Annotated in this window: 37 protein-coding genes and 1 pseudogene; 20 read left to right on the top strand and 18 right to left on the bottom strand. The window is 63.5% G+C overall.

Features of this window, described 5'->3' with window-relative positions:
- Window positions 1-82: 82 nt before the first annotated feature.
- Window positions 83-1315 (bottom strand): sugar ABC transporter substrate-binding protein, encoded by a 1233-nt coding sequence (locus VGH68_RS26425; protein WP_331606668.1) that lies wholly within the window; start codon window positions 1313-1315, stop codon window positions 83-85.
- A gap of 352 nt (window positions 1316-1667) precedes the next feature.
- On the opposite strand from VGH68_RS26425, the gene VGH68_RS26420 reads away from it, so the two are divergent.
- The 3 genes from VGH68_RS26420 to VGH68_RS26410 all read left to right on the top strand — a co-directional run bounded on the left by VGH68_RS26420 (window position 1668) and on the right by VGH68_RS26410 (window position 4615).
- A complete protein-coding gene (locus tag VGH68_RS26420; protein ID WP_331606667.1) occupies window positions 1668-2441 on the top strand; it encodes an SDR family oxidoreductase in 774 nt (257 codons plus the stop codon).
- 119 nt (window positions 2442-2560) lie between these two features.
- Window positions 2561-3643: a sn-glycerol-3-phosphate ABC transporter ATP-binding protein UgpC gene (locus VGH68_RS26415; protein WP_331606666.1), complete on the top strand. Its 1083-nt coding sequence runs from the start codon at window positions 2561-2563 to the stop codon at window positions 3641-3643.
- A gap of 108 nt (window positions 3644-3751) precedes the next feature.
- The gene (locus VGH68_RS26410; protein WP_331606665.1) at window positions 3752-4615 is read left to right on the top strand and encodes a MurR/RpiR family transcriptional regulator; all 864 of its coding nucleotides are present in this window, start codon (window positions 3752-3754) and stop codon (window positions 4613-4615) included.
- 88 nt (window positions 4616-4703) lie between these two features.
- Here VGH68_RS26410 and VGH68_RS26405 read toward each other — a convergent pair whose 3' ends face one another.
- Both VGH68_RS26405 and VGH68_RS26400 read right to left on the bottom strand, forming a co-directional pair.
- Window positions 4704-5558, bottom strand: a complete 855-nt coding sequence (locus VGH68_RS26405) for an IclR family transcriptional regulator (RefSeq protein ID WP_331606664.1) — start codon at window positions 5556-5558, stop codon at window positions 4704-4706.
- A gap of 1 nt (window position 5559) precedes the next feature.
- Window positions 5560-6447 carry an IclR family transcriptional regulator gene (locus VGH68_RS26400; RefSeq protein WP_414696994.1) on the bottom strand — a complete coding sequence of 296 codons (888 nt, stop codon included), beginning with the start codon at window positions 6445-6447 and terminating at the stop codon, window positions 5560-5562.
- Window positions 6448-6773: 326 nt separating this feature from the next.
- On the opposite strand from VGH68_RS26400, the gene VGH68_RS26395 reads away from it, so the two are divergent.
- The 4 genes from VGH68_RS26395 (at window position 6774) to VGH68_RS26380 (ending at window position 11292) form a co-directional block, all read left to right on the top strand.
- On the top strand, window positions 6774-7733 hold the full coding sequence (locus tag VGH68_RS26395; protein WP_331606661.1) for an MBL fold metallo-hydrolase: 960 nt from the start codon (window positions 6774-6776) through the stop codon (window positions 7731-7733).
- Window positions 7734-7792: 59 nt separating this feature from the next.
- On the top strand, window positions 7793-9589 hold the full coding sequence (locus VGH68_RS26390) for an FAD-dependent oxidoreductase (RefSeq protein ID WP_331606660.1): 1797 nt from the start codon (window positions 7793-7795) through the stop codon (window positions 9587-9589).
- A gap of 21 nt (window positions 9590-9610) precedes the next feature.
- Window positions 9611-9811 carry a DUF2783 domain-containing protein gene (locus VGH68_RS26385; RefSeq protein ID WP_331606659.1) on the top strand — a complete coding sequence of 67 codons (201 nt, stop codon included), beginning with the start codon at window positions 9611-9613 and terminating at the stop codon, window positions 9809-9811.
- Window positions 9812-10059: 248 nt separating this feature from the next.
- Window positions 10060-11292 carry a YbfB/YjiJ family MFS transporter gene (locus VGH68_RS26380; RefSeq protein WP_331606658.1) on the top strand — a complete coding sequence of 411 codons (1233 nt, stop codon included), beginning with the start codon at window positions 10060-10062 and terminating at the stop codon, window positions 11290-11292.
- 31 nt (window positions 11293-11323) lie between these two features.
- Here the strand turns inward: VGH68_RS26380 and VGH68_RS26375 are convergent, their stop codons facing one another.
- From VGH68_RS26375 to VGH68_RS26350, 6 genes are all read right to left on the bottom strand, one after another.
- Complete coding sequence (locus tag VGH68_RS26375) at window positions 11324-11470, bottom strand: hypothetical protein (protein ID WP_331606657.1); 147 nt, start codon at window positions 11468-11470, stop codon at window positions 11324-11326.
- Between the two features lie 67 nt (window positions 11471-11537).
- A complete protein-coding gene (locus VGH68_RS26370) occupies window positions 11538-12182 on the bottom strand; it encodes a trimeric intracellular cation channel family protein (protein WP_331606656.1) in 645 nt (214 codons plus the stop codon).
- Window positions 12183-12517: 335 nt separating this feature from the next.
- A complete protein-coding gene (locus tag VGH68_RS26365; RefSeq protein ID WP_331606655.1) occupies window positions 12518-13762 on the bottom strand; it encodes an amidohydrolase family protein in 1245 nt (414 codons plus the stop codon).
- Between the two features lie 55 nt (window positions 13763-13817).
- Window positions 13818-15185, bottom strand: a complete 1368-nt coding sequence (locus VGH68_RS26360; protein ID WP_331606654.1) for an MFS transporter — start codon at window positions 15183-15185, stop codon at window positions 13818-13820.
- Window positions 15186-15539: 354 nt separating this feature from the next.
- Window positions 15540-16067 carry a GNAT family N-acetyltransferase gene (locus VGH68_RS26355; protein WP_331606653.1) on the bottom strand — a complete coding sequence of 176 codons (528 nt, stop codon included), beginning with the start codon at window positions 16065-16067 and terminating at the stop codon, window positions 15540-15542.
- Window positions 16064-16651 (bottom strand): XRE family transcriptional regulator, encoded by a 588-nt coding sequence (locus VGH68_RS26350; protein ID WP_331606652.1) that lies wholly within the window; start codon window positions 16649-16651, stop codon window positions 16064-16066. The genes VGH68_RS26355 and VGH68_RS26350 overlap by 4 nt, the downstream gene beginning before the upstream one ends.
- A 473-nt stretch (window positions 16652-17124) precedes the next feature.
- Between VGH68_RS26350 and VGH68_RS26345 the strand changes: the two genes are divergently transcribed.
- Window positions 17125-19341, top strand: coding sequence for a beta-glucosidase (locus tag VGH68_RS26345; protein ID WP_331606651.1), 2217 nt, complete (start codon window positions 17125-17127; stop codon window positions 19339-19341).
- A 135-nt stretch (window positions 19342-19476) separates the two neighbouring features.
- On the opposite strand, the gene VGH68_RS26340 is transcribed toward VGH68_RS26345, so the two are convergent.
- Together VGH68_RS26340 and VGH68_RS26335 are read right to left on the bottom strand one after the other, a co-directional pair.
- Window positions 19477-20943: an amidohydrolase family protein gene (locus tag VGH68_RS26340; protein WP_331606650.1), complete on the bottom strand. Its 1467-nt coding sequence runs from the start codon at window positions 20941-20943 to the stop codon at window positions 19477-19479.
- A gap of 366 nt (window positions 20944-21309) precedes the next feature.
- Window positions 21310-21540: a hypothetical protein gene (locus tag VGH68_RS26335; protein ID WP_331606649.1), complete on the bottom strand. Its 231-nt coding sequence runs from the start codon at window positions 21538-21540 to the stop codon at window positions 21310-21312.
- Between the two features lie 38 nt (window positions 21541-21578).
- Between VGH68_RS26335 and VGH68_RS26330 the strand changes: the two genes are divergently transcribed.
- Window positions 21579-22445 carry a MipA/OmpV family protein gene (locus VGH68_RS26330; protein WP_331606648.1) on the top strand — a complete coding sequence of 289 codons (867 nt, stop codon included), beginning with the start codon at window positions 21579-21581 and terminating at the stop codon, window positions 22443-22445.
- A gap of 157 nt (window positions 22446-22602) precedes the next feature.
- Here the strand turns inward: VGH68_RS26330 and VGH68_RS26325 are convergent, their stop codons facing one another.
- From VGH68_RS26325 to VGH68_RS26305, 4 genes are all read right to left on the bottom strand, one after another.
- Window positions 22603-23142: a thioredoxin family protein gene (locus tag VGH68_RS26325; RefSeq protein WP_331606647.1), complete on the bottom strand. Its 540-nt coding sequence runs from the start codon at window positions 23140-23142 to the stop codon at window positions 22603-22605.
- A gap of 1 nt (window position 23143) precedes the next feature.
- The gene (locus VGH68_RS26320; RefSeq protein ID WP_331606646.1) at window positions 23144-23860 is read right to left on the bottom strand and encodes a cytochrome c biogenesis CcdA family protein; all 717 of its coding nucleotides are present in this window, start codon (window positions 23858-23860) and stop codon (window positions 23144-23146) included.
- An 885-nt stretch (window positions 23861-24745) separates the two neighbouring features.
- On the bottom strand, window positions 24746-25333 hold the full coding sequence (locus VGH68_RS26310) for a YybH family protein (protein WP_331606645.1): 588 nt from the start codon (window positions 25331-25333) through the stop codon (window positions 24746-24748).
- 31 nt (window positions 25334-25364) lie between these two features.
- Window positions 25365-26354 carry a DnaJ C-terminal domain-containing protein gene (locus VGH68_RS26305; protein ID WP_331606644.1) on the bottom strand — a complete coding sequence of 330 codons (990 nt, stop codon included), beginning with the start codon at window positions 26352-26354 and terminating at the stop codon, window positions 25365-25367.
- Window positions 26355-26778: 424 nt separating this feature from the next.
- Between VGH68_RS26305 and VGH68_RS26300 the strand changes: the two genes are divergently transcribed.
- Window positions 26779-27393, top strand: a complete 615-nt coding sequence (locus tag VGH68_RS26300) for an MFS transporter (RefSeq protein ID WP_331606643.1) — start codon at window positions 26779-26781, stop codon at window positions 27391-27393.
- 38 nt (window positions 27394-27431) lie between these two features.
- On the opposite strand, the pseudogene VGH68_RS26295 reads toward VGH68_RS26300, so the two are convergent.
- Window positions 27432-27590 (bottom strand): annotated as a pseudogene (locus VGH68_RS26295) (hypothetical protein); the annotation flags it as partial.
- A gap of 377 nt (window positions 27591-27967) precedes the next feature.
- The gene (locus tag VGH68_RS26290) at window positions 27968-28891 is read right to left on the bottom strand and encodes a LysR substrate-binding domain-containing protein (RefSeq protein WP_331606642.1); all 924 of its coding nucleotides are present in this window, start codon (window positions 28889-28891) and stop codon (window positions 27968-27970) included.
- 132 nt (window positions 28892-29023) lie between these two features.
- Between VGH68_RS26290 and VGH68_RS26285 the strand changes: the two genes are divergently transcribed.
- The 9 genes from VGH68_RS26285 to VGH68_RS26245 all read left to right on the top strand — a co-directional run bounded on the left by VGH68_RS26285 (window position 29024) and on the right by VGH68_RS26245 (window position 38681).
- Complete coding sequence (locus VGH68_RS26285; RefSeq protein WP_331606641.1) at window positions 29024-30634, top strand: ABC transporter substrate-binding protein; 1611 nt, start codon at window positions 29024-29026, stop codon at window positions 30632-30634.
- A 63-nt stretch (window positions 30635-30697) separates the two neighbouring features.
- Entirely contained in the window at window positions 30698-31675 is a 978-nt protein-coding gene (locus tag VGH68_RS26280; protein ID WP_331606640.1) for an ABC transporter permease, read from the top strand.
- Window positions 31675-32853 carry an enolase C-terminal domain-like protein gene (locus VGH68_RS26275; protein ID WP_331606639.1) on the top strand — a complete coding sequence of 393 codons (1179 nt, stop codon included), beginning with the start codon at window positions 31675-31677 and terminating at the stop codon, window positions 32851-32853. Before VGH68_RS26280 ends, VGH68_RS26275 begins: the two co-directional genes overlap by 1 nt.
- Window positions 32850-33782: an ABC transporter permease gene (locus tag VGH68_RS26270; protein ID WP_331606638.1), complete on the top strand. Its 933-nt coding sequence runs from the start codon at window positions 32850-32852 to the stop codon at window positions 33780-33782. Before VGH68_RS26275 ends, VGH68_RS26270 begins: the two co-directional genes overlap by 4 nt.
- A gap of 1 nt (window position 33783) precedes the next feature.
- Window positions 33784-34788: an ABC transporter ATP-binding protein gene (locus VGH68_RS26265; RefSeq protein ID WP_331606637.1), complete on the top strand. Its 1005-nt coding sequence runs from the start codon at window positions 33784-33786 to the stop codon at window positions 34786-34788.
- Window positions 34776-35873, top strand: a complete 1098-nt coding sequence (locus VGH68_RS26260) for an oligopeptide/dipeptide ABC transporter ATP-binding protein (protein WP_331606636.1) — start codon at window positions 34776-34778, stop codon at window positions 35871-35873. Before VGH68_RS26265 ends, VGH68_RS26260 begins: the two co-directional genes overlap by 13 nt.
- A complete protein-coding gene (locus tag VGH68_RS26255) occupies window positions 35857-36990 on the top strand; it encodes an FAD-dependent oxidoreductase (protein ID WP_331606635.1) in 1134 nt (377 codons plus the stop codon). The genes VGH68_RS26260 and VGH68_RS26255 overlap by 17 nt, the downstream gene beginning before the upstream one ends.
- A complete protein-coding gene (locus VGH68_RS26250; RefSeq protein ID WP_331606634.1) occupies window positions 36968-37279 on the top strand; it encodes a (2Fe-2S)-binding protein in 312 nt (103 codons plus the stop codon). Before VGH68_RS26255 ends, VGH68_RS26250 begins: the two co-directional genes overlap by 23 nt.
- Complete coding sequence (locus VGH68_RS26245; protein WP_331606633.1) at window positions 37269-38681, top strand: NAD(P)/FAD-dependent oxidoreductase; 1413 nt, start codon at window positions 37269-37271, stop codon at window positions 38679-38681. Before VGH68_RS26250 ends, VGH68_RS26245 begins: the two co-directional genes overlap by 11 nt.
- Before the next feature lie 100 nt (window positions 38682-38781).
- Here VGH68_RS26245 and VGH68_RS26240 read toward each other — a convergent pair whose 3' ends face one another.
- Window positions 38782-39741: a LysR family transcriptional regulator gene (locus tag VGH68_RS26240; RefSeq protein WP_331606632.1), complete on the bottom strand. Its 960-nt coding sequence runs from the start codon at window positions 39739-39741 to the stop codon at window positions 38782-38784.
- A 130-nt stretch (window positions 39742-39871) separates the two neighbouring features.
- Between VGH68_RS26240 and VGH68_RS26235 the strand changes: the two genes are divergently transcribed.
- Window positions 39872-41038 (top strand): mandelate racemase/muconate lactonizing enzyme family protein, encoded by a 1167-nt coding sequence (locus tag VGH68_RS26235; protein WP_331606631.1) that lies wholly within the window; start codon window positions 39872-39874, stop codon window positions 41036-41038.
- Window positions 41039-41281: the final 243 nt, after the last annotated feature.

The following is a 41281-nucleotide window of genomic DNA, read 5'->3' as shown; positions in this document are numbered from 1 at the left end:
AAACGCGCGCCGCCTTCGCCACGGCGGCGCGCGTTCCGTGTTCAGCAAATCACTGCGAGATCACTACAGGAACACCGGGCGGTCAATGGCCGAGCGACTTGTTCGCTTGCGCGGCGGCTGCAGTCAATGCGTCAGCCGGCTTCGCCTTGTCCAGGTAGATCGACTGCATTGCGTCGGTCACGGCCTTCGCGGTGTCTTCCCAGCCCGTCACGGTCGGCGCGAAGTGAGCGGTCGGCAACAACGCGATAAATGCCTTGGTGTCCGGATCGTTGAAGGCCGGATCCGTCGCTTCCGCCTTGGTGGTCGGCAGGAAGCCTTCGGTCGTCGTGAACTCGACGCGCGGTTCTTTCGTGAACAGATAGTCGAGGAACTTCCATGCGGTCTTCTTCACCTTCGAGTTCTTGAACATCACGATCGAATCGGTGACCGCATAGGTTGCGTGCGCCGTTCCCATCGGCACCGGATCGATCCCGTACTTGAGGTTCGGCGCTTCCTTCTTGATCTGCTTGGCGAGGAACGGTGCCGAAATCACCATCGCGACGCGGCCCTGCTTGAACAGATTCTGCACGTCTTCGCGGCTGTAGCCGGTTACGCCCGGTTGCGTGAGGCCTTCGTCGATCATCTGCTTGTACATGGTCGCGGCTTTCACGCCGGCCGGCGAATTGAACGCGGCCTTGCCGTCCTTGCCGATCACGTCGCCGCCCAGCGTCCACAGTGCGTAGTAATAGTAGACGTCGGTTTCGATTTCCTTGCCTTGCAGACCGAAACCGGCGACGCCCTGAGCCTTCAGTTTCTTCGACGCGTCGATCACGTCGCTCCACGTTTTCGGGCCGTCCGGGTAGCCGACCTTCGCGAGCAGGTCCTTGTTGTAGTACAACGCGCGGGCGGAAGCGGCGATCGGCAGACCGTAGGTCTTGCCGTTGATCTGACCGGGCGCGAGGAACGGGGCGATAAAGCGAGCCTTGAAGCTCGCGTCCATATAGCCGTCGAGCGGCTCGGCGACGTCGTCCTTCACGAAGTCGAGCAGCCAGCGCGTGCCGACGATCGCGAGGTCGGCGTTGGCGCCCCCGGAAATATCCGTTTGCAGCTTCTGTTGCAGCGTGTCCCAGTTCACGTCTTCGATCTTGATCGTGGTACCGGGGTTGGCCTTCTCGAAGTTGCGGGCCATTTTTTCGAAGTAGGGGGCGGTGGCGTCGCTGTAGTGGGCGACGGTGACGCGCACCGTTTCGGCGTGGGCCGACACGGCGATACCTGCAAACGCGAGCGCCACGGCGACTTTGCCGAGCGCGAGGGAAGCACGGGCATGCAACGACATTTCTCTCTCTCCTGTGGGGGTTTGCCGCCGTCGCCGGCCGCCTTGGGTTGATTGTTTGAAAAAATCCTACAGGACGCAAAATTGCTTGTCACGTAGGGTCTGCGATATTTCTTCTCGGCGGGTTTTATGCATAAGATGCTGTAACGCATAGGTTATTCTGCGATGCAGTCATGCACAAAACCCACTCTTCGGGATTTCTGAGATTTGACGGTGATCGCGTCTGTAAGAAACTTACAGCGAACTTGCCGTCCAGCGGCCCGCCGCGGGCGGAATGGCCACGGCGCACGCAAAAAGCAGGCGCCGATCACGCGCGCGGCAGGCAATCACGGGCAGGCGGATTAGCGAGGCTCACATGAATCGTGTGGTGTTGGTAACGGGCGCGTGCGGCGGCATCGGCAGCGTGTTGTGCAAGCGCTTCGTGGACGAGGGCGACACGGTGCTCGCGCTGGACATCGATGCAGCGGCATTGCAGACGTTGACCGCGCAACTGGGCGCGGCGCGAGTCACGCCGGTTGCGGCCGATCTCGCTGACGCCGCCGCGGTGCAGCAGGCGGTCGCCACTGCGGTCGCCGCGCGCGGGCCGGTGGATGTGCTGGTTGCGAACGCGGGCGCGGCTTTCGGCACGACGCTCGCGACCACCGACGCCGCCAGCTGGCAGCGCGACATCCATCTGAATCTGAACGGCACGTATCACACGGTCGAAGCGGTGCGCGCGTCGATGATCGAACGCCAGCGCGGCGCGCTGGTGCTGATCGGCTCGGTGAACGGGCTGGCTGCGCTCGGGCATCCCGCGTATAGCGCGGCCAAGGCCGGCCTGATCAGCTATACGAAGGCGCTGGCGATCGAGTTGGGCCGCTACGGCATTCGCGCGAACATCGTGTGTCCGGGCACCGTGAAGACGCAGGCGTGGCAGGCGCGCGTCGATAAGAATCCGCAGGTGTTCGAGGATCTGAAGAAGTGGTACCCATTGCGCGACTTTGCGACGCCCGACGATATCGCCGACGCGGTGCTGTTTCTCGCGTCGCCGATGGCGCGTGTGATCACCGGCGTCTCCTTGCCGGTGGATGGCGGCCTGATGGCCGGCAATCGGCTGATGGCGCAGGAGCTGACACTCGAATCGTTCTGAGCCGCAACGGGAACCACGGCGCCCGCGGCAGCGAACGCAACACCACATGCAGCAACACCGCATACAGCAACACCGCATACAGCAACACGACAAGCAGCAACAAATGCAATGAGGACAGCATGGCAGCAGTGCAACTGAGCGGCATCTTCAAACGCTATGGCGACACCGAGGTCGTGCACGGCATCGACCTCGACATCGACGACGGCGAGTTCGTCGTGCTGGTCGGGCCGTCCGGCTGCGGCAAGAGCACGCTGATGCGGATGGTGGCCGGGCTCGAAGAGATCAGCGGCGGCGATCTGATGATCGGCGGCACGCGCGCGAATACGCTTGCGCCGCAGCAGCGCAATATCTCGATGGTGTTTCAGAGCTATGCGCTGTATCCGCATCTGTCGGTCTACGAGAACATCGCGTTCGGCCCGCGCATTCGCAAGGAAGCGCCGTCGAGCTTCAGGCCGCGGATCGACGCCGCCGCGAAGATGCTGAACCTCGGCGGCTATCTGGACCGGCTGCCGCGCGCGCTGTCCGGTGGCCAGCGGCAGCGCGTCGCGATGGGACGCGCGGTGGTGCGCGAACCGTCGCTGTTCCTGTTCGACGAACCGCTGTCGAATCTCGACGCGAAGCTGCGCGTGCAGATGCGCACTGAAATCAAGGCGCTGCATCAGCGTCTGAAGAATACGGTGATCTACGTCACGCACGATCAGATCGAAGCGATGACGATGGCCGATCGCATCGTCGTGATGAACGCGGGGCGTATCGAGCAAATCGGCCGGCCGCTCGAACTATACGACCGTCCGGCCAACCTGTTCGTCGCGAGCTTTCTGGGTTCGCCGTCGATGAATTTCGCCGAGGGCGTGATCGTCGATCGCAAGCAAGGCCAGGGGCTGGCGCTCGAGGTCGCGGACGGCGGGCAGATCGCGCTCGAACGCGCGCCCGCGTCGGCGGCGCCCGGCGCGAAGGTCACGCTTGGCGTGCGGCCCGAGCATATCGAGCTGACCGCGCAGACACCGGATGCCGCGCTGGATGTCGAAGTGATCGAGCCGACTGGCGCGGAGACGCATTTGTACGGGAAAATCGGCGGTTCCGCGTGGTGCGTGACGACGCGCGAGCGCTCGAAGGTCGAGCCCGCTCAGCGTGTCGCGCTGCGTTTGCCGGCCGAACACATTCATCTGTTCGATACGGAGAGTGGACGCAGACTGGTCTGAATCGCAAGTTGGCGCTAGAGGCCTGGTCAAACGATCGGAGCCGATCGAAGCCGACCGAACTGCGCGCGACGCCGCTTCCCTATGTAAACAGGCCCTAAGGAACACCGGGTGTCCGCACCGAACTTGATTCCCCATATCCGCAGCGCACTCACCAGTTTGCGGCCGGCCGAGCGCAAGGTCGCCGACATGGTGCTGGCCGACGTCGACTTCGCGATGCGCGCGAGCATCACCGAACTCGCGCAGCGCGCCGACGTGTCCGAGCCTTCCGTCACGCGTTTTTGCCGCGCAATCGGCGCGCATGGTCTGCGCGATTTCAAGATGCAGCTTGCGCAGAGCGTCGCGGGCGCACTGCCGTACGCGTCGACCGCGGTCGCGCGCGACGACGACATGCAGACCCTGATGGACAAGGTCGGCGAGGCCGCGATCGACGGCATCACGCATGCGCGCGGCGCGCTCGATCCGGCGGTGGTCGAGAGCGCGATTGCCGCGCTTTCCAGCGCGCGGCGAGTGTTTTTCTTCGGGGTGGGGTCGGGCTCGGGTCTGGTCGCGCAGGACGCGGCGCTGCGCTTTCTGCGCATCGATATCGCGGCGGCAGCTTTCACCGACGGGCATTTGCAGCGGCTTTACGCGGGCCTGATGGAGCCCGGCGACGTCGCGTTCGCGATCTCGCATTCAGGACGCAGCGTCGAAGTGAACGAGAGCATGCAGATCGCGAAAGAGCGCGGCGCGACGACGATTGCGCTGACCAATGTGGGTTCGCGGCTCGCGTGGCTCGTCGATATTGCGTTGCTGCTGCGCGTGCCGAGCCCGATCGATCCGAATACGCCGGGCGTATCTCGGCTCGTGCATTTGTGCATCATGGATGCGCTCGCAATCGGCGTCGCGTTGAAGGCTGCGCCGAAGACGCTGGAGAAGATGCGGCACGCGAAGGCGCGGCTCGGTTCACATGAACCGGAAGGGGCAGGCAGATAGGGTTCTTGCCGCTGCGTTTCATTCAGTGCGGACTTGCCGCGTCGCGTTCGACGAAACCTTTAAACCGTCGAAACATCGGAAAACGCCGCTACGTATCGCTGTTTTGCGCGACGCTTGCCGGCGTCATCCATCCGAATCGACGCGACAATCTGGAGCTCGCCGAGCGCAATGTTCGTGCGGGCTCGCCTGATGCTTCGCAATCGAAGCTGCCGCTGGGTCCCATCAACGCAAGCACGATGCAGATGCTGCCCGTGTGATCGAACACGGGCGCGGCGAGCGTGCTGATGCCCGGGACCGGTTTGCTCAACGCGGTATCGATTCCGTCCGTGCGAATCCGCCCGAGCCGTTGCGCGTAGGCCTTTTTTTGCGCGGCGATATCGGCGCCACTGGCACCCGCGAGCCGCACGGAATCCTGCGCGAGCAGACCCGCGCGTACGTCGTCGGCGACATACGCGGCGAACACGCGGCCGATCGCCGTATTCACGAGCGACAGCACGGTGCCGACGCGCAAACTCACATGCAACGGCCGCGGCGATTCTTCCAGACGCACGACGGTCGGCCCGAGCGGACCCAGCACCGCCATCGCGACGCTCATTGCCGTCGATGCCGCGAGATTGATGACTTCGGGCTCGGCCTCGCGGGTCGGCGACAGGCGCTGCAAGCCGATCAAACCCAGTTCGAGCGCGAGTGGGCCTGCTTCGAAGCAGCCGGACGCATCGCGGCTCAGCAGGCCGATCTTCAGCAGACTCACCAGATGCGGGAACGCCTTCGCGGGCGGCATGCCGGCCGCGGCCGCGAGATCGCGGAGGTTGAGCGGACGCGCGGCGGCGACCAGCGCCGTCAGCAGTTCGCCGGTGTTGTCGAGCGATTGAATACCGCGCTGCGGCTTCGTGTCGGCGGAATCGGCGGGGAGATTGGCGGTGTCGGTCACGGTCGGAAACACGCTACATCGAGGGTACAAGGACGGCGGGACCGACTGCGAGTTCGGCGGCGATGTCGCGCGCGGTATTTAGCAGCGCACGCGCGCTCGGCCCTTCGGGATCGACATCGATTGCACCGGTGGGCCCGATCACCGTTAGCGCGAATGCGAGGCGCGCTTCGCTATCGAGCACCGGCGCGCTGAGGCTGCTGATACCAGGACTCGGCGCATCGATGCTGCTTTCGAGCCCTTGCGCGCGGATGCGCGCGAGTGTCGCATCGAAGGCCGCGCGTTCGGCGCGCGCCGTCATCGCGTTGCCGGCCGCGCCCGACTGATTCACCCACATCGCGTCGAGCACGTCGCGCGGCAGATACGCGCAAAACACACGCCCCGTCGATGTCGCCGGCAGCGACATCACCGTGCCGACATGCAGATTGACGTGCAGCGGAAACCCCGCGTGCTCATAGCGGACGATGGTCGGGCCTTGCGGCCCGGCAATACAGATCGCGACGCTAAAGCCGATCGCCTCGGCGAGCGCCGCGACGCGCGGCACGGCGGCGCGAAACGCCGGCTGGTTTTCGAGGCGCTGCAAACCGAGCCGCAGCGCGAGCGGCCCCGGCTCGTAGCGGCCCGACAGTTCGTCGCGCTTGATCAGGCCTAAGCGGCTCAGGCTCACCAGATACGCATGCGCTTGCCCCGGCGCGATCTGCGCGGCGCTTGCGAGATCGGACAGCGCGAGCGGCGCGCGCGCGCCGGCGAGCGCCAGGAGTACGCGGCCGCTGACCTCGACGCTTTGAATGCCGCGCTGCGGCTTGCTGGTTTCCGCAGCCGTGTTGCGGCTATCGCGGTCCGCACGTTTGCCTTTCGTGGTACCCGCAATCGTGGTGGTGCCTGCGCTGGCCGCCGATTTCATCGCTTTGCTCACCCTGCACTCGTCCGTAAAAAGCGGTCCATGTTATCGAATGATGACGCTTGCTCCAAACCGTTGCCGGGCAAGGAGGGCAAGTGCGAAGCCCACAGCTGACTGCCAACGTTATTTGCCAATAGCGATACTATTCGCTATTGGCAAATAAAACCAGCCGGCCATACCATGCCTCTACCCCGACGCATCGCGCGACGAACGCGGTGATCAATCGACAAAACGGGGCGAGACAACCCTCCCATACCGCTGGCCCCGCCGGTCTTCCGGCCGATGCAGCAGGCCGTCTCGCCCTCGTCCAACTTCTGACGGAGACAAGCATGGCAAAGGCATTTGCATCGCAGGCCGACCTCGAAGCGAAAAAAGTCACGTGGACCCAGCTGTCCGAGAACGCGTACGCGTACACCGCCGAGGGCGATCCGAACTCGGGCGTGATCATCGGCGACGACGGTGTGTTGATCGTCGACACCACCGCGACGCCGGCCATGGCGCAGGATCTGATCGCGAAAATTCGCAGCGTGACCGACAAACCGATCAAATACGTGGTGCTGTCGCACTACCACGCGGTGCGCGTGCTCGGCGCGTCCGCCTATTTCGCCGAGGGCGCACAGCAGATCATCGCGAGCCGTGGCACGTACGAGATGATCGTCGAGCGCGGCGAAGCCGATATGAAGTCGGAGATCGAGCGCTTTCCGCGTCTGTTCGCAGGCGTCGAAACGGTGCCGGGGCTCACGTGGCCGACCCTCGTATTCGATAAGGAAATCACGCTGTTTCTCGGCAAGCTCGAAGTGCGCATCGCGCATCTAGGCGCAGGTCATACGAAAGGCGACACGATCGTGTGGCTGCCATCGCAGAAGGTGCTGTTCTCCGGCGACCTCGTCGAATACGAGGCGGCCTGCTATTGCGGCGACGCGCAGCTCGAGCAATGGCCCGCCACGCTCGAAGCGCTGCGCGCGCTGAACGCCGAGAAACTGGTGCCGGGCCGCGGCCCCGCGCTGACGTCGCCGGCCGACGTCGACAAAGGCCTCGATTACACGAAGGATTTCGTCACTACGCTATTGCAGACAGGCCGTGAAGCGGTTGCGCAGAAGCTCGATCTGAAGGCCGCGATGGCGCACGCGCGCACGGCGATGGATCCGAAGTTCGGCGATGTGTTCATCTACGAGCATTGTCTGCCGTTCGACGTGTCGCGCGCATTCGACGAAGCGAGCGGTATCACGCATCCGCGTATCTGGACCGCGCAGCGCGACAAGGAGATGTGGGCCGCGCTACAAGCCTGACGCGACAGCAACCAGATCGAGACGCCGCGACGCAGAGCGCGGCGCGACGGAGACACGAGATGAGCATCGACTACCAGGCGCTGTCGTTCGAATACCGGCCGTGCCGTGAACAGCAGACGCAGCGTGACACGCAGCCAACGCAACCCACGCGGCACGCGGAAACGGCGCCCTATCCGGTGATCGTGGTCGGCGCGGGCCCGGTGGGCCTCGCGAGCGCGATCGATCTCGCGCAGCAGCGCGTACCGGTGGTGCTGGTCGACGACGATTGTTCGCTATCCACCGGGTCGCGCGCGATCTGCTTCTCGAAGCGCTCGCTCGATATCTTCGACCGGCTTGGGTGTGCTCAGCGGATGGTGGATAAGGGCATCAGCTGGAACGTCGGCAAGGTGTTTCTGAAGAGCGAGCTGGTTTATACGTTCAATCTGCAGCCTGAAGCGGGGCATCACCGGCCGGCGTTTATCAATCTGCAGCAGTACTACGTCGAAGGCTTTCTGCTCGAACGCGCGCAGGAACTGCCGAATCTCGAAATCCGCTGGAAAAGCAAAGTGGTTGGCGTGCAGCAGAACGGCACGCCGGGCGCGGCCGATGCGAGCGTCACGCTGAGCATCGAAACGCCGGCAGGCACGTATGCGTTGCGCGGACGCTATGTGGTTGCCGCGGATGGCTCGCGCAGCCCGATGCGCAAGCTGATGGGGCTCGATAGCAAGGGCGTGACGTTTCGCGATCGCTTCCTGATCGCCGACGTGAAGATGGAAGCGGACTTTCCGACCGAACGCTGGTTCTGGTTCGACCCGCCGTTTCATCCGAATCAGTCGGTGCTGCTGCATCGTCAGCCGGACAACGTGTGGCGCATCGACTTCCAGCTCGGCTGGGACGCGGACCCGGTGCTCGAAAAAACACCCGAGCGGGTGATCCCGCGCGTGCGCGCATTGCTCGGTGCGGACGCGAAGTTCGAACTCGAATGGGTCAGCGTCTATACATTTTCTTGTACGCGGATGGAACGCTTCCGGCACGGCAACGTGTTGTTCGCCGGCGACGCCGCGCATGGCGTATCGCCGTTCGGCGCGCGCGGCGCGAATAGTGGCGTGCAGGACGCGGAAAACCTCGCGTGGAAACTGGCGCTGGTGCTCGACGGCAGCGCGCCGGATGCATTGCTCGACACGTATGCGAGCGAACGCGAATTCGCCGCCGACGAAAACATCCGCAACTCGACGCGCTCGACCGATTTCATCACGCCGAAGAGCCCGGTCAGCCGGGTCTTTCGCGATGCCGTGCTGAAGCTGTCGCGGCAGCATCCGTTTGCGCGTCAGTTGGCCAATAGCGGGCGATTGTCGGTGCCGGCGGTGTTGTGCGATTCGCCGCTCAATACGCCCGACAGCGAGCACTTCAGCGGCGCGATGGCGCCGGGCGCGGTGTGCGTCGATGCACCGGTGCGCATCGACGGTCAGCCGGCCTGGTTGCTGCGCCAGCTTGGCGAGCAGTTCACCGGCGTGCTGTTCTGCGACGGGCGCGGCATCGATCAGGCCACCCGCACCGCGCTGAATGCGCTGCGAGCGGGGCCGATTCCACTGAAGCTCGTGGTGGTGCTAAGCGGCGATGCGCCGGCCGAACCGTTCACGAATATGCGCGTCGCGCGCGATAGCGAAGGTCTCGCGAGTACTCGCTATGACGCGAAGCCAGGCACGTTCTATCTGATCCGGCCGGATCAGCACGTCTGTGCGCGCTGGCGGCAACTCGACGCGGATGCGGTCGATCATGCGCTGACGCGTGCGCTCGGTGCGCAACGCGAGGCCGCGAAGGTGACCGCGAGCGCACAGCCGGGCGCGAGCGCGGATGCGGTGCCGGCAGCGCATTGACGAACGGGGCAGGAGACACGCATGGCACTGAACACCCAACCCAATCTCTTACGCGCCGACGACTTCTACGAGGCGTTGATCGACATGCATCGTGGCCTCGACGATGCGCAAAGCCAGTCGGCCAATGCACAGCTGATTTTGCTGCTAGCGAACCATATCGGCGATCACGCGACCTTGCTCGAAGCGATGCGTTGCGCGCGCGACGGTGCGCTCGACGGCTGACCAGCGCGTGAGCTAGCGGCCGCGAACGTCCTGCCGCCGCGCCCCGCGACTCGCGGCTTGCCGAATCCGCTTCGCCCGCCCGGAATCATCGTACGGTGTCACGTATTGCGCGCGCGTTGCACATGAAGCAACTAACCGTCAACCGCGCACGGCGCGCCCGGCTATGATGGCGATCTGCCGGATCGAACCGCATCGATCCCCGAAGCGAAACCGGCCTGCAGCGTTCCCGCTCTCACCTTCATCCGCTCATGTCTTCATCACTGAACACCGCCTCGGGCGCCCCCTCCGCCGATTCGGCGCAACGCTTGCCGACGCTGCTGCTGGCGGCCGCGCTATCGCTCGGGAGCGCGGTAGCGCTCGGTTTTGCGCGCTTTGCTTACGCACTGCTTCTGCCGTCGATGAAGCTCGATCTCGGCTGGAGCTTCGCGCAGGCCGGCGCGATGAATACCGCCAATGCGCTCGGCTACCTGCTCGGCGCGCTGGTGTTTCCGCAGCTCGCGCGCCGCTGGACGGCCGGTGCGCTGTTCGCGGCCGGCTGCGCGCTCACCGCGTTGCTGATGGCGTGCAGCGGGCTGATTGCCGATACGAATTCGCTGCTGGCGTTGCGCGTGATCACAGGCGCAAGCAGCGCCGCGATTTTTATCGGCGGCGGCGTGCTGGCCGCGCGGCTCGCATCGGCGCGGCCACACGATGCGGGGCTGATCCTAGGCCTGTATTACGGCGGCACCGGTTGGGGCATCGTCGTGTCGTCGGTGCTGGTCCCATTGACGATCGTGAACGCCGTGCATGGCTGGCAATTCGCATGGTTCGCACTCGCCGCTGCCTGCGCACTGTTCGCGGCGGTCGCGATCGGCGCGGCGCGCAGGATCGAGCGCGCGCATGCGGACGCCGCATCGGCCGCACGCGCAACGGTCAGTGCCGACGCGCCGCGCTGGCCGCGTTACGCCGCCGCGCTGGCGGGTTATGGTCTGTTCGGGGTCGGCTATATCGGCTACATGACGTTCATCGTTGCGCTGCTGCGCAACGCGGGCATGAGCGCGGCGGTCGTGACGGGCTTCTATCTGCTGCTTGGCGTCGCGACCGTGCTGTCGGCGCGGATCTGGTCGACGTTGCTCGATCGGATGCGCGGCGGCCAGGCGCTCGCGGTGCTCAACGCATTGCTTGCCATCGCGACGTTGCTGCCCGCGCTATTCGCGCAACCGTGGGTCGCGTTGGTCTCGGGGATACTGTTCGGCGCGACGTTCCTGTCGGCAGTCGCATCGACGACCGCGTTCGTGCGCCACAACCTGCCGGTCACGCATTGGGCAAAGGGCATCAGCGCGTTCACGATCGTGTTCGCGTTCGGGCAGATCGTGGGGCCCGTGGTGATCGGCTGGGTGTCGGACGGCGCGGGGCTCGCGCGCGGTCTCGTGTATTCGGCGCTCCTGCTCGGGGCGGGTGCGGCCTGCGCCGCATGTCAGAAGGCGTTGCGCGGCGCGTGATCCGGCGGGCCGGTGGCGTGTCCGAGCCGGCTCAGTGATAAGTCCAACGCCGATGCGCAACGAAGCTGAGCGGCGGCACCACGCATACGACCAGCGCGATACCCACGTCCGGCGTGCCGCCAGATACCTGCTCGAATGCGGCGGGCAGCCCCAACAGTCTGAACGCGTTGTTCAGCAAGATCGCGTACAGCTTGACGAAGCCGCGGCTGATTCCGCAGACCGCGAAATGAAAGGCTGCGCGCGAGTCACGGGATGTCGCGCCTGCCGGCTGCGCGCCTGCCCTGGAAGACCGGCAGACGCCAGCCGTAACGCATCGACGCCAGCCGCACCATCACGCACGCGAGCGTCGCGAACCAGGGCGTCCACCAGTCGGTCCAGCCCGCGTATGAAAAGCCGACCTGCACAGACGCGCCGAACAGCGCGGCCGACGCGTAGATTTCGCGTTCGAGGATCGCGGGCACCCGCGACAGCAGCACGTCACGCATTACCCCACCACCCACCGCACTGACGATGCCGAGCAGAATCGCGAGTTCGGCGTTGTGGCCGTATACAAGTGCCTTTTGCGCGCCCGACACCGCGAACAGCCCGAGCCCGATCGCATCGAACAACAGCACCGGCTGACGCAGCCGGCGCACCTGCGGGTACGCGAGAATCGTGATCGCGGCGGCGGCCAGCGAGGTCGCCAGATAGCGCCAGTTCGACAGCCCCGCCGGTGGGGTCGCGCCGATGCAGACGTCGCGCACGATGCCGCCGCCGCACGCAACCATGAACGCGACGGCGGCAATGCCGAACAGGTCGAGCCGTCGTTGCCGCGCGGCCACCGCGCCGCTGATCGCGAACGCGAACGTGCCGATCAGATCGAAAAAGGTGTAGACGGCGTGTGAGTTCACGGTGATTTACGGAGTTGATCGGACGGGCGCCGGCTTCGCTGGTCAGGAGACGGGTCGAATACTTGCCGAGCAACTGCTCGCGCAGTTTGCGTTCACGCGCGCCAGGCGCTTGGGAGACTTCCGCTTCCAGCATCGATGCCAACGCTTCGATGCCTGCGCAACTTCGAGACCGCGCGCGGTTGATTAGCAACGCGCTGGTCAGTTCGAGCCTGAAAAGTCCGGAAGTGCGAACGGAAGGATTGCTCCGCTGTGCGCTGCGTGCCCGAGGCGGCACGCGCGGATTATAACCATATAGTTGTAATTTTCAACTATATGGCGGAGCGGAGCGTGCCGGCTTAATGCAATTCGTCAAACTCGACGCGCCCGCCCTTCATGACCAGCGGAATATGCTCGCCCTGGCCGATCAGGCAACTCAAGTCGCGGAATGGATCGCCGTCGACCACCAGCACGTCGGCAAAGGCGCCCGGTGTGAGGCGTCCCAGCTTACCCGTCATGCCGAGAATTTCGGCGCCGATCGTGGTAGCGCTGCCGATGATCTCGGCGGGGCTCAGCACCTTCGCGCGAAGCGCAAACTCGTCGCTTTGCATACGATGGCCCGGGCCGAGCAGATCGGAGCCGAAACCCATCTTGACCCCGGCGTTTCTGAAAATCTCCAGCGACTTCAAGCCGGCTTCGCGCACGATGTCGATCTTGGCCGCGCTCTCGGCCGACAAGCCGAAGCGCACGCCTTCGATATGCAATGCCTCGTAAGCGACCAGTGTCGGTACCACATAGGCGCCGCACTCGGCCATCAGCGCGGCGGTCGGCTCGTCGATCAGATTGCCGTGCTCGATCGTGCGCACGCCGCAGCGCACCGCGCGCCGCATCGATTCAGCCGTGTACGCGTGCGCCATCACGTAAGTGCCGCGCGCGTCGGCTTCGGCGACTACCGCGCGGATCTCATCCTCCGAGTAGCCGAGTGCGCCGACTGGATCGGTCGGCGACGCGACGCCGCCCGAGGCCATGATCTTGATCTGATCGGCGCCCATCTGCAGTTCTTCGCGCACCGCGCGGCGCAGTGCGTCGACGCCATCGACGACCCGGCTCAACGCACCGACGCGCACGCAGCAGTTGCACGGCGCGTCGCCCGGCATGAAATCCGTGCGCGCGCGCCCGTCGCCGTGGCCGCCGGTCTGGCTAAGCGCGCGCCCGGCCACGAACAGGCGCGGTCCTTGCGCGAGGCCCATTTCGACCGATTGCTTCAGCGCGAAGCCGGCGCCGCCCGCGTCGCGCACAGTCGTGAAGCCGCGCCGCAGAATGCCGCGCATGATCGGCAGCGCCTTCAGCGTGACGAATACGTTGGGCAAGTTCACCTGGCTCGGCAAATCGAACTGCGTGGCGACCATGTGCGCATGCAGATCGATCAGGCCCGGCATGATGGTCTTGCCGCCGAGATCGATGACGCGGGCGTTGGGTGCGTCGATCGTCTGCTGCGAAACTTCCTTGATCGTGTCGCCTTCGACCAGCAGGTTGTGGCCAGGCTGCAATGCTTTTTGCAGCGGGTCGAGCAAAGCGCCGTTCTTGAACAGGATGCGGTCCATACGTTGTTCCTCGAGATGCAGGGTGCGGGCGCGCGATGCGCCGGCGCTGAGCGGGTCAGCGTTTCAGGCGCAACGCGGCGATTTCTTCCAGCGAGCGGCCGCGAGTGGGAACGCCCATGATCAGAACGGCGAGCGCGCCGACGGCCAGCATCAGCGTCGTGCCGCCGAACACGCCGGCGAAGCCGAGGCGCGGATAGAGGTAGCCCACCAGGATCGGCGCGGCGATCGCGCCGAGGCGGCCGATTGCCGACGACACGCCCATGCCGGTCGCGCGCACCTCGGTCGGGAACACTTCGGGCGTGTACGCATAGACGCCCGCGTAGGTCCCGTTCATGAAGAACGACAGCAAAAAGCCCGACATCAGAATTTCGGCATCGCTGTGCGTGAGCGCGAGCCCTAGCGCGGACAATCCGCCGAGCGCCATATACGTGACGATGGTTGCGCGCCGGCCGATCTTTTCATTGAGCCATGCGCCCGAGAAGTAGCCGGGGATTTGCGCGAGATACATCACCAGCGAATAGGAGAAACTGCGCGTGATCGTCATGCCGCTTTGCACCAGCAGGCCGGGAATCCACGTGAAGAACGCGTAGTAACTGAACGTGATCGACAGCCACATCAACCAGGCCATCGCGGTGATGCCCGCCAACTGGCGTGACCAGAGCGCCTTCAGTTTGGCCAGCGGTGAGGCGCCCGCGATGTGGGCGGTGCTGGTCGCGTCGGCCGCTTGCTCCGGCAACAGTGGCAAGCCCGCGGCATGCACCACCGCCTCCATCCGCTCGACGATCACCGCGGCTTCGGCAGTTCGGCCGCGGCTGTCGAGCCAGCGCGGCGATTCGGGCAACGCGCGGCGCCACCACAACAGCATCACGATCGGCAGCGCGGTGATCACCGAGACCAGACGCCACGCGTCGGGCGACAGCGGGATCACCAGGTAACCGAGTAGCGCGGCGCCGACGAAGCCGAACGAGAAGAACGCCGCCAGGCTGCCGGTGAATGTGCCGCGATATTTGCGCGCGCAAAACTCGGAGAGAAATGGCGCGACGATCGCGCTTTCGCCGCCGGTGCCGACCCCGGCGATGATGCGCATCGCCATGAAGAACGGCCAATCCTGCGCGGTCGCGCTGATGAGCGATGCGACGCAGTAGATGACCAGCGACCACACCATCACCTTGCGCCGGCCGATCACATCACCGAGTACGCCGGCGAACGCGGCGCCGAAGAAGTAGCCGATGAACGTGCCGCTGGCGAGCACGCCGGTCTGGACGCTGGTCAGATGCCACTGTGCGCGCAGCACCGGCAGCATGAACGCGAGCACGGCGGCGTCCATCGCATCGAACACGTAGCCCAGACCTCCCAGCCACAGTAGTTGGCGATGAAAGCGCGAGTACGGCAGGCGCTCTATGCGCGCGGGGATCGTCGACATGGTTTGCTTCCAAAGAGGAGAGCGCCGTGGCGCCCGGCATCGTCGGATGAGTATAGGGAGCGCAAATCGGCGGGTCTTGGACGTAAACCGCATCGAACATGCGGATTCCGGCATCACCGCGCGGTGTGTCGACGCACGCGAAAGTGCGTCGGAGCGGAATGTGCCGACCGGCGCAAAGTCAATACAGGCGACGCGGACAGCCGATTTTCGGCGCGTAGGAAAGGCGGGCTTTGGCACGCGCGACGCTACGGTGAGCCGGAGAATCCTCGCATACCGTCGAGCGCGCATGAATCAGTGCGGCGTTACGGACGCGACGGTAGGCGCGCGAACCAGATAGTCGACCAGCACAGCCGATTAAAGCTGCTTGCAGTAAAACGTCGTGCCGCAAAACTCCCCGTCCGGCATCAGCGCGTAATTCGGCACGTTGCCCACTGGTTGCCAGCCGGCGCGCTGATAAAGCCGCTCGGCGTCGCCGCCCGTTACCGTATCGAGCACGAGAACCGACTTGTCTTCTTCTCGCGCGACGCGGTCGATCGCCGTGATCAGATCGTGTCCGACGCCACGCCGCCGCGCCTTTCTATGCACCAGCATCTTCGCAACATCGGCGCGATGCGGCTGGTTCTCGGGCTGCGCGGTGATCAGCTGCACAGTGCCGACGATATCTCCATCGCCGTCCTCGGCGATCAGCAGCGCACGTTCGCCGCGTGCCACACCTTCGGCAACGCCGCGCCAGAACCTCTGCGCTTTTTCCCGCGACAGCGGCAGCATGAAGCTCACCGATGCACCGCCTTCGACGCAGTCGATCAGCACGTCGGCAAGCGCGTCGACGCGGGACGATGCTTCGTTGGCGCCGATGCGGCGTATGGTTATCCGATCGATCATCCGTTTCTCCGCTCGTTGAAGGGCGACGTGGTGAGCGCGACCAGATAGCGCGCGCGTTTGCGCGTGGGATTTTTGAAGGCAATTGGACTATCGAGCCGCATCGCGAGACAGTCGCCGGTTTTGACTCGCCAGCTACTGTCGCCAACGGTAATTTCCATTGCGCCTTCGAGCATCCATATTTGTTGATGAATCTCCGCGTCGCGCGCGCCGGTTTCGTAGCTCACGCGTTGGCCCGCGGGAAAGTCGACTTCCACTAACTGGATCGCTGAGCGCGCGGTTGGCGACAGATGCCGCCGCACGTAACCGGAAGTCGGATCGGTCCACACGGGCTGATCGGCGGCACGGCTGACAGGCGACTGTTCGACGGCGGCTGCGGCATCCTGCTCGAACAGTGCGGCGAGCGGCACGTTCAGTGCGGTCGCGAGTTTGTCGAGCACGGTGGCGGTCGGGCTGCTTTGACCGCGTTCGATCAGCGAGATATTCGAGCGGCTGACCTTGCTGCGTTCCGCGAGTGCATCGAGCGACCAGTTCTGCGCGTCGCGCAGCTCTCTGACGCGACGTGCGATCAAAGCGTTGATGTCCATGGGTTCCAGTTTAGGAGACGATGTTTCCAGTAAACTAGAGGAGCCGTTTTTCGTTGTCAATCGCGGTGGATCATCGGTTCTTCGGGCCGTCGTCGAGTGAGGACTCGGGTCGCGCCGCGCGCGCAGATTTTTCCTCATTGAACCGACGAATAAAAAACCGTATAGAAATTGCCGCTTTGCTCTCAGTTCACATTCAATCGACGCCTGTCTGCAGTCACACCTTTCTTAAAGAAAGCTATTACCGCCCATTGCGCATAAAAACACGCGTATTGGTAAAAGTACTGATGCTGTAGTAGCACTACATTCTTACATTACTCACCACGGAGCGTCGCTACATCACATCCCGCTGCGACGACGCTCCGCCCGGCAGGCAAACGTTTGCAGTCACCGCTGCATCGCCTGCCTTCGCGTCCGCCGTGCACCCATCGACGCGCTCCGCTGCCCCCAGAAAAGCACATTTCGGAGAGACACCTATGCAAAAGAAACTATGGCCGGCCGTCGCATTAGCGGCGGCCGTGAGTGTTGCTGCGAACGCGGAAATCCCCACCTCGCCGCTCGACTTTGCTCCGCTGTCGACGGTGCTCAACGTATTCGCATCGGCGGCCGCGCATCGGCGCGCCGAAACGCTCGTCAACAAGATGACCCTCGACGAGAAACTGCAATTCATTCACTCGGAGTACGCGATGTCCGCGGTGCCCGGCGGCGGCGCGGGTTATATCCAGGGGGTGCCGCGGCTGGGCATTCCCGATCTGAACATGGTCGATTCGGCAACGGGCTCCGGCAGTACCACACAGCAGAGCACGACGTTCCCCGCGACGATTGCAGTCGCGGCGAGCTGGGACCGCAATCTCGCGTCGGACTTCGGCAGACAGATCGCGATACAACTGCGCGAACAGGGCTTCGGCATGGGGCTCGGCGGCGGTACGAACCTCGCGCGTGAACCGCGCGGCGGGCGGCTCTTCGAATACCTCGGCGAAGATCCCGTGCTCGCCGGCGAAATGCTCGCGGAACGCACCGACGGCACGCAAAGCCAGAAGGTGATCGCGACGATCAAGCACTACATGGGCAACGAGCAGGAGCATGGCCGCGGCGGCGGCAATAGCCAGATCGACGAACGCACGATGCGCGAACTGTATCTGCTGCCGTTCGAAATCGCCGCGCGCCGCGCGCAGCCCGGCAGCGTGATGTGCAGCTACAACCGCGTCAACGGCACGTATGCGTGCGAGAACTCGCACATTCTCAACGACGTGCTGAAGAACGACTGGCACTTCCAGGGGCAGGTGCAATCGGACTGGGGCGCGGCGCATAGCACCGCGCCGGCGATCAACGCGGGGCTCGACGAGGAAGAAGACGTCGGCACGACGGTTTATCTGACGCCGGATGCGGTCAAACAGGCGATCGCGAACGGCTCGGTGTGGACCGCGCGTCTGAACGACATGGTCGAGCGCAAGCTGTACGTGATGATTCGCACGGGCGTGATGGACGATCCGCCGAAGGGTGGCGCGACCATCAACTACGCCACCGCGAATGCGTTTACGCAGTCGGTCGCCGAGCAGTCGATGGTGTTGCTGAAGAACGCGAACAACCAGTTGCCGCTCGCTGCGGGTTCGTTGTCGCGCATCGCGGTGATCGGCGGGCACGCGGACGCGGGCATGCTGACGGGCGGCGGTTCGGGCAATACGCGCGATCCTGTCACCGGTGCATTCTCCGGATGCGGCGGCCTGCAGTTCGGCACGACCAGCGGTTGCAGCTGGTGGACCAACCCGTGGATCAAGCTGAACGTACCGATCGTATCGGCGGTTCAGGCGCTCGCGCCGAATGCCCAGGTGAGCTTCGCCGGCAATAGCGACCAACAGTCGCCGTTCCGTGCGTACACGCAGCAGGAAATCACCCAGGCGGCGACGCTCGCCGCGAACTCGGACGTTGCGATCGTCGTCGTCGCGCAGCCGGCCGGCGAGGATATCGGCGATCTGACCAGCCTGAGCCTCGCGAACCCGACCAACCAGGATGCGCTCGTCGAAGCGGTCGCGGCGGCCAATCCGCACACGATCGTCGTCGTCGAAAGCGGCAACCCGGTGCTGATGCCCTGGAAGGACAGCGTGTCGGCCATCGTCGAAGCGTGGTATCCAGGCGAAGCAGGCGGCAAGGCGATCGCGGACGTGCTGTTCGGCAAGGTCAACCCGTCCGGCAAGCTGCCCGTCACGTTCCCGATGCACGACCAGGATACGCCGACGTGGGGCACCAATGGCGCGTTCCAGACCGACCCGGTCTACGCCGAGCAACTGGATATGGGCTATCGCTGGTATGACGCGAAGAACATCGCGCCGATGTTCGAGTTCGGCTATGGGCTGTCGTACACGCACTTCGCGTATTCGGGTCTATCGGTCGTGCATCTGCCAGCCGGGTTGATCGACGTGTCGTTCAACGTGCGCAACGATGGCCGGGTGCCGGGCGCGGAAGTGCCGCAGGTGTATCTCGGCGTGCCGTATCAGGGCGAACCGCCGCGTCGGCTGGTCGGGTGGGACAAGATCGGCCTCAATCCTGGCGAATCGCGCCGCGTGCATGTGGTCGTGACGCCGCGCATGCAGAGCGTGTGGGATACGACGAACAACCGCTGGCTCTATGTGCCAGGCAGCACGGTGTACGTCGGTGCGTCGTCGCGCGATATCCGCCTGCAAGGGCATAGCTGAACAGCATCGCTATCAGGCGAAGCCGGGCGCGAGACGTTGCGCGCCTGGTCGCCTATCAAGGTGACTTTGCTAGCCGAATGACTCGCCGCGCAGATGCCGAAAGTTTTATTCGGCCTCTGCGCGGCGCAATGGTGATTACGCGTTCAGCGTGTTCTTGTAGAACCTCCCATCTTTCATCACGATGCGCAGGTTCTGCTCGGGGTTGGCGATCAGGTCCAGGTTCTCGAGCGGATTGCCGTCGACGAGCAACAGGTCGGCGTACGCGCCTTGTTCGAGCACACCCAGTTTGCGCGGATACGGATTGCGATGACCGGACAGCGCAAGCAGTTCTCCATTGGTGCCGGTTGCCATCCCCAGTGCTTGCGCCGCGGTGAACCAGCGCTTCATGTGCGTGAGCATCGTGCCCTGACGTGTGGCGACCGCTTGCGAAAAGATCAGGTCGGTGCCGAACGCGACCTTGATACCGTGCTTGCGCGCGAGCTTGTAAGCGTTGTCGGTCCCCGCTGTGACTTCGAGAAACTTTTCGCGGCTCGCGGGGGCGAGCGGCGCGACGTCTTCTTCGCTGACGAACGGCTGCATGCTTAGCCATGTGCCGTTCTTCGCCATCAACGCGGCGCTTTTGTCGTCCATTAGATGACCGTGCTCGATGCACTGCGCGCCGGCAGCCACCGCACGTTGAATCGATTCTGGCGTGTACGCATGCACGAGTACATAGGTGCCCCAGTCTCCCGCCGTTTCGACCGCGGCGCGCAGCTGCTTTTCGGTGAAGGTCAGCATGTCGAGCGGACTGCGCGGTGTGGACACGCCACCGCATCCGACCAACTTCACCTGGGTCGCCCCCTGAATGAATTGCTCGCGCACACGTAGACGGACTTCGTCTTCGGTATCCGCAATCGCACTGCCGCCGTCGCGCTCCGACTGGCTGACCTGGCTACTCGTGCGCGGCAGTTCGGAGAGCGGACGAAAATCGCCGTGCCCGCCGGTGGTCGTGATCATCGCGCCGGACGGATAAATACGTGGCCCGGAAATCATCCCGGCGTCGATCGCCTGCTTCAACGCAAACGCCGGGCCGCCTGCATCACGGATGGTCGTGAAGCCGCGCAACAGCGTGCGTTCGGCTTCCGCGCTCGCCGCCAGATGCACGAGCGCAATGTCGGATTGGAGGATCACCTGAATCGGCAATGCCGCGAGCAGCGAATGCCAATGCATGTCGATCAGACCCGGCATCATCACCTTGCCGCCGCAATCGACGAGCGTTTTGCCGTCGGTCGAAGCGGGTTGCCCCTGGCCCAGCTGACTGATGCTGCCGCCGTCGACAACCATATAAAGCCCGTCGCGCAAGGTCGACGATTTGCCGTCGAAAAGGCGGAAGTTGGTGAACAGCACCGGTTTTGTGGGCGCGCCAGGCGGCAGCGTGCTTTGTGCATGGCTGAGCCCGGGCAGCACGAGGCTCAGCATCGACGCGGCCAGGCCTGCGACAAAACCACGGCGCGACAGATCCGCACTGATGCGGCGGTTCGCGTACTGCGCCTGCGCTTTGTCGCAGAGACACGAAAACGCGGGACTGACTGTTTTGTTGCCGAGGTACTTTCCTGAAGGCATAGCTCACCCGTAACGTAGATCACCGTGCATCGAAAGCCGCCGCCGGAGGACGACCCGCGGCGAAGTGTGTCAAACGAGAGCAAGAGTATCGCCTGTGTCCGGGCATGGCAAATTACAGCGCGCCTGATCGGTTGTGAACTCGCAATAAAAAACTCTTTTTGCTGCCCAAGCCGTGAAACGAGAGCCTCCGCCATATCGTGACGACGTTGCTGGGCAATCATCCTATTGCCGCAAGTAGTTAACAAAATCTGCTTGCGACTGCTGAAATAAACCGGCTATGCTGGTGCCACTCACGAAACCAGTGAACCTTTCGCAAGTAGACGCAACAGGAAACTGAATTAAGGCGCGGCATGGTTCAGACGAACGTCATGGCAACGCTGTTGCAGTGCGCAACAGCGGTACGTCCATCTTTATCGTTAATGTTTTCGGCATCAGTCGGCCGCGCAATCCCACCATCGCCTCATATTTGTCAAATTGTCGTGAATTCATTGGTGAAGCGGCATCGATAGCGCTCCGGACTTCCAATAAAACGATCATCCCTTCGGCTTTCAGTTTTACCCCGTATCCGTATTGCGTAATAAACGTCAGGACTGCCACGGTGACAGCTGTCCTGCTTACTTCACGGAGAAACCAAGATGATCGAGATATCAATGCCGCGCGTAATGAAGGTACTGGCCGGCGCCGCGTTGTCGATGTTTGCGGTTGCGGCGATGGCGGACGATACGCTTGGCCTGTCCGAGAGCCTGTTCTCCGTCGGCGCGCCCGAAATCACTCAGGCGCCCGCGGCCAATGCGAGCCCGTGGCACTTTTCGGTCGGCGCGGGGGTGGTGAACATGCCAAAATTTCCCGGCGCCAGCGGCACCAAATGGGAAGTGCTCCCTGTGGTGAGCGCGAACTACGACCGTTTCTTTATCGGCGCGAATCCGGACGCCGCAGCGGCGCTGGCGCTCGGCGCGTATCTGTATCGCGACAGCAACTGGCGTGTCGGCGCGGCCATTACTTACGATTTCATTCAGCCGCGTAGTGAATCGGACGATTCTCGGCTGCACGGACTCGGCGACGTCAAGCGGACCGCGCACGCCGAACTGTTCGGCGTCTATACCTATGAGTTCGTTACGGCGCGAGCCAGCGTGCTCACCGACATCGCCGGCAACGACCGGGGCACCGTCGCGACATTCGATCTGCTTGGCCGCTACCAGCCGATTCCGCAACTGACGCTCACCGCCGGTCCGGGACTGACGTGGGCGAGCAGCAAATACAACGAAACCTATTTCGGCGTGAACTCCGAGCAAAGCGCGCGATCCGGATTGCCGACGTTTTCGGCCGGTGCCGGGTTGAACCAGTTGCGCTTCTCTTTGAACGGCGTTTATCGGATTGCGCCGCGCTGGAATGTCGGCGCGAGCGTTTCGTTCGCATGGCTGCGCGGTGATGCAACCGACAGCCCGATCACCGAGAAGACCAGTCAGATCACGTACGGCCTGTTCTGCAATTACCTTTTTTAAGCAGTGGTGCAGTCGCGTGGGGTCTTGAAACATGAAACGCGCACTGCTGGAAAATTGAAGCCCACATGAACCTGATAGTTCAGGCACAGGTGGGCTTCTGCCATTGTGCGAGCGATGCAGCTAACTCGCTTCGACGCGGGCTCACACGACCGCCGCGTTAATTCTTCTGCGCGAGTAGCGCCTGAATCTTCGCTTCGGTCTGCGCATAGGCGCCTTCGCCGAAGTGCGAGTAGACGATCTGCCCTTTTTTGTCGATCAGATAGAAAGCGGGCCAGTACTGGTTGCTATAAGCGTTCCACGTCGCGTACTGATTGTCCTGCGCAACCGGATAACTGATGCCGAGCCGCTTGATCGCGGTCTTCACGTTACCGGTGTCGCGCTCGAACGGATACTCGGGCGTGTGCACGCCGATCACCGTGAGCCCTTGATCCTTATACTTCTGATTCCAGTTCTTCACATACGGCAGTGTGTTCACGCAATTGATGCAGGTATAGGTCCAGAAGTCGATCAGTACCACCTTGCCACGCAATTGCTGCAGATTCAGCGGCTCGCTATTGAGCCATTGCGTAATACCGGTGAGTTCCGGTGCGACCGGGCCACTTTGCGGCGGCGCGGCGACGGCGACGGTAGTCGCTCCCATGACCGCGCAGGCGGCGAAAGCGGTGGACAGCGCGAAGCTCTTGAGTCGGGCGGTCATGTCAGATTCCTTTGAGTGACGGGAAAAAAGCGGCGAGCCGCGCGTACAGCAGCACGTCGTATTGCAGATAGATGGCGAGCGCGGTCAGTACCACCAGGATGCCGAAGACCTGTTGCAGGCGTTGCGCATGGCGCGACACGGCACGTACGTGGCGCGTCGCGTAATGTCCGCCGTAGATGATTGCGAGCATCGGAACGGCCGCGCCGATTGCATACAGCGTGAGTAGCAGCGTCGACCAGCCGAGATCCTGCGCCTTCACCACCAGCACGAGGATCGACGCCAGCACAGGGCCCGCGCACGGCGTCCATACGGCGCCGAGCGACATGCCGAGCACGAAGCCGCCGGCATGGCCGCTGCCCGGTTGCATGCCCGGTGCAATCGCCGCGCCGATGCGTTCGAGCGGTGCCTGCAGTTGCGCGACGAGCCAGTCGTAGGGGCGTGGCCATACGCGCATCAAGCCGGACAGCGCGAGCAACGCGATGCCGGTATTGCGCAATACCTGCTGCGCGACGTGAACGGTGCTGGATACCGCGCCGAGCAGCAACGCAAAAGACGCGAAGGTCAGAATAAAGCCGGCGACGATAAAGAGCGGCCGAGTGCGGCTGGGTTGTTCGACCGACGTGCCGAGCAGGATCGGCATGACCGGCAGCACGCAGGGCGACGCGATCGTGAGCAAGCCGGCGAGCAGCGCGAGCGGCGCTTCGAGAGTACTGTGCATGTTGGGCGTTCCGTGGGCTGGTATGCCGGTATTGGAACGCCCGCGCGTATCTGCTTTATGTCCGCATCGACGCGTATGTGCAAGGTTTTGTGTCTGCGTATCGCGCGGACACACTACGACACAATTCGGCTCATGCGCTTGTTCGCGTGACTACCGATGCCGCCTTTTCGATCTGCGTGGGTGGTTAGCGTTTGCGTTTGCTCCCGGCATTCGCTTTAGACGCCGAGAACATCCGCATGGGGTGCCGAATCCAGAGCCGCAATTCGAGTGGCGTTGGTGCTGGTGGCCGCCCGGTTTTCACGAGCACGCGCGCGTGCGCGCCGGAAAAGAGCGGATGGTCGATCGGCACGGTTGCCAATTCGCCGCTTGCTATTTCTCGATAGGCGGCAAACTCGCCGATCAGCGCTTCGCTTTCGGTGGCCCCGGATACACGGCACAGTCGGCGCAACGATCTGTTGCCCTAATAAATACAAATTTGCGTATCTGACCGAGAAAGGGGAGTACGTTCTGTTCTCGCCTAGGTGCTGGATAGTCGAACGCTCAGTCTGGAAAGTCGCCGGTTAAATCGGCAACGATAAATGATCCTGACAACGAGCAACAAATCTGCGTTTCCCCCTGATCCGATAAAGCTGGCAAATGCTGTTCTCTGCGACTGGAAGATCGTAGACATGAAGAGCGATGTAAAGCAGCATGTCGAAGCCAAATCGTATTGGGGCCTGCTGAATAACCGAACTCCGTGGAGTCCGGCTCCATACCGTGGGGCAGCGTCCTGCACGACGCGGTCGCGGTGCCGTTTTTCTGCTGGCTGACACTGAGTTGTGTTCTGTACTGGTCTGCGTATGACATCCCGGCGACGCAGGCGGCGGAACATAACTCGGCACGCTTTCACTCACGCTTGAAGATGACCTGAGCGGTACCGCCGTCGATCGGCGAGGAGGTGTGCTGGTGGACGATCTTCCATCCATCGCCGTTTCGCCCGAGCGTCATGGTCACGCGATTGTCCATCGAGCGCAGTTCCACGCCGTTGGCATCGACGGCCTTGTATGCGACGAACGCGTGGACGACGGCGAGCTCGCCGGTGACGATCGTTTGTGCGTCGCTGAAATCCACGATTACCCGCTCCGTGCCCAGCGAGCAGAACCAGGCCTCCACCATCCCCCGCCACGACGCGATCCCGTTGTACGACCATGCGCCCCACATGTCGAAGACCAGCACGTTCGGCGCGTATAGCGCGACGAACGCGTCGACGCTTTTTGCTAGCACCGCGGCTTTGTAGTCATCGAGGACTTGCAGGATCGGCTTATCGGGTGTGGGCGCGGTGTTTCTCCTGAGTTGGATTGCGAGGGCGGCGCCGGCTCGCGGCGAACGGCAATCGCAGCTTGTCGATAACGACGGCTGAGCCGCCCCGGAATGGACATCCTGGGGAAACAAAACGGCGGATGACGCTCGCCGGTTAGCCGGCACGGCGCCCATGCGCAATCAGAATGCCGCCAGGACCCACCGGCTATGGACCGTTGCCGGCCAGCCGCCGGGCGCGCAACTCTGCCTCCGCGAACATGTCGTGCAATCGTTGTCGTTCGTCGCCGGTTAAATGCGAAGCCGCGGCGGGCATCGCCAGCACGACGTGCAACGTCAGATCGCCGCGCGAGCCGTTGCGGTCCGCGAGCCCATGCTGGCGAAGACGGATCGTGCTGCCAGGTCGAGTATTGGGCGGAATTTCCAGTGGGTACGTGCGGCCCAGGATAGTCGCTTCGAAGCTGCCGCCGAGCGTCGCGGTCACGAAATCCACCTGGATTTCGCAAGCGAGATGCAAGCCGTCGCGACGGAACCCCGCGTCGCACATGATCGCAACCGAGCAGATCGCGTCGCCCGCCGGGCCGCCATTTGCACCGCGATGGCCGCCGCCTTCGATAACCAGACGCTGACCGTCCCACGCGCCCGGCGCAATGGTCACGGTCTCCGACCTGAGCGAGGCGCGCTTACGCGTGCCGAGACAGGCTTGGCACCCATCGCCGGCCCCCGGCCGGCCGGTTCCCCCGCAGGCGGCGCAGCGCTTGTCCGCGCTCGAGGTCCCTCTGCCGTTGCAGGTCGCGCACGAAGCGGCCCTTTGCTGACATACCTGACAGGGTTCGTTGACGGTATAGCTCGCCTGCACCGCGCCGCCGTGGAGCGCCGCTTCGAGCGGCACGAACAGTTCGACCAGGCAGTTGGCACCGCGCATCGCAGGCGCGTTGCGGTGTTCGTCGGAGCGCGCCTGCGGGGCGGGGCGCTCAGTCGATGCCGCCGGCGGCTGAAAAACGGGTGGCGGCCGCTTGCCGGTCAGGATTTCAAACGCTTCCTGAATGCGGGTGAACAATGGCGCGACCGTCGATTCGCGCCCCTTGTTGCGATCCGGGTGGTACTTCGTCCTTAGACGCCGATACGCGCGCTTGACGTCTGCCGGCGACGCAGTGCATGGCAGATTCAGCCGCTTGTAATATTCGTCGAGGTTCACGCGTTTTCGCTCTCGTTTTTTCTTTGCCGGAAGCACAAGTCTATCAAGACGTGATGAAAGACTTGCCGTTGCCCCGTTTAGCGACATCGCTGCTGACGCAATGAGATGCGCGCAGCACTACCGTACGCGACGCACGGCTTGTCGATCGGCGTGCCGGCGGCGTCGGATGCTCGGCACGGCGTCTACCTCCAAGCTTGTCCCTGCCCCGCACAGCCGCGTTCCACGCAGTGAAACAGCCGCCTTTCCGCACGCGCGGCGGCAACAATAATTGTGTTCATGCGAAAGGCAACCGGCCCATCTGCCCGGAACGCTCCATGCCGCAACCGACAAATGACTGGAGACGCCATGCAAGCAGTGACAAGTCCCTCGCCGGGCGCGACGGCCGCCGCCGATCCCGTGACAAAGCGGTGTATCGCAAGGTCACATGGAGGCTGATGCCGCTGCTGTTCGTCTGCTACGTCTTTGCCTATACCAATCGCGCGATATCGGTTTTGCGCACCTTCAGTTCCGGCGCGACGTGGGTTTGTCCGAGGCGGCGTTCGGCCTTGGCGTCGGGCTGTTCTATTTCGGCAACATGCTGCTGGAAGTCCCGAGCGACTTGCTGCTGCAGCGCATCGGAATTCGGCGCACGCTGCTGCGCATCATGACGCTGTGGGGCGTGGTCTCCGTCGGTACCGCGTTTGTGAGCACGCCAGCGGAGTTCTACATCGCGCGCGTGCTGCTTGGGGTGGCCGAGGCCGGCTTCTTCCCTGTCGTCATTCTCTATTTCACCTACTGGTTTCCGGCCGCGCGACGCGCACGCGTCACGTCCATTTTCATGAGCGCGATCTGCGTGTCCGCCATCGTCAGCGGACCGCTCTCCGGACTCATCCTGGAAAGGCTCACCGGCGCGTTCGGCCTGAACGGTTGGCAATGGATGTTCGTTGTCGAAGGCGCGCCATCCATCGCATGTTCTTCGTCGATTGCCCGTGCTTCTTCGCGCGGGAAGCGCCGGATATCGATGACGTCGGTAGGCTTGAAGGCCCAGATGAATGCCTGAACCCACGGCAAGATCGTCGGCAGCAGTCCGGCCCAACCCATCAGCTTCACTGCTTCGGCTTCCGGATGATGGCGCGCGAGCGCAATGCGTCCCGGCAAACCCGCGATCCATATGTAGGTGAGAATGCCGGCGCCGCCGGCGATGAATGCGGTGGCAAATGTCACGTAATCCCAGAACCCGAGTTCGAATCCGAGCATTGACATGTTTCCTCCTGGACGCGCGGCCGACGTCGACGTTGCGTCTGGAAGACTATGGCCGGCAGCGCACGGCAAGGTATACCCTGCCCGGTTGAATCTCGAGGATGACCGTGGATAGGCTTCCACGAAACAGGGCTGCGCGCAGCACCTGCGCACGCAGACGGCCAACGGCAATGACGACGCCGGCTCGATGTTCAACGCCGCCCACTGGCGTGCCGATGCCGTAAGCGTCTCGCTTTACGGCAGCGATCGTAAAAAAGGTTCGGTGCTGCGAGCAATATTGGCTCGTTTGCTCGTCGAACTCTGCTGAGTCCTTTCCTGTGTACGCCGGATATGCTCCCGTGAAGACGCTTCAGATCCTCGCGCGGGGTCGGCATTCAGCTACGCGCTCTCGGTCGCGCCAGTTCCGAGTCCCAGCAGCGACTCCTGAACCACTGCCTGAAACTGCGCACGAACCTTTCCTGCACCTGCGACGGTAGCCGGTTGGCCGGATGGTACATATACACATCGAATTCCACGACGGGCGCGAACGGGCGGATCACGACCCGCGACGGGTCGGCGAGCCTTGCGGTGGCCTCATCGATGATTGCGCAACCGGCGCCGTGCGTAACCAGAGCGAGCGCAACGGCTGATTGCGGCGTCGTCAGAAGGATGTTGCGGTCGACGGCGCTGCCTTCGAAAGCCGATTCGATGCGTGAACGTGAGCCGTCTATTTCCGCGAGCGAGATGAACGTTTCGTCGCGCAGATCGTCTGCGCGGATAACTTCTTTCGCGGCGAGCCGATGGTCGATCGACAATGCGCAGACGCCGGTCAGACTGCCCAGGCGTTCGACCTGTACGCCGCTGCGTGGCGCAAGAATGATCGCGATGCCGACGTCGGCTTGACCGTCGGCGGTCCAGTCGATCACGCGCGGCGATGATTGCGAATGCAAATTGATGGTCAGCCGTTGCGAATCTTTCGCGAACTGCGCGACGAATTCGGCCATCAGCGTTTGCGCGATGCTCGGCGACGCCACCACCGATAGCTGACCCCGGCGCATATCGCGGATCTCTCTGGCCGCTTCCTTCAACTCGATCACGCCGTCCCACGCGCGCTGCATCGAACCGACGAGGGCGCGCGCTTCCGCCGTCGGTACCAGCCGTCCGCCGCGCTGCTCGAATAACACCAGGTCGAGCTCGCTTTGCAGTTGCGCGATCAGCTTCGTCATGGCGGGCTGCGAGATCTTCAGCGAGTGAGCCGCGGCCGTCACCGTGCCGAATTCGAGCATCGCCTTGAACACTTCGATCAGTCGGAATTTCATCGGCACGGGTCGCTCGCCAGAAGCGCTATAACCGCAGGTTATGGAGAAATAATCATAGCGCGCTTTCGTGGACACGCGAAATTGTCGTTTCTAGACTGAAAAACATCAACAGTCCAAACATTGGAGGCAGGCATGGATCGACGGGGTTTTGTCACGGGCGCCGCGGCATTCGCGGCGGCGGCCGCCGGCGGCCTGGCCCGCGCGCAATCGCAGCATGCGCCGGTTCCGAAGCGTACGCTGCTGACGTGTACCGCTCAATTCGATCCGGCTCGCCCGGAGATTGCCCGGCTGGTCGCGCAAGCGTGCAAGACGCTCGGCTGGGAAGTGCAAGCCAATCCGATGGACTACAACCAGGGCATCCAGAAAGTCATCATGGAACATGACTTCGAGATGTACCTGGTGTTTTTCCCCGGCACCAGCATCCGCATCGATCCCGACTTCTTCATACGTGGCATACACGATTCGGCCGAAGACAAGCGCGGCGGCTTCGACTGGATGGGCTATCACAGCCCGCAGGTCGACGCATTGGCGAGCTCGCAAGCGCGGCTGATGAAACTGGACGATCGCCATAAGCCGGTCGTCGATGCGCAAAGCGTGATCTTCGCCGATCAGCCCGGCACGGTGCTCGTCTATTCGCAGATGACGATGGCGCATCGCTCCGACAAGCTGAGCGGACTGGTGCCGCAACTGGGCGAGGGCATCGGCGGGTTCTGGTCCGACATCAACATGAAGGTGACCGGTGACGGTTATTCGCGAAGCGGCGCGAACGCGGACGTCAAGCATCTGAATCCGGTCGCGGTGGTCGACAGCACCGAATTCGCGGAACTCTCGATCATCTATGACCGGCTGCTGCGGTTGGATCCGAACGGCAAGCCGGTGCCGTGGGCCGCGAGCGCGGCCAGGCTCGTGGACGACAAGACAATCGATCTGACCATTCGTCCGGGCATGCGCTGGCACGATGGCAAGCCGGTGACGGCGGACGACGTCAAATTCAGCTTCGATTATCACAAGCAGTGGAAAGCGCCGTTCTTTCTGACCGCGCTGAACAACGTGTCATCGGTGCAGTTGCCGGACGCGAACACGGTGCGCATCAAGCTCGATAATCCGTCCGCGCCATTCTTTTCGAACGTGCTGGCCACGATGTTCATCATTCCGCGCCACGTGTGGGAAGGCGTCGCCGCGAATGGCGACCCGCTCAGATTCGCCAACGAGAAGCCGGTTGGCAGCGGCCCCTATACGCTCGATTACTGGCGGCGCGGCTCGGAGCTGAAGATGAGCGCGTTCAAGTCGCACTTCAATCCGCCGAAGTGCGCCGGCATCATCCGTATTGTCTACGGCAGCCAGGATGCGCTCGCCACGGCGATCGCGAACGGCGAATGCGATCGCACCCGCTATGTGTTGACCCCGGCGCTCGTCGACCGGTTGAAGACGGTCAGGAATGTTGTCGCGAAGGGCTATCCGAGCCACGGGCTCTACCACCTGTCGTACAACAACCGCATCAAGCCGTTCGACGATCCGGCCTTCCGGCAGGCGCTGAACTACATCATGCCGCGCCAGATGATTTCGCAACTCGTTCTGCTCGGCTATGCGGACCCCGGCGCATCGATCATCTCGCCGACGAATGATGTGTGGCACAACCCGTCGGTAAAGGTGCCGCCGGAGAACCTGAAGATCGCGCGCGACCTGCTTTCGAAGGCCGGCTATAGCTGGGACGCGCAGGGCCGTCTGCTGTCGCGCGCGTGAGCGGCCGCTGCAAGGCACCGGCGGTGCAAGCCGCCAAACCGTACCGATCCTCGAGAATCATCTATGACTCTGTATATCGCACGACGCTTGATGTCGTCACTGATTACGCTGCTGGGCGTGGCCGTAATCCTGTTCGTGCTGTTCCGCCTGATGCCGGGCGATCCGACCGCCCAGGTGATCAGTCCCGCGCTCGACCAGGCCGCGCAGGCGCGGCTCAAACATGCGTTCGGGCTCGATCTGCCGATGTGGCAGCAGTTCTTCGTGTACATCAGGAACATGCTGAGCCTGCAATGGGGGCAATCCTTCACCACGGGTCAACCGGTTGCGGATCTGCTCGGGCATTGGCTCCTCAACACGATGCTGCTGATGAGCGCCGGTTTGGTGCTGGCCGTGGTGCTCGGCGTGGTGCTCGGCATTCTGATGGCGGCGCGGCGAGGCGGTGCGCTCGACCACGTGGCGACCGTCGTGGGGCTGGTGTTTCAGGCCGCGCCGCCGTTCGTCATTGCGATCGTCCTGCTGATTGCATTCAGCTACAAGCTCGAACTGCTGCCGTCGTCCGGCATGGTGGCTGCCGGAACGGACGACAACGGCGCCTGGGCGATGCTCACGTCGGCCGATTTTCTTAAGCATCTGATTCTGCCGACCATCACGATCAGCGCCGTCTATGTCGCGACGCCGATGCTGGTGATGCGCGATTCGATGCTCGAAGTGCTCGGCTCCGACTTCGTCGAATTTGCCCGCGCCAAGGGGCTGAAACCGTCACGCGTGCTTTTTGGACACGCGGCCCGTAATGCGCTGCTGGCCGTCGTCACGGTGTCGTCGCTGATTCTCGGTTTTGCGATTGGCGGCCAGATCGTGATCGAGACCGTGTTCTCGTGGCCGGGCATGGGCAAGGCAATGGTCGATGCCGCTTTGCAACACGATTATCCGGTGGCACAGGCCGCCTTCTTCATGATGGCTGTGGTCGTGATCGTGATGAATTTGTTGACCGATCTGTCCTATAGCCTCCTTGATCCCCGCATCCGATTCGGAACGACATGATGACTGATACAGCAACGATGACCCAACCGTCCACGCCGGCCACGATGGCGCCTGTGATCGCAGCGGAAATCTTCGAGATCGAAACGCGCTTTGTCGTGCCTTACAAGCTCACCGAGGGCACGCTGGCGACGACGCGCGCGATCCTCGTCAAGCTCACCGATGAAGACGGCGTCACGGGTTGGGGCGAAGCCAATCCGAGCGTCAGCTTCACCGGCGAATCGTGCGACGAAGCCATGCGCGTACTACGCGATACGCTGCTGCCGGCAGTGCTCGGCAGCGCGAATCCCGAGCCGGGGCGTATCGATCTACTGCTCGATACGCTGGTGCCGAGGCATCTGTGTGCAAAGGGCGCGATTTCGATGGGCCTGCTCGACCTGCTCGGCAAACGGCTGCGCGCGCCGGTGGCTACTTTGCTGGGCGGCGTGCTGCATCAAACGCTGCCGGTGCTTTGGCCGCTGAACAACGGCACCGCGGAAGACGACATCCGCGTGATCGACGACAAAGCCGCGCAGGGTTTTGGCAGCTTCATGCTGAAGATGGGCACCTCGCCCGTCGCGGACGAAGTGCGGCGCGTCGCGGAGCTCGAAGCCCGCTATGGCGATCGATTGAAGTTCATCGCCGACGCCAATCAGGGATGGACGTTCGCCGATGCGCAGATTTTTCTCGACGGCGTGCGTGGTTCGAAGCTCGCGTTCGTCGAGCAGCCGGTGAGGAAGGATGAGCTCGAACAGATGGCATCGCTCGCGGCCAGCACGCCGCTGCCAATCTCGGCGGATGAATCGGTGGTGGGCGCCGCGCATGCGGCGAAGATCGCGAGGCTCGGCGCGGCCAGCGTGTTCAGCATCAAGAGCAGCAAGAACGGTGGTCCGCTGCGCGCACAAAGAATCGCGGCGGTGGCCGAAGCATTCGGCATTCGTTGCTACATGAATTCGATGCTCGAGTTCGGCGTCACGCAGGCCGCTTCGTTGCAGCATGCCGCGACGCTTTCCAATCTCATCGATGTCGGTCATGCGTACATGTCGACACTGCGCCTCGTCGAAGACCCGACAGACTTCTCGTCGTTCGTGCGCGACGGCGTCGTGCATTTCCCGAACCGCGACGGTCTGGGTGTGCAGGTCGACGACGCGCATGTACGCAGGATGGCGGTATCCGTCAGCCGTGCCGGAGCAAATGTATGAGCACGCCAACCGTCAAACCGCCCGCGCCGTTGCCGGCTGGTCGACTGCTACGCGGCGCCGCGCTGGTCGGGCGCGAACTCGGGCAGAACCTGAAGGTGATCTTCGCCGACCGGCTCGGCGCGTTCGGTGCGATCGTCATCGGGTTCGCGTTGCTGGTCGCGCTGTTCGGGCCGTGGCTGATTCCGCACGATCCGTATGAGTCACTGAAGATGGCCGATGGCCGGATGGCGGTCCTTCAATCGCCAAGCGCCGCGTTTCCGCTCGGCACGACCAATCTCGCGCGCGATCTGCTGTCGCAGATGATCCTCGCGACGCGCACGACGATGATCATCGGCGTGGCGAGCGGTTTCGTATCGATCGTGATCGGCGCGAATATCGGACTGATTGCCGGCTATTACGGCGGACGCATCGACAACGCGCTGATGCGCTTGACCGACGTGGTCTATGGGATGCCGTTTCTGCCGTTCATCATCGTGCTGATTTCGCTGTTTGGGCGCTCGATCGGCTTCGTGATCCTCGCCATCGTCGTGATCGTCTGGCGAACCTCGGCGCGCGTGATCCGCGCGCAGACGATCGCGATCAAGCAACGTCAGTTCGTCGCGTTCGCGCGCGCACGCGGGGCGGGCGATCTGCGCATCATCTATCGGCATATCGCGCCGAATATCCTGCCGCTGTTGCTGCTGTACACGTCGTTCAACATCGCGTGGGCGATCGTCACGGAAGCGTCCGCGAGTTTTCTCGGCTTCAGCGATCCTAATGCGCTCACGTGGGGCAGCATCCTGCAGGATCTGTGGGCCTCGGGATACACGCAAACCGCGTGGTGGTGGTTCCTCGAGCCGTCGGCGGCCATCGTGCTGCTGGTCAGCGCGTTCGTGTTCGTCAGCCGCTCGTACGAAGTGGTGGCCAACCCGCGTCTGGGAGAACGATGAGATGCTGCTCGAAGCTCGCAATGTGCGCGTGACCTATCGCAGCGCTCACGGTGATGTACGCGCGGTCGACGGCCTCGATCTCGAGGTCCGGGCGTCGGAGATCTTTGGGCTCGTCGGCGAATCGGGTTGCGGAAAGTCGACGGTGGTGAAGGCGCTTCTGCGGCTCCTGCCCGACAGCGCGAAGATCGAAGCCGACGTGCTGCGCTTCAACGGCGAAGACCTGCTGGCGATGCCGCAGGCGCGTTTTCGGCAACAGGTGTTGATGCGCAAGATCGCGCTGGTGCCGCAGAGCGCGCAGAACTCGCTGAATCCGGTGCAACCGGTCGGTGCGCAGATCGTCGAGGCGATTCGTGCGCATTCGAACACGTCGGCGTCGAAGGCGCGCGAGCGCGTGGTCGAGCTGTTCGACATCGTCGGCTTGCAGCCGGAATTGATGCGCCGATATCCGCATCAGTTTTCCGGCGGCATGCGCCAGCGCGCGATGATCGCGATGGCGCTCGCATTCGAACCGTCGCTGATCGTGATGGACGAGCCGACCACCGGTCTGGATGTACTCGTGCAGGAGCGCTTGCTCGGACGTATCCGCGCGATCCGTGAACGGGTGTCGCTGTCGATCCTGCTGATCACGCACGATATCGGCGTCATCGCAGAAACCGCGGATCGCGTCGGCGTGATGTACGCGGGAAGGATGGTGGAATGCGCGCCGACGCTCGAACTATTCGGCGATTCGCAGCACCCGTACACGTTGGGCCTGAAGAACGCGTTCCCGAGCATCATGGCTCTCGAGCGCGAGCTGATCTCGATGCCGGGATCGCCGCCCGATATGGCCGCGCCGCCGGCGGGCTGCGCGTTCGCCGCGCGCTGTCCGTTTGCGATCGACGCCTGTCATGCGGATCGGCCCGCCGCGCTCGAGGTCGGCGTCAATCACATTTCCGCATGCATCCGGACCGACCACATTGGTCCGATGCGGGCCGCCGCAATGAGGAAGGGAACGTGGCACTCTTGAGCGTAGAACATCTGACCAAACACATCCGGATCGGCCGCGGGATCGGCGCCGCGCTGCGCGGCAACGAGGCGAGCTGGATCAAGCCGGTCGAGGACGTGAGCTTTTCGATCGATGAGGGCGAGATCGTCGGCATCGTCGGCGAATCGGGCTGCGGCAAATCGACGACCTGCAATCTGCTGTCAAAGCTCGACGTGCCGACGAGCGGCACACTGCGCCTGAACGGCGACGACGTGACCGCGGTGAGCCGCGGCAATGCGCTGACCCAGTATCGCAAGCAGGTCCAGCTGATCTTCCAGGATCCGTTCGATTCGCTCAATCCGCGTCTGCGCGTATTGGACATCGTCGCCGAGGCGCCGCGCGCGCTGAAGTTGTGGGACGCAAGCGAAACCGCACGCCGGGTGATGGCGATGCTGGAACTGGTGGGATTGCCGCCTGAGCGCTATGCGAAGCGTTTTCCGCATCAGATGAGCGGCGGCGAGCGCCAACGTGTCGGCATTGCGTCGGCGCTGATCGCGCAGCCGCGGCTCGTGATCGCCGATGAGCCCGTGTCGATGCTCGATGTGTCGATTCGCGCGGGCGTGATGGATCTGCTGCGCGACCTGTCGACACGTTTGAAGTTTTCGTGCCTGTACGTATCGCACGATCTGTCGATTCTCACGCACCTGTGCGACCGCGTGATGGTGATGTACCTCGGGCAGCTCGTCGAGATCGCGAGTGCAGCGGAGCTCGTCGGCGCGCCGCGGCATCCGTATACGCGTGCGCTGGTCGCGGCCGTGCCGGTGCCGGATCCGCGCCACAAGCGTGAGCCGGTCAGCATCGAAGGCGAACTGGCCAAGCCGATCGACCCGCCGCCGGGCTGCCGTTTCGCGCCGCGCTGTTCGCTGGCGATGCCGCAATGCACGCGCACGCCGGAGATGAAAAGCGTGGGGGGCTCGCATACGGTGGCATGCCACGCGGTGCATGCGGACCCGTGCGAGGCCGCGGGTACGTTGCCGCCGGCGCCTGGCCGCGCGTCGCAGGACATGGTGCGCCAGAGCGCAGCCGACATCGCTCTCGCGCGGACCCGCTATGCAGACCCGCGCTGATGCCGACACGGTGGTGATCGGCGGTGGCATCGTCGGCATGGCGATCGCCTATGGGCTCGTCAAGGCCGGCGAGACGGTGGTCGTGCTGGACGAAGGCGACGATGCCTTTCGCGCCGCGCGCGGCAACTTCGGGCTCGTCTGGGTGCAAGGCAAGGGCGCGGGCAATGTCGACTACGCGCGCTGGAGCCTTGCAAGCGCGCGACGCTGGAAGGCCTTCGCTCAAGAGCTGGCGGATGTCGCGCAGATCGATGTCGAACTGCAACAGGCGGGCGGGCTGCGGCCAGCCTTCGCCGCTGACGATCTCGCTCGCCAGCTCGACGAGATGGCGAGCATCCGCGATGCGATCGGCTGCGCATATCCGTATCAGGCACTCGACGCGTCCGACCTGCACAAGCTGATTCCCGAAGCGGGCGCGGAGATGGTGGGCGCGATCTATTCGCCGATGGACGGGCATGTCAGTCCGCTCAGGCTATTGCGCGCGCTGGTGCAAGCCTTCGGCCGGCTGGGCGGATCGCTATGTACGAGCGAAGCAGCGCATCGGATCACGCATCGCGCAACGGGCTTCGAAGTAAAGACAGCAAAGCGTAGCGTCTATTCCAGCCGGGTCGTGCTCGCGGCCGGACTCGGCTGCCGGGCGCTCGCGCCGCAAGTGGGTTTGGATGCGCCCGTGCGTCCCGAGCGGGGGCAGGTGCTGGTCACCGAGCGCTTGCAGCGCTTCCTTCCGTATCCGACGCCGCACGTCAGACAGACCGGCGAGGGCGTGATTCAGCTGGGCGACTCGAAAGAGGATGTCGGTTTCGACGACGGCACGACCACGAACGAGCTCGGACGGATCGCGCGTCACGCAATCCGCTACTTCCCGTTGCTCGATGCGGTCAACGTGGTGCGGGCGTGGGGCGCGCTGCGGGTGATGACGCCCGATGGCTACCCGATCTACGACGCGTCGAGCGAATGCCCTGGCGCATTTCTGGTCACCTGCCATAGCGGTATCACGTTGGCCGCGAATCACGCGGGCGCGATCGCGGACTGGATCCGCGGCGCCTCCGAGCCGTCCGATATCCATCACTTCAAGGCGAGCCGCTTTCATGGTGTCGATGTTCAAACCGCTGCACACTGACAAGCCATTAGCTGTCGTCAATCTTACGATCGAGGGCCGATCCGTTCGTGCGCGAGCGGGCGAGAATCTGGCGCTCACGCTGCTGCACGCGGGGTTCCGCCATACGCGGCTCACACCCGTGTCCAGCAGTCCGCGCGCGCCACTGTGTCTGATGGGCGTGTGCTTCGAATGTCTGGTCGAAGTGGATGGCCGGCAGAACCTGCAGGCATGCATGCTCGAAGCGCGAGAGGGCATGTCAGTGCGCTTGCAGCATGGCGCGCGGCGGGCGGGGAATGGACATGACACATGACCTGATCGTGATCGGCGGTGGCCCGGCGGGTATGGCGGCCGCGTCGACGGCTAGCGCGTTGGGCCTCAAGGTCGCGCTGATCGACGAGCAACATCGGCCAGGCGGACAGATCTATCGCAACGTCGGTATCGCGGACGCGTCGATCAAGGCGCTGCTCGGCGCGGACTATGCGGCGGGCGAAGCGCTGCTGAAGCAATTCACCGACGCGACGGTCGACTACCGCGCCGGCGCGCTGGTCTGGGACATCGACCGCGAGCGTACCGTGACGATCGTCGCTGGCGATCGGGCGGAGCGTCTGTCGGCGCCTCACCTGCTGATCGCGACCGGCGCGCTCGAACGGCCATCGCCGGTGCCGGGCTGGACGCTGCCTGGCGTGATGAATGCGGGGGCTGCGCAGATCGCGCTCAAGTCCGGTCCGTCGATACCCGCAGGAAAAGTCGTGCTTGCCGGCACGGGCCCGCTGTTGCTGCTGGTCGCGTGTCAGTTGCTCGCAGCGGGTGCAGACGTGGCTGCGCTGGTTGAAACTGCGCCTCGCCGAAACGGCATCGCCGCGCTGCGCGCATTACCGCGTGCGCTCACGGCCCCTGCGCCGCTGATCAAAGGCGCACGCATGCTGGCGCAACTGCGCAGGTCGCGCGTTCACTGGCACAAGCATGCGATGAATCTGATCATCGAAGGCGACACGCATGCGAGCGCGCTGCATTTCGATTCTCGCGGCAGGCATCATACAGTCGCGGCCGACGTGGTGCTGCTGCATCACGGCGTCGTGCCCAATACGCAACTGACGCGCCTGTTACGGCTCGAGCATCGCTGGGACGACGCGCAGATCGCCTGGCGTCCGGTTCGCAACGAGTGGGGCGCGAGTTCGCTGGCGGGCGTGTGGATCGCGGGCGATGGCGCGGGCATCGAAGGCGCGCGCGCCGCGCAGGCGAGCGGCACACTGGCCGCGCTCGGCATCGCGTACGCGGCCGGCCGCATCGGACAGGCGCAGCGTGATGAGCGGGCGAACCCGTGGCGGCGGATGCTGACGCGCGAATGCGCGGCGCGGCCGTTTCTCGATGCGCTGTTCCGGGCGCCGGGATGGATCGGCGTGCCAGGCGATGACACGCTGGTTTGCCGCTGCGAGGAAGTGACGGCGGGGCGCATCCGCGAGATGGCGCGCATCGGCTGCGCCGGACCGAATCAGACCAAATTCTTCAGTCGTTGCGGCATGGGACCATGTCAGGGGCGGCTGTGTGGATTGACGGTGACACAGATTCTCGCCGACGCGCACCACACTTCACCGCACGCAGTGGGCGCGTACCGGGTGCGCGCGCCGATCAAGCCGATTTCGCTGCACGCGCTCGCGAGCCTCGGCACCGCGTCGCACGGACAGATGTCGACCAAGGAGTTCTCGGAATGACCGCTGATATCCAACGCATCGGGACGACACCGAGCGTGGACGAGGCCGCAACGCACGCAAGCGCGCTGTTACCGACGATCGCTCAGCGCTATCGGAGAACTCAAGTCTTGCGGCCAAGCTTCATTTTTTGCGCGTAGAGCAAGGCGCCCGTCTCTACCGGGACGAACGGCGCGCGAAAATGATTCACCAGAAAATCAATGAACGCCCGGGCACGCGCTGTCTGATTTCGCTGACTGGGGTAGTACACGAACAGGTCCGCGGACGGCAGAGGGGTGTCGGGCAACACCAGTTTCAACCGGCCACTCTGCACGTACTTCGCCAGATCCCATTCCGAGCGGATCAATATCCCGTGGCCGTCGAGGGCCCAGCGAAGAACAATATCGCCGTCATTGCTTGAGAGCGCGCCCTTGACTTTCAGCGCTTCGAGGTGATCGTCCTGGATGTATCGCCACACGCCATAGGCGTCGTCATTCTGACGATGGATGATGCAACGGTGCGCAGCCAGATCCTCCACACGCTGTGGCGTGCCGAAACGTTCCAGGTACTTCGGGGACGCGCAAAGGAAGCGGCGATTGCTCATGATGCGCCTCGCGCTGAGTCGGCTGTCGGGGAGCTCGCCAAAACGGATCGCCATGTCGAACGCCTGCGCCACCAAGTCGATGGGCCGGTCCGTCACTTCGAACTGGATCTCCACCTTGGGAAACCGTTTCGCGAAATCGGATACCAACGGCGCGATGGTCGTGCGCCCGAAACCGAGCGTCGCATTGACCCGCAGAAGACCGTGCGGATCGGAGCGGCTGCCGGAGACTTCCTCTTCCATTTGCTCGACCTGCCGGACGATTTGCGTCGCGTAGCGCAGGTAAGTCTCGCCTTCGGGCGTCAGGCTGATGTTGCGGGTGGTCCTGTTGACCAGCCGGACGCCGAGCCGCTGCTCGATCAGCCCCAGCCGTTTGGTCGCTGCGGGCGGAGTCAGATCGAGCGCCCGAGCGGCGCCGGACATGCTTTTAAGCCTGGCAAGCAGGATGAAGAACTCGAAGTCCGATGCGATGTCGGTGGCCATTTCCGCTATTCACCTGAGGTAACAAGTGAAGTGAATTATGGCGAAGTATAGCGCGTGGTTTCGCGGCTAAGCTACGTTGCATTGCAGCCCGAGGCATGCAACACGTGCCCAAAAGTCAGGAGACACCGTCATGAGAATCGTTGAAATCCGCGAAAAGACCGTTCCGATCAGTTCGCCCATCCGTAATGCCTACATCGACTTCAACAAGATGACACTGAGCCTCGTCGCGGTGGTGACCGACGTGATCCGCGACGGCAAGCCGGTGGTCGGCTATGGCTTCAATTCCAACGGCCGCTACGGCCAAGGCAAGCTGATGCGCGAGCGCTTTATTCCGCGCATTCTCGAAGCCGATCCCGCCACACTCGTCGACGATGCGGGCGACAATCTCGATCCGCACAAGATCTGGGCGGCGATGTTCACGAATGAAAAACCTGGCGGCCACGGCGAGCGCTCGGTCGCGATCGGTACGATCGACATGGCGATCTGGGATGCGGTTGCGAAGATCGAAGGCAAGCCGTTGTTTCAGTTGCTGGCGGACCGCTACGGCAATGGTCAGCCCGAGCGCAAGGTTTTCGTGTACGCCGCGGGCGGTTACTACTACCCCGGCCAGGATCACGAGAAGCTGAAAGACGAAATGCGCAGTTATATCGACCGGGGCTATACGGTCGTGAAGAAGAAGATCGGCGGCGCGTCGCTCGACGAAGATCTGCGCCGCATCGACTCGATCCTGAGCGTGCTCGGCGACGGACAGAAACTCGCCGTCGATGCCAACGGCCGCTTCGATCTCGACACGGCGATCCGGTACGCAAAAGCGCTTTCGCAATACGACCTGTTCTGGTACGAAGAACCGGGCGATCCGCTGGACTACGAGTTGCAGGCCACACTGCGCAATTACTACGACAAGCCGATGGCGACCGGTGAGGACCTGTTCTCGATGCAGGACGCCCGTAACCTGATTCGCTACGGCGGCATGCGCGCGGATCGCGACTGGCTGCAATTCGACTGCGCGTTGAGCTACGGCCTCGTCGAATATCTGCGCACGCTCGACATGCTGCATCAGCATGGTTGGTCGCCGAGCCGGTGCATTCCGCACGGCGGGCATCAGATGTCGCTGAACATCGCGGCGGGTCTCGGCCTGGGCGGCAACGAATCGTATCCGGATCTGTTCCAGCCGTATGGCGGCTTTCCTGATGGCGTGAAAGTGGACAACGGCTATATCACCATGCCCGACTTGCCGGGCATCGGCTTCGAAGGAAAAGCCGATCTGATTGCCGAGATGCGGAAGTTGTCCGCTTAAGCGGCCGGCACCCACGCGCCGATCCGACGAATCGGCGCAGCGTTAAAACAATAAAGAAAAACGCAGGCGAGATCCGGCCGTACTCGCGGCGGCGTGATGCGCCGCCGCGAGCAACCGGTCCGGACTTTAATGGAAGACGCCACGCATAGGAGACAGACATGCGGGTTGCAAAGATCGGAAAATATCTCACCAGACTCTATGTGCAGGTTCTAATCGGTATCGTGGCCGGCATTCTTGTCGGAC

The sequence above is a fragment of the Paraburkholderia sp. genome (genome assembly GCF_036488505.1).
Taxonomy (GTDB): Bacteria; Pseudomonadota; Gammaproteobacteria; order Burkholderiales; family Burkholderiaceae; genus Paraburkholderia.
This window is presented reverse-complemented; position numbering and strand designations above follow the sequence as displayed.

Excerpts from the sequence above, each read along its gene's own strand:
- VGH68_RS26425 (WP_331606668.1), bottom strand. The coding sequence starts at position 1,315 with ATGTCGTTGCATGCCCGTGCTTCCCTCGCGCTCGGCAAAGTCGCCGTG.
- VGH68_RS26420 (WP_331606667.1), top strand. The coding sequence starts at position 1,668 with ATGAATCGTGTGGTGTTGGTAACGGGCGCGTGCGGCGGCATCGGCAGC.
- VGH68_RS26415 (WP_331606666.1), top strand. The coding sequence starts at position 2,561 with ATGGCAGCAGTGCAACTGAGCGGCATCTTCAAACGCTATGGCGACACC.
- VGH68_RS26400 (WP_414696994.1), bottom strand. The coding sequence starts at position 6,447 with ATGAAATCGGCGGCCAGCGCAGGCACCACCACGATTGCGGGTACCACG.
- VGH68_RS26395 (WP_331606661.1), top strand. The coding sequence starts at position 6,774 with ATGGCAAAGGCATTTGCATCGCAGGCCGACCTCGAAGCGAAAAAAGTC.
- VGH68_RS26390 (WP_331606660.1), top strand. The coding sequence starts at position 7,793 with ATGAGCATCGACTACCAGGCGCTGTCGTTCGAATACCGGCCGTGCCGT.
- VGH68_RS26385 (WP_331606659.1), top strand. The coding sequence starts at position 9,611 with ATGGCACTGAACACCCAACCCAATCTCTTACGCGCCGACGACTTCTAC.
- VGH68_RS26380 (WP_331606658.1), top strand. The coding sequence starts at position 10,060 with ATGTCTTCATCACTGAACACCGCCTCGGGCGCCCCCTCCGCCGATTCG.
- VGH68_RS26365 (WP_331606655.1), bottom strand. The coding sequence starts at position 13,762 with ATGGACCGCATCCTGTTCAAGAACGGCGCTTTGCTCGACCCGCTGCAA.
- VGH68_RS26360 (WP_331606654.1), bottom strand. The coding sequence starts at position 15,185 with ATGTCGACGATCCCCGCGCGCATAGAGCGCCTGCCGTACTCGCGCTTT.
- VGH68_RS26355 (WP_331606653.1), bottom strand. The coding sequence starts at position 16,067 with ATGATCGATCGGATAACCATACGCCGCATCGGCGCCAACGAAGCATCG.
- VGH68_RS26350 (WP_331606652.1), bottom strand. The coding sequence starts at position 16,651 with ATGGACATCAACGCTTTGATCGCACGTCGCGTCAGAGAGCTGCGCGAC.
- VGH68_RS26345 (WP_331606651.1), top strand. The coding sequence starts at position 17,125 with ATGCAAAAGAAACTATGGCCGGCCGTCGCATTAGCGGCGGCCGTGAGT.
- VGH68_RS26340 (WP_331606650.1), bottom strand. The coding sequence starts at position 20,943 with ATGCCTTCAGGAAAGTACCTCGGCAACAAAACAGTCAGTCCCGCGTTT.
- VGH68_RS26330 (WP_331606648.1), top strand. The coding sequence starts at position 21,579 with ATGATCGAGATATCAATGCCGCGCGTAATGAAGGTACTGGCCGGCGCC.
- VGH68_RS26325 (WP_331606647.1), bottom strand. The coding sequence starts at position 23,142 with ATGACCGCCCGACTCAAGAGCTTCGCGCTGTCCACCGCTTTCGCCGCC.
- VGH68_RS26320 (WP_331606646.1), bottom strand. The coding sequence starts at position 23,860 with ATGCACAGTACTCTCGAAGCGCCGCTCGCGCTGCTCGCCGGCTTGCTC.
- VGH68_RS26310 (WP_331606645.1), bottom strand. The coding sequence starts at position 25,333 with ATGGGCGCCGTGCCGGCTAACCGGCGAGCGTCATCCGCCGTTTTGTTT.
- VGH68_RS26300 (WP_331606643.1), top strand. The coding sequence starts at position 26,779 with ATGGAGGCTGATGCCGCTGCTGTTCGTCTGCTACGTCTTTGCCTATAC.
- VGH68_RS26290 (WP_331606642.1), bottom strand. The coding sequence starts at position 28,891 with ATGAAATTCCGACTGATCGAAGTGTTCAAGGCGATGCTCGAATTCGGC.
- VGH68_RS26285 (WP_331606641.1), top strand. The coding sequence starts at position 29,024 with ATGGATCGACGGGGTTTTGTCACGGGCGCCGCGGCATTCGCGGCGGCG.
- VGH68_RS26280 (WP_331606640.1), top strand. The coding sequence starts at position 30,698 with ATGACTCTGTATATCGCACGACGCTTGATGTCGTCACTGATTACGCTG.
- VGH68_RS26275 (WP_331606639.1), top strand. The coding sequence starts at position 31,675 with ATGACTGATACAGCAACGATGACCCAACCGTCCACGCCGGCCACGATG.
- VGH68_RS26270 (WP_331606638.1), top strand. The coding sequence starts at position 32,850 with ATGAGCACGCCAACCGTCAAACCGCCCGCGCCGTTGCCGGCTGGTCGA.
- VGH68_RS26265 (WP_331606637.1), top strand. The coding sequence starts at position 33,784 with ATGCTGCTCGAAGCTCGCAATGTGCGCGTGACCTATCGCAGCGCTCAC.
- VGH68_RS26255 (WP_331606635.1), top strand. The coding sequence starts at position 35,857 with ATGCAGACCCGCGCTGATGCCGACACGGTGGTGATCGGCGGTGGCATC.
- VGH68_RS26250 (WP_331606634.1), top strand. The coding sequence starts at position 36,968 with ATGTTCAAACCGCTGCACACTGACAAGCCATTAGCTGTCGTCAATCTT.
- VGH68_RS26245 (WP_331606633.1), top strand. The coding sequence starts at position 37,269 with ATGACACATGACCTGATCGTGATCGGCGGTGGCCCGGCGGGTATGGCG.
- VGH68_RS26240 (WP_331606632.1), bottom strand. The coding sequence starts at position 39,741 with ATGGCCACCGACATCGCATCGGACTTCGAGTTCTTCATCCTGCTTGCC.
- VGH68_RS26235 (WP_331606631.1), top strand. The coding sequence starts at position 39,872 with ATGAGAATCGTTGAAATCCGCGAAAAGACCGTTCCGATCAGTTCGCCC.